Annotated in this window: 50 protein-coding genes (1 of these 50 running past the window's edge); 29 read left to right on the plus strand and 21 right to left on the minus strand. The window is 33.1% G+C overall.

What is annotated here, in order from left to right; translation table 11 throughout:
* Positions 1 to 157 precede the first annotated feature (157 nt).
* Together ACZIYX_RS07395 and ACZIYX_RS07400 are read right to left on the minus strand one after the other, a co-directional pair.
* Positions 158 to 3,760, minus strand: coding sequence for an ABC transporter permease/M1 family aminopeptidase (locus tag ACZIYX_RS07395; protein ID WP_462681573.1), 3,603 nt, complete (start codon positions 3,758 to 3,760; stop codon positions 158 to 160).
* Between the two features lie 93 nt (positions 3,761 to 3,853).
* Positions 3,854 to 4,747 carry an ABC transporter ATP-binding protein gene (locus tag ACZIYX_RS07400; protein WP_462681574.1) on the minus strand — a complete coding sequence of 298 codons (894 nt, stop codon included), beginning with the start codon at positions 4,745 to 4,747 and terminating at the stop codon, positions 3,854 to 3,856.
* A 237-nt stretch (positions 4,748 to 4,984) separates the two neighbouring features.
* On the opposite strand from ACZIYX_RS07400, the gene hemB reads away from it, so the two are divergent.
* The 13 genes from hemB to ACZIYX_RS07465 all read left to right on the plus strand — a co-directional run bounded on the left by hemB (position 4,985) and on the right by ACZIYX_RS07465 (position 15,564).
* Entirely contained in the window at positions 4,985 to 5,959 is a 975-nt protein-coding gene (gene hemB, locus ACZIYX_RS07405) for a porphobilinogen synthase (RefSeq protein WP_462681575.1), read from the plus strand.
* Between the two features lie 91 nt (positions 5,960 to 6,050).
* Positions 6,051 to 6,221 (plus strand): hypothetical protein, encoded by a 171-nt coding sequence (locus ACZIYX_RS07410; RefSeq protein ID WP_462681576.1) that lies wholly within the window; start codon positions 6,051 to 6,053, stop codon positions 6,219 to 6,221.
* Positions 6,211 to 6,531, plus strand: a complete 321-nt coding sequence (locus tag ACZIYX_RS07415; protein WP_462681577.1) for a hypothetical protein — start codon at positions 6,211 to 6,213, stop codon at positions 6,529 to 6,531. The genes ACZIYX_RS07410 and ACZIYX_RS07415 overlap by 11 nt, the downstream gene beginning before the upstream one ends.
* A 15-nt stretch (positions 6,532 to 6,546) precedes the next feature.
* Positions 6,547 to 6,948, plus strand: coding sequence for a c-type cytochrome (locus ACZIYX_RS07420; protein ID WP_462681578.1), 402 nt, complete (start codon positions 6,547 to 6,549; stop codon positions 6,946 to 6,948).
* Positions 6,945 to 7,460, plus strand: a complete 516-nt coding sequence (locus ACZIYX_RS07425; RefSeq protein WP_462681579.1) for a DinB family protein — start codon at positions 6,945 to 6,947, stop codon at positions 7,458 to 7,460. The genes ACZIYX_RS07420 and ACZIYX_RS07425 overlap by 4 nt, the downstream gene beginning before the upstream one ends.
* Positions 7,461 to 7,466: 6 nt before the next feature.
* Complete coding sequence (locus ACZIYX_RS07430) at positions 7,467 to 8,003, plus strand: hypothetical protein (protein WP_462681580.1); 537 nt, start codon at positions 7,467 to 7,469, stop codon at positions 8,001 to 8,003.
* Between the two features lie 75 nt (positions 8,004 to 8,078).
* Positions 8,079 to 9,161: a CNNM domain-containing protein gene (locus ACZIYX_RS07435; RefSeq protein WP_462681581.1), complete on the plus strand. Its 1,083-nt coding sequence runs from the start codon at positions 8,079 to 8,081 to the stop codon at positions 9,159 to 9,161.
* On the plus strand, positions 9,158 to 9,637 hold the full coding sequence (locus ACZIYX_RS07440; protein ID WP_462681582.1) for a methylated-DNA--[protein]-cysteine S-methyltransferase: 480 nt from the start codon (positions 9,158 to 9,160) through the stop codon (positions 9,635 to 9,637). Before ACZIYX_RS07435 ends, ACZIYX_RS07440 begins: the two co-directional genes overlap by 4 nt.
* Positions 9,638 to 9,670: 33 nt before the next feature.
* On the plus strand, positions 9,671 to 11,644 hold the full coding sequence (locus tag ACZIYX_RS07445) for a tetratricopeptide repeat-containing sensor histidine kinase (protein ID WP_462681583.1): 1,974 nt from the start codon (positions 9,671 to 9,673) through the stop codon (positions 11,642 to 11,644).
* Positions 11,610 to 12,374, plus strand: a complete 765-nt coding sequence (locus ACZIYX_RS07450) for a LytR/AlgR family response regulator transcription factor (protein ID WP_462681584.1) — start codon at positions 11,610 to 11,612, stop codon at positions 12,372 to 12,374. The genes ACZIYX_RS07445 and ACZIYX_RS07450 overlap by 35 nt, the downstream gene beginning before the upstream one ends.
* 222 nt (positions 12,375 to 12,596) lie before the next feature.
* A complete protein-coding gene (locus ACZIYX_RS07455) occupies positions 12,597 to 13,391 on the plus strand; it encodes a M57 family metalloprotease (protein WP_462681585.1) in 795 nt (264 codons plus the stop codon).
* A 303-nt stretch (positions 13,392 to 13,694) separates the two neighbouring features.
* On the plus strand, positions 13,695 to 14,861 hold the full coding sequence (locus tag ACZIYX_RS07460) for a serine hydrolase domain-containing protein (protein WP_462681586.1): 1,167 nt from the start codon (positions 13,695 to 13,697) through the stop codon (positions 14,859 to 14,861).
* Entirely contained in the window at positions 14,851 to 15,564 is a 714-nt protein-coding gene (locus tag ACZIYX_RS07465; RefSeq protein WP_462681587.1) for a 3'-5' exonuclease, read from the plus strand. The genes ACZIYX_RS07460 and ACZIYX_RS07465 overlap by 11 nt, the downstream gene beginning before the upstream one ends.
* Positions 15,565 to 15,698: 134 nt before the next feature.
* Here ACZIYX_RS07465 and ACZIYX_RS07470 read toward each other — a convergent pair whose 3' ends face one another.
* The 6 genes from ACZIYX_RS07470 to ACZIYX_RS07495 all read right to left on the minus strand — a co-directional run bounded on the left by ACZIYX_RS07470 (position 15,699) and on the right by ACZIYX_RS07495 (position 29,633).
* The gene (locus ACZIYX_RS07470; RefSeq protein WP_462681588.1) at positions 15,699 to 16,307 is read right to left on the minus strand and encodes a hypothetical protein; all 609 of its coding nucleotides are present in this window, start codon (positions 16,305 to 16,307) and stop codon (positions 15,699 to 15,701) included.
* A gap of 350 nt (positions 16,308 to 16,657) precedes the next feature.
* Entirely contained in the window at positions 16,658 to 19,690 is a 3,033-nt protein-coding gene (locus ACZIYX_RS07475) for a M14 family zinc carboxypeptidase (protein ID WP_462681589.1), read from the minus strand.
* Positions 19,691 to 20,281: 591 nt separating this feature from the next.
* Positions 20,282 to 23,959 (minus strand): VPS10 domain-containing protein, encoded by a 3,678-nt coding sequence (locus tag ACZIYX_RS07480; RefSeq protein ID WP_462681590.1) that lies wholly within the window; start codon positions 23,957 to 23,959, stop codon positions 20,282 to 20,284.
* A 1,930-nt stretch (positions 23,960 to 25,889) separates the two neighbouring features.
* Positions 25,890 to 28,610 carry a GEVED domain-containing protein gene (locus ACZIYX_RS07485; protein WP_462681591.1) on the minus strand — a complete coding sequence of 907 codons (2,721 nt, stop codon included), beginning with the start codon at positions 28,608 to 28,610 and terminating at the stop codon, positions 25,890 to 25,892.
* A gap of 550 nt (positions 28,611 to 29,160) precedes the next feature.
* Positions 29,161 to 29,511: a hypothetical protein gene (locus ACZIYX_RS07490; RefSeq protein WP_462681592.1), complete on the minus strand. Its 351-nt coding sequence runs from the start codon at positions 29,509 to 29,511 to the stop codon at positions 29,161 to 29,163.
* Positions 29,508 to 29,633: a hypothetical protein gene (locus ACZIYX_RS07495; RefSeq protein ID WP_462681593.1), complete on the minus strand. Its 126-nt coding sequence runs from the start codon at positions 29,631 to 29,633 to the stop codon at positions 29,508 to 29,510. The genes ACZIYX_RS07490 and ACZIYX_RS07495 overlap by 4 nt, the downstream gene beginning before the upstream one ends.
* A gap of 365 nt (positions 29,634 to 29,998) precedes the next feature.
* Between ACZIYX_RS07495 and ACZIYX_RS07500 the strand changes: the two genes are divergently transcribed.
* Positions 29,999 to 30,475, plus strand: a complete 477-nt coding sequence (locus ACZIYX_RS07500; RefSeq protein WP_462681594.1) for an acyl-CoA thioesterase — start codon at positions 29,999 to 30,001, stop codon at positions 30,473 to 30,475.
* Here the strand turns inward: ACZIYX_RS07500 and ACZIYX_RS07505 are convergent.
* Both ACZIYX_RS07505 and ACZIYX_RS07510 read right to left on the minus strand, forming a co-directional pair.
* The gene (locus ACZIYX_RS07505; protein ID WP_462681595.1) at positions 30,467 to 31,360 is read right to left on the minus strand and encodes a DMT family transporter; all 894 of its coding nucleotides are present in this window, start codon (positions 31,358 to 31,360) and stop codon (positions 30,467 to 30,469) included. The two genes, ACZIYX_RS07500 and ACZIYX_RS07505, sit on opposite strands and share 9 nt — an antisense overlap.
* 9 nt (positions 31,361 to 31,369) lie before the next feature.
* The gene (locus ACZIYX_RS07510) at positions 31,370 to 31,717 is read right to left on the minus strand and encodes an arsenate reductase family protein (protein ID WP_462681596.1); all 348 of its coding nucleotides are present in this window, start codon (positions 31,715 to 31,717) and stop codon (positions 31,370 to 31,372) included.
* A gap of 206 nt (positions 31,718 to 31,923) precedes the next feature.
* On the opposite strand from ACZIYX_RS07510, the gene ACZIYX_RS07515 reads away from it, so the two are divergent.
* Entirely contained in the window at positions 31,924 to 32,379 is a 456-nt protein-coding gene (locus ACZIYX_RS07515) for a DinB family protein (RefSeq protein WP_462681597.1), read from the plus strand.
* A 59-nt stretch (positions 32,380 to 32,438) separates the two neighbouring features.
* Here the strand turns inward: ACZIYX_RS07515 and ACZIYX_RS07520 are convergent, their stop codons facing one another.
* Positions 32,439 to 33,218, minus strand: a complete 780-nt coding sequence (locus tag ACZIYX_RS07520; RefSeq protein WP_462681598.1) for a DUF3298 and DUF4163 domain-containing protein — start codon at positions 33,216 to 33,218, stop codon at positions 32,439 to 32,441.
* A 113-nt stretch (positions 33,219 to 33,331) separates the two neighbouring features.
* Here ACZIYX_RS07520 and ACZIYX_RS07525 point away from each other — a divergent pair, with 113 nt between their 5' ends.
* From ACZIYX_RS07525 to ACZIYX_RS07550, 6 genes are all read left to right on the plus strand, one after another.
* Entirely contained in the window at positions 33,332 to 34,471 is a 1,140-nt protein-coding gene (locus tag ACZIYX_RS07525) for a cystathionine gamma-synthase (protein ID WP_462681599.1), read from the plus strand.
* A 102-nt stretch (positions 34,472 to 34,573) separates the two neighbouring features.
* Complete coding sequence (gdhA, locus tag ACZIYX_RS07530; protein ID WP_462681600.1) at positions 34,574 to 35,917, plus strand: NADP-specific glutamate dehydrogenase; 1,344 nt, start codon at positions 34,574 to 34,576, stop codon at positions 35,915 to 35,917.
* Positions 35,918 to 35,997: 80 nt separating this feature from the next.
* The gene (locus tag ACZIYX_RS07535) at positions 35,998 to 36,570 is read left to right on the plus strand and encodes a GNAT family acetyltransferase (RefSeq protein WP_462681601.1); all 573 of its coding nucleotides are present in this window, start codon (positions 35,998 to 36,000) and stop codon (positions 36,568 to 36,570) included.
* Between the two features lie 34 nt (positions 36,571 to 36,604).
* Positions 36,605 to 37,324: a DNA repair protein RecO gene (recO, locus tag ACZIYX_RS07540; protein WP_462681602.1), complete on the plus strand. Its 720-nt coding sequence runs from the start codon at positions 36,605 to 36,607 to the stop codon at positions 37,322 to 37,324.
* Positions 37,325 to 37,328: 4 nt separating this feature from the next.
* Positions 37,329 to 39,734 (plus strand): TonB-dependent receptor plug domain-containing protein, encoded by a 2,406-nt coding sequence (locus ACZIYX_RS07545; protein WP_462681603.1) that lies wholly within the window; start codon positions 37,329 to 37,331, stop codon positions 39,732 to 39,734.
* A 127-nt stretch (positions 39,735 to 39,861) separates the two neighbouring features.
* Complete coding sequence (locus ACZIYX_RS07550; protein WP_462681661.1) at positions 39,862 to 40,503, plus strand: HAD family hydrolase; 642 nt, start codon at positions 39,862 to 39,864, stop codon at positions 40,501 to 40,503.
* 6 nt (positions 40,504 to 40,509) lie between these two features.
* Here the strand turns inward: ACZIYX_RS07550 and ACZIYX_RS07555 are convergent, their stop codons facing one another.
* Together ACZIYX_RS07555 and ACZIYX_RS07560 are read right to left on the minus strand one after the other, a co-directional pair.
* Positions 40,510 to 41,004, minus strand: a complete 495-nt coding sequence (locus ACZIYX_RS07555; protein ID WP_462681604.1) for a nuclear transport factor 2 family protein — start codon at positions 41,002 to 41,004, stop codon at positions 40,510 to 40,512.
* Positions 41,005 to 41,087: 83 nt separating this feature from the next.
* Positions 41,088 to 41,639 carry a hypothetical protein gene (locus tag ACZIYX_RS07560; RefSeq protein ID WP_462681605.1) on the minus strand — a complete coding sequence of 184 codons (552 nt, stop codon included), beginning with the start codon at positions 41,637 to 41,639 and terminating at the stop codon, positions 41,088 to 41,090.
* 331 nt (positions 41,640 to 41,970) lie between these two features.
* Here ACZIYX_RS07560 and ACZIYX_RS07565 point away from each other — a divergent pair, with 331 nt between their 5' ends.
* On the plus strand, positions 41,971 to 44,847 hold the full coding sequence (locus ACZIYX_RS07565) for a fibronectin type III domain-containing protein (protein ID WP_462681606.1): 2,877 nt from the start codon (positions 41,971 to 41,973) through the stop codon (positions 44,845 to 44,847).
* A 1,046-nt stretch (positions 44,848 to 45,893) separates the two neighbouring features.
* Here the strand turns inward: ACZIYX_RS07565 and ACZIYX_RS07570 are convergent.
* The 5 genes from ACZIYX_RS07570 to ACZIYX_RS07590 form a co-directional block, all read right to left on the minus strand.
* Positions 45,894 to 46,769: an ABC transporter ATP-binding protein gene (locus ACZIYX_RS07570; RefSeq protein WP_462681607.1), complete on the minus strand. Its 876-nt coding sequence runs from the start codon at positions 46,767 to 46,769 to the stop codon at positions 45,894 to 45,896.
* Positions 46,766 to 47,437, minus strand: a complete 672-nt coding sequence (modB, locus tag ACZIYX_RS07575; protein WP_462681662.1) for a molybdate ABC transporter permease subunit — start codon at positions 47,435 to 47,437, stop codon at positions 46,766 to 46,768. Before modB ends, ACZIYX_RS07570 begins: the two co-directional genes overlap by 4 nt.
* The gene (locus tag ACZIYX_RS07580; RefSeq protein ID WP_462681608.1) at positions 47,437 to 47,835 is read right to left on the minus strand and encodes a TOBE domain-containing protein; all 399 of its coding nucleotides are present in this window, start codon (positions 47,833 to 47,835) and stop codon (positions 47,437 to 47,439) included. The genes modB and ACZIYX_RS07580 overlap by 1 nt, the downstream gene beginning before the upstream one ends.
* A gap of 3 nt (positions 47,836 to 47,838) precedes the next feature.
* The gene (gene modA, locus ACZIYX_RS07585) at positions 47,839 to 48,600 is read right to left on the minus strand and encodes a molybdate ABC transporter substrate-binding protein (RefSeq protein WP_462681609.1); all 762 of its coding nucleotides are present in this window, start codon (positions 48,598 to 48,600) and stop codon (positions 47,839 to 47,841) included.
* 112 nt (positions 48,601 to 48,712) lie between these two features.
* Positions 48,713 to 50,104, minus strand: coding sequence for a hypothetical protein (locus tag ACZIYX_RS07590; RefSeq protein WP_462681610.1), 1,392 nt, complete (start codon positions 50,102 to 50,104; stop codon positions 48,713 to 48,715).
* Between the two features lie 91 nt (positions 50,105 to 50,195).
* Here ACZIYX_RS07590 and ACZIYX_RS07595 point away from each other — a divergent pair, with 91 nt between their 5' ends.
* The 4 genes from ACZIYX_RS07595 (at position 50,196) to ACZIYX_RS07610 (ending at position 52,314) form a co-directional block, all read left to right on the plus strand.
* Complete coding sequence (locus ACZIYX_RS07595; RefSeq protein WP_462681611.1) at positions 50,196 to 50,558, plus strand: VOC family protein; 363 nt, start codon at positions 50,196 to 50,198, stop codon at positions 50,556 to 50,558.
* A gap of 127 nt (positions 50,559 to 50,685) precedes the next feature.
* Positions 50,686 to 51,351 (plus strand): DUF2461 domain-containing protein, encoded by a 666-nt coding sequence (locus tag ACZIYX_RS07600; protein ID WP_462681612.1) that lies wholly within the window; start codon positions 50,686 to 50,688, stop codon positions 51,349 to 51,351.
* Between the two features lie 2 nt (positions 51,352 to 51,353).
* Complete coding sequence (locus ACZIYX_RS07605) at positions 51,354 to 51,713, plus strand: TfoX/Sxy family protein (RefSeq protein WP_462681613.1); 360 nt, start codon at positions 51,354 to 51,356, stop codon at positions 51,711 to 51,713.
* Positions 51,714 to 51,741: 28 nt separating this feature from the next.
* Positions 51,742 to 52,314, plus strand: a complete 573-nt coding sequence (locus tag ACZIYX_RS07610) for a Crp/Fnr family transcriptional regulator (RefSeq protein ID WP_462681614.1) — start codon at positions 51,742 to 51,744, stop codon at positions 52,312 to 52,314.
* A 36-nt stretch (positions 52,315 to 52,350) separates the two neighbouring features.
* On the opposite strand, the gene ACZIYX_RS07615 is transcribed toward ACZIYX_RS07610, so the two are convergent.
* Positions 52,351 to 52,926: a TetR/AcrR family transcriptional regulator gene (locus ACZIYX_RS07615; protein ID WP_462681615.1), complete on the minus strand. Its 576-nt coding sequence runs from the start codon at positions 52,924 to 52,926 to the stop codon at positions 52,351 to 52,353.
* 112 nt (positions 52,927 to 53,038) lie between these two features.
* Here ACZIYX_RS07615 and ACZIYX_RS07620 point away from each other — a divergent pair, with 112 nt between their 5' ends.
* Positions 53,039 to 54,196, plus strand: a complete 1,158-nt coding sequence (locus ACZIYX_RS07620; RefSeq protein ID WP_462681616.1) for a homogentisate 1,2-dioxygenase — start codon at positions 53,039 to 53,041, stop codon at positions 54,194 to 54,196.
* A gap of 93 nt (positions 54,197 to 54,289) precedes the next feature.
* Entirely contained in the window at positions 54,290 to 55,453 is a 1,164-nt protein-coding gene (gene hppD / locus ACZIYX_RS07625) for a 4-hydroxyphenylpyruvate dioxygenase (RefSeq protein ID WP_462681617.1), read from the plus strand.
* A 61-nt stretch (positions 55,454 to 55,514) separates the two neighbouring features.
* Here the strand turns inward: hppD and ACZIYX_RS07630 are convergent, their stop codons facing one another.
* Positions 55,515 to 56,306: an MOSC domain-containing protein gene (locus tag ACZIYX_RS07630; RefSeq protein ID WP_462681618.1), complete on the minus strand. Its 792-nt coding sequence runs from the start codon at positions 56,304 to 56,306 to the stop codon at positions 55,515 to 55,517.
* Positions 56,307 to 56,354: 48 nt separating this feature from the next.
* On the minus strand, positions 56,355 to 57,251 hold the full coding sequence (locus tag ACZIYX_RS07635) for a DMT family transporter (protein WP_462681619.1): 897 nt from the start codon (positions 57,249 to 57,251) through the stop codon (positions 56,355 to 56,357).
* Positions 57,252 to 57,565: 314 nt separating this feature from the next.
* On the opposite strand from ACZIYX_RS07635, the gene ACZIYX_RS07640 reads away from it, so the two are divergent.
* Positions 57,566 to 57,671 carry the 5' portion of a CoA transferase subunit A gene (locus ACZIYX_RS07640; RefSeq protein ID WP_462681620.1) on the plus strand. It continues 596 nt past the right edge of the window, so the window shows 106 of its 702 coding nt (coding positions 1–106); its start codon is at positions 57,566 to 57,568; its stop codon lies off the right edge, out of view.

Genomic DNA, 57,671 nt, shown 5'->3' on the forward strand with positions numbered 1-57,671 from the left:
AAGTAAATCATTATTGAAATTTAAACCCTATACAAACATAGGATGACAAAAAGCAGACGCTCTACTCAAATAACGGTATTACCTTTCCGCCTAAAAAAAACCACGATCCAAACAGCGCAGTTGCATCGTGATTTTAAGAATAATCGAAGATTAAAAATTACTCTTCAGCAACTGGTTGAAGGTTGTCATCAGAGTTACGATCGATTAATTTATTATACGGATCTATACCCGCTTTTATTGGTTTTTTATCCGTTACAATAGTAAAAGTATTTTCACCTGGTTGTAGCCATTTTCGTTCCAGATAATATGGGTTTTTTATCGGTACATCTTTTGTGTCCACAATATCTTCTCCAAACAACCCTATTTCAATATAATTTGTGGTGTCGTCTGTACGTTCTTCTTTACCAGTATCGCTATAATATATTTTTTTAGAATCTACAGTAAACGTGGTCTCGTAGGTACCGTTATCTAATTTTTTGGTTTTGGCTTTTGCTACTCTGTTTTCATAAAGCACTATTTTTTTAAAACCATCCTCTACAGCATATTTAAGAGAATCTGGTGTTACTTTGTAGATAGCATCATATAGATTTTCTGAAGTAGGGTAGACTCCTTTTTTAAAATCTTTATATTCTAGCATAAACTCTTTTAAGGCATGATTAATTTTATCTTCCCCAATAATATCCTGTAATTCGTACATCACCATAGATCCTTTTTCATACCAGATATGCTGTCCTGTTTCTACATTAATCAAAGATCGCTCTGGTTTAAAACTAAATGCCCTGCCCCTTAAATATTGATCTAAGGAGTATTTTAAAAAGTTTTTGATCCCGTTTTCTCCATATTGATGTTTCATGGTCATTAAAGAAGTGTATTCTGCCAAAGTTTCTGAGATAATATTGGCTCCGGATGTTTTGCTAGGGGTAACCAAATGCCCCCACCATTGATGTGCTACCTCGTGGGTAGTTACCCTAAAGGCATAGTTAAAATCTTTTGCCTTATCAAAATTTGCAGCAAACCCAAAATCTTCAGAATAGGGGATAGTGGTAACAAAAGATTGTGCAAAAGTTGCATGCGCAGGAAACTCTACAATCCTAAGTACCGAATTTGGATATTCATAAAAGTTTTTGGAGCAATACGACAATGCTACCTGCACGCCATCTATAAAATGCTGCAAGTTACGTTTGTGTTTTGGCGAATGATAAATCTCGATAGCTACTTTTTTGCCACTAGGGGCAGTCCAACCAGATTTTTTGATATCGTATGTAGCCGATACCACATTAAAAAAAAGATCGGTAGTGGATTCTAGTTTATAATGATAATAAGCCCTGTTGTTTTCTGTCCACTTGTTAACCAGTTTACCGGGGGCCAAAGCGGTTTGATCGGCAGCGGTACTCACTACGGCTTCAAAGTTAATATAGTTGGCATCTTCATTAAATAGGTTTTTCTGTAGTGCGGTAGAATCGGTTCGAGGAGGGTATAAATAGTCTAATTTTTTTAAGCCATGTTTTATGCGTACCCCATTATCCACCAAACTTCTTTCATAATGAAACCTTGGAAATATGCTATTGTTAAAAAAGGAACCATTGTATAGCACTTCGGTTTCCAGATGGTTAGAAAATCCTTTGGTTTCTGCAAATACCTCTATAGTAAGACTTGCCCTTTCGTTAGGCTGCATTGCCTTGGGTAACTTATAAAAAAACATTCGGTATACAGAATCCCTAACTACGGGTGTAAGTTCTATACCGTTATAGAGTACTTTTTTTAGTTGCGTATCAGAGGTTGGATATTGTACCTCTACCAATAAAGTATCGATAGCAGTACGATTATTATTAATGATGGTATACTCTCCTTTAGCTTTTACATTACGGTCTTTAGGAAAAACATCGATATAAGCTTTTAGATCGGTTACCTGTGGGTGTGGCTGCCCGATATATTTTGCATATTTTTTTTCGGCATCGGCTTCTATTTTTTCAGAGTTGTTACCATCTACTATTCTGTTTACAACCTGTAGGTTATAATAAGTGTAGCTTGCAACAGATATAAAGGCTGTTATAACGATTAAAAACGAAACTAAAGTTGGAGTAGAAACTCTTTGTTTAGCAAGTGCTATTCTTTCTTTTGCGGTAGAAAAGAAGCCTCTGTTCCAAAATAATTTTGCTATCAGCATTAGTATTGCAGTAAGTAAGATCCAATACAGGTTTAGCCAGGTAATCCCGGTTAGATAATGACCAAAACCATTAAGATCACTTATAAAAAACGGAGGAGTGCCACCATAAATAAGCATTGGGTTGGTACTTTTAAAAGCCAGAGCAATTAATAAGGGCAACCCAATGTATAAGAGTATTACGATAAAATGTCCTAAAAATTTGTTATTTACCAATACATGAACAAAAAATGCAAGTAAAACGGTGGTTATCAAATCAGGTAATACCATACCAAAAGTATATATCAGGTACATATTCAACTCATAAACAAAATAGCCATTAAAAGTTTGAAACAATACTCCTATAACGATGTTGACCAAAGTGAGGATAATGGCAACCCCTAATAAAGAAATAATTTTAGAGAAATATAAACTCGCATCACTAATGGGTAGGGCATCATAAAACACAAAGGTTTTATTTTTTCGGGTTCTGTGCACAGCCTCTCCAGAATAAATAACCAATATAATGATAGAAAGTAAAGAAATACCCCCAGACACATAAACCATAACGTATCTGGTTAATGGTAAATTGGGAGTGCCATAGGTTTCATTAGCTAGAAAAATAGTAATTATAGAAATGATAATACCTATAACCAAAAGAATACTAAAAACAGGGTCTTTAACAATAGATAAAAATTCGATTTTACTAAGGGAAAATAAATTTTGACGTTGTGTTTTTTTGGAAAATGTTGGTGTTATCGAAATGAGTACCGATGGGGTATATGGGGTATCATCGGTCTTTTTTTCTTTTTTACCAGAAAGTAAAAACTTTTTGTAATCAAACCTAAAATAGGTAATTAAAAAGAAGAAGAGTCCTATGCCCAACCAAAGGATTCGATTTGCCAAAAACTTACCATATATTGGTAACTGGTTTATATTAAGCTCATTGATCGACCAATATTTTTTGATATAACTGTATGCTTGACTTCCAAATGGATCCAGATAAATACTTAGCCACTGATTATCTATATCTCCCAAAAGACTTTTGGATAAGGTATTGAATAAGAATAAACAAATTCCCCCCAGATAGATAATAGGCATTTTCTTAAAAAAAGCCATCAGGCAGAAAAATAAGGAACCTACTATAAAAGCATTGATTTGCAGTAAGAATATAAATGGTAATATGTAAGATGAAATAGTAAAAGTATCATAATCCCCATAATCTGGGCGGTCTAAAAAATCCCCGATACCAAAACCTAGTAGTATACCTGTAACAATAAACATATTAAGCATACTTACAATAGTAAAACTGCCTAAAAACCTGCCCAATACATACGATTTTTGGGGAATAGGAAATGTAAAATAAGTTTGTGCTGTTTTATGATCCTGATCCCTAAAAATAGGAACTCCCATAATTGCAGCATAAAAGAAAATAGAGATAATAGATAAACCGGCAGTAACACTGGTTATACTACTTGGGCTATTTACAAATTCTGCGGTAGAGGATCTTTGTAGTATAGAGATTAAAACTGCAATTCCTAAGCCTAAAGCCATATAAATCCAGGTAGCAGGTCTTTTTAATCGATATTGTAATTCAAACAGGAATATTTCTTTCATTTATGTATTATTTTTAGAAGTCACACTTGGACTTGTGTACGTATAGGATATCAAAAGGTGTTTTGGCAAACAGTAAGGGATTATAACGCCTGTTTACACTGTTGCTTCCTCCTCCTGTTCTTCTTTTTTGTTAATACAATAAAAATAGAAATCTTCCAGAGTGTTATTAATAGGTTCAAATCCTTCACCGGGATTGTACTCACTATAAATATTTACATAAAATTCGCCTCCTCTTAAGTAGTTGGATAGTACGGTAAATTCTTTCTCTATATTTTCCAGCTCTGATTTTTCAATTTTCTTTTTAAAAACTTTATGATTTAAGGTATCGGATAGTACTTGTGGATTACCTTGTTGCAGGATTTTACCCTCATTAAAAACCGCCATGTTTTGACATAAATTGGTAACATCATCTACAATATGGGTACTTAAAATAACTACTGCATTCTCTCCTAATTCACTTAATAGATTATGAAAACGATTACGTTCCAGAGGATCCAGACCAGCCGTTGGTTCATCCACAATTATTAGTTTTGGATTGCCCAGCAATGCTTGTGCTATACCAAAACGTTGTCGCATACCACCAGAGTAATCTCCTAAATTTCGATTTCTAAATTTGTAAAGATTTACCTTGTGTAATAAATCGGCAACATAGTTTTTACGGTCCGGGGTATTAGTAATACCTTTTACTTTGGCAATATGATTAAGCATCATTTCTGCAGAAACCTTTGGGTATACTCCAAAATCTTGTGGTAAATATCCTAACACTTTTCGCAACTCTTGTGGTTGTTTAAAAACATTTATGCCATCAAACTCAATAGTACCAGTATCTGCTAATTGTAAAGTAGCTATGGTGCGCATCAATGTAGATTTTCCCGCACCGTTAGGGCCTAATAGCCCGAACATCCCTTTTTCTAAAGTCAAATTAACATCGTTTAACGCTTGCGTTCCGTTAGGATACGTTTTATTAAGGTTTTTTATGGTAAGCATACTTTTTAAAATTTGCAGATTAGATATTTTAATGTTAGTAGGTTTTATTGGGGTTTTGTTACATAATCAAAAGAAATATAAAAGAAGTGTTTTGCCTTTTTATTTGTACTTAAAAAGGGTTTAAAAAAACAGATAACACTTACCATATATAATAAAACATCTTTAAACCTATCTTAAAATTAACAACCAATACTATATATATAAGTATCTTTACCAGTATCAAATTTACATATCATAATGCAACAACTTCGTAGAAACAGAAGATTAAGATCCAATGATGCTATTCGCTCTTTGGTTAGAGAAAACACCATCACGCCACATGATTTTTTAGTGCCAATATTTGTCGTTGAAGGTAAAAACATGAAAGAAGAAATTGCTTCTATGCCAGGATATTACAGGTATAGTTTAGATACTTTAAAAACCGAGATTAAAGAGCTTTGGGCATTAGGGCTAAAATCGGTATTACTTTTTGTAAAAGTACCCGATGCACTTAAAGATAATAAAGGAACAGAAGCATTAAACCCGGATGGGTTAATGCAAAGAGCGGTAAAAACAGTAAAAGAAACCGTTCCTGAAATGTTAGTGATGACCGATGTGGCTTTAGACCCATTTTCTTCGTACGGGCATGATGGGATTGTCGAGAACGGGTATATTGTTAATGACGAAACCTGTAAAGTTTTGGCAGAAATGTCCTTATCTCATGCGCAAGCCGGTGCTGATTTTGTAGCACCAAGTGATATGATGGATGGACGAATACTTGCTATTAGAGAGCTTTTGGAAAAAGAAAACTTTAAGAATACGGGTATTATGAGTTATAGTGCCAAATATGCATCTGCATTTTATGGTCCTTTTAGAGATGCATTGGATTCTGCACCCGGGTTTGGAGATAAAAAAACATACCAGATGGATTTTGCCAATAGGGAAGAGGCTATAAAAGAAACCCTTATGGATATCGATGAAGGGGCAGATATTGTAATGGTAAAACCCGGATTGTGTTATCTGGATATTGTTAGAGATATTAAAGACGTGGTAGATGTGCCGGTAGCAGTATATCAGGTGAGTGGTGAGTATGCCATGGTCAAAGCCGCAGCAGAAAAAGGATGGCTGGACCACAATGCTGTAATGTTAGAACAAGTAATGGCAATTAAAAGGGCAGGAGCACAAATTATAGCAAGCTATTTTGCAAAAGATGTAGTAAAACTTTTGGGGTAGATTCAAATTGTGAATACTGTTAGAGCTAAACTTGACATCTGTATGTTATAAGAAAATTTGTCTGGGATAAAACATAAAAACTGTATAAGTTATGGTAAACAAGGATAGGTTATATCAAACATTTGGAGAGCTGCTTTATGTAGTAGCAATAAGAGACGGAGTTATACAACAAAAAGAAGTACAAATACTCGAAGAAATTTTAAAAGCACACCCAAAAGGGAAAGAGATTACCTGGTCTTTTAATCCACATTGTGGAGTTTAATTCTCCGAAGCTTGCCTCGAAAACAAAATATATTTTCGCAAGCATACCTCGTGAGCTTGCTCCGAGGTCATTGATTTATGAAAATGAACATAAAAATGATGCAGAAACATTATATAAAAAAGTTATAGAAGTATTTTCAGGTCATGGACCCGACCAAGAGTATGAATTTATGTTATATGCTCTCAAAAAAGTTGCAAATGCCGGCAAAGCAAAGGATGGGGAAGAACAAAAAGTGATTGCTAATTTTTCATACGATTTATTGGAAAGATTTAAAAAAGATATCGAAAAAATTAAAGAAAAATATACATAAATATTAAACACCTATATGCAAAAAACAATAGCATTCCTTTTTGGGATTATACTTTTTTCTGCAAGTTGTCAATCTGAAAAAAAAGAAAAAGAAAAGATTGCCACAAGCGCAAAAAACCAAGAAATTTCTGCCTATGATTTAGGCAAAAACATATTTAATGGCAAAGGTAAATGCTATACGTGCCATAAAACCGATAAAAAATCTATTGGTCCCTCTATACATGAAATCATAAAAGTATATACAGAGCAAAATGGAGACCTTATTGCTTTTTTAAAGCAGGAAGCAGAACCTATTGTAGATCCCGGAACGTATGCAGTTATGAAAACAAATTTTGCTATTATTAAAAAATTTACGCCAGAGGAACTAAAGGCTGTGGAGACCTATATGATCAATGTAAATAAAAACAAAACACAATGATATACAAGTTTTTGATATTCTTTTTGCTATCCGGTTCTGTGATATCCCAACAGTTCTCTCCAAAAACAGCTTTTTTGGAAAAGTGGAAAAACTCTAAAGAATACCTTTTAGAAATAGCAGAACAGATGCCAGAAGATAAATTTGGGTTTCAACCTACAGATAGAGAGATGAGATTTAAAGACCAATTGCTTCATATTCGGGCAAATATGACTTGGTTAGGAACGACCTATTTTTCGTCAGAACAATTGGATAAAGAGAAGCTTAAAGAAAACCTTCCTGAAAAGAAAGCAGAAATTATAGCATTGTTAGCCAATGCATTTGATAAAGTATATACTCAAATAGAAAACACAAAAGAAGAAGCATTGCAGACAGAAGTAGACTTTTTTGCAGGTCGAAAATCAAAACTTCAAATTCTTAATCTATTACAGGATCATGTAACACATCATAGAGGACAATTAATTGTGTATCTTAATCTAAACGATATAAAACCACCACAATATATAGGGTGGTAGAAAATAATGAAATCTGTTTTTTTAATATTATTTAAAACAAGACATACCTTAACGTATTTAGAAAATCAGGATGCGATAACTCTTAATATAAAAAGCATATTTCTTTTGTTTTATTATGGAATGGTGACTTTTTTTTTGAATGTAGATACAAAAACCACCTTAATCAATCCTTTTTTTGATATGGTATTTGTTGTTTCTCTTTTTATATTTTTTGGTGTGTTAAAGAGTTTAGGATTACATAAAATAAATACATGGTTAAACGGAAATGGAAGTTATGCTAATATACAAGCAATTATATCTCATACCTCAATACCAATTACCCTAAGTTTAAGTATCATCTTCTTTGCTAAAAAGTTTTTTTTAAAAGATTTTGATTTTGATTGGAAAATAATTTATTACCTAAGTTGGATCTTTGCTATTAAGATTCTAATTCAGGGATTTTTGAAATATAATAATTCAAATTACAGTAGGATGATATTGAATATTAGCCCTTTAATTTTGTTTTATATTGGATTCTTTTTTTTAATACTTTATGATTTTTGAATAATATTATTATATGAATTAAATGCCGGAGAGAAAAAAGGAATTAATTAATTTAGCATTTTTAACAAAACCACAATGACCCTACTTATTATCTACGTAATTCTTTCTATTTTTTTTTCGTTTTTATGTTCTATACTAGAGGCGGTATTGCTAAGCGTTACCCCCACATTTATTAACGTTAAAAAAAAAGAAGGGAAACCTTATGCCACTATACTTGAGGATTTAAAAAAAGATGTAGACCAACCCCTTATAGCAATTTTAACCTTAAACACGATTGCCCATACCGTAGGAGCAATTTTGGTTGGGGTACAGGCAGAATCATTACCTTATAAGTTTGAAATACTTGGGATTAATATGGTCGGTATAGTTTCGACCATTATGACGTTGTTGATTTTGGTAGTTTCTGAAATTATCCCCAAAACTATAGGCGCAACATTTTGGAAACAATTAGCAAACTTTACCTCAAAAGCATTGTTAGTTTTAATAGCTCCTTTAAAATATACAGGAATATTATGGGTGTTAAGACTTACTACCAAGCTTATTGGGGGCAAAGGACATCACGGATCTGTATTGAGTAGAGAAGATTTTACAGTAATGACAGATATTGCCCACGAAGAAGGTGTTTTTGAAGAGTCAGAATCCAAAGTGATTAAAAACTTACTTGCTTTTAAGAAGATCTTTATTAAAGATGTAATGACCCCTCGAACAGTCATGAAAATGGCATCCGAAAACATGAGTATTTCCGATTTTTTTAAGGAAAATCAGAACCTTAGATTTTCCAGAATACCAGTCTATAAAGATAAAACAGATAATATTACAGGATTAGTCTTAAAAGATGAGGTCTTTAAAGAAATGGCAAATCAAAATGGAGAGAAAAAATTGGCAGATATTAAAAGACCTATCCTGTTTACCAATAGAAATCTTCCTATTCCACAGCTATTTAACGAGTTAATAGCAAACAAAAATCATTTATCTGTAGTAGTAGATGAGTATGGTTCTGTAAGTGGTTTGGTTACTATGGAAGATGTGATAGAAACTTTATTAGGACTTGAAATAGTAGATGAAAGTGATACCGATGCCAATATGCAGGATCTTGCACGCAAAAATTGGGAACATCGGGCTAAACGCTTAGGTATTGTAGAGGATAAAAAAGAATGATTGATTCGGTATACATAGAAACACCATTGGGGATCGCTACTATAAGTGGGGATAAAAATGGTATTTCGGGTGTTTCTGTAACAAAAACTTCTGGCAATATATCTTCTGCCAAAATTCCTTCTTTTTTACAAGATGCGGTTACACAACTACAAGAGTATTTTGAAGGCAATCGTACTAATTTTGATCTTCTTTTAAATCCTTCCGGAACAGATTTTCAAAAAAAAGTATGGCAGGAATTACTTCATATTCCCTTTGGTAAAACAACTACGTATTTGGATATGGCAAAACGATTAGGAGATCCAAAATGTATACGAGCAGCGGCAAGTGCCAATGGTAAAAACCCATTGTGGATTATAGTGCCTTGCCATCGTGTTATTGGTAGTGATGGCTCTTTAACCGGTTATGCAGGGGGATTGTGGCGAAAAAAATGGTTGCTCGATCATGAAAGCCCGGTAAAACAGCAATCCTTGTTTTAAACTTTTGAATACACAAAAAATAACCTGCCGCTTATGAAAACTTTATTCTATACTATTAGCAGTATACTTATTCTAATTTCTTTAGAACTATACGGACAAGAATCTTCGAGTAGAGAATTAAAGCAACCAATCAATTATGATACCAAGCTAATAGACTCTTTATTGATAAAAGCAGATAGTTTATCTAGTGCAAAAGTATATAATAAAGCAGGATTAGTATATAATGAGGCATATTTACTAACCAAAAAAAGTAAAAACTGGGAACAAGTTATATCTATTGGTTTTAAAATAGAAAAGTTTTACAGAAATATTACCAAAGACTATATAAAATCAATACAAATACTTAATGAGTTAAGTATATATAGCAAACAATTAGAAGATAAAAGACATCTTATTCAAATAGAGATAAATTTAGGTTCAGGTTATAGTAGGTTGGGAGAGTATGTAAAATCATTATCCCATTATAATAGGGCATTATTATATCTGGATGATTATGATTATCCGGATTTATATTGGCAAACTTTTATAAACAGAGGCTCGATGTTTTTAACCATTGGGGATTTAGAACAAAGTAAAAGTGATTCTAAAAACGCTCTAAAATATATAACAAAACAAGATTCGGATAATAAAAAGATATTAACCTATCTAAATATTTCTGCTTCTTTTCCTAATAGTGAGCCAGACTCTATACTTTACTATTCAAAAATTTCGGCTGTTAATTGTAGCAAAAAATCAACCAATAGGAACTGCAATATGGCATATAATAATATTGCATGGTCTTATTACCTTAAAAAAAAACCAGAAAAAGCATTAAAGGTAATTAGGGATCATATAAATTTAGAGATTTTATCCTATCTCCCCGAAGATGATTTTTATCCGGCTTTAATGCATACGTTAGGATCTATTCAATATGATTTAGAACAATATAATAAGGCTTTAGAGTTTTTTTTGATAGCCCATAAATACTTTGAAGATAAAAAAGATATCCCCGACTTAATTTTAACAAAAGAAGATTTATCAAAAACATACGAAAAATTAGGAGACCTTAAAAAAAGTATTAAGATTCTTAGAGAGATAAAACATTTAGAACCAGAACAATTAGCAGTTAGGGTTAACAAGGAACTAGCAAAAAACACCTTACAGTCTAAAGAAGTTATAATATCTGGACTGGAACAAAAAAACCTTAAAATCAAAAAAGAAGTATATACAATAAGGTTTTTTAGCTTTTTATTGGTAGGAATACTCTTTGTAGCATTAATTGCTTTAATCTACAGAAGCTATAAAAGTGAAATAAAAAACTATAAGATTAATCAAAAACTGATGTTTTTACGTCTAACCTCCTTACGCTCTTCTATGAATCCACACTTTTTGTTTAATACATTTAGTGCACTGCAAAATTTTATACTTAAAAATGACAGTAAGAAAGCAAATGAATATATGACAGAACTTTCCAGCTTGATAAGAAATATATTAAATAGCTCTGATAGTGTATATATAAGCCTTAGTGTAGAACTGGATATTATAAAATCCTACATAAATTTACAAAGAGGCAGGTTTGAAGAAAATTTTGAAGTAATATATGATATAGATCCTGAATTATTAGAAGATAACCCAAAAATACCAGCTATGATTATACAACCCTTTATAGAAAATGCAATTATTCATGGGTTTTCTGGTGGGTCGATAAAAGGAGAATTGAAAATAATTATACATAAAGATAAAGAATCTATTGTGTGTACTATTGTAGATAATGGAATAGGAAGGGAAGCTTCACAGCTTCTTAAAAAAGAAAATAAAAATATACTTAGCTTAAATATTGCAACAAAAAACACAAAAGAACGTATCGAAATTCTTAACCAAGTTACAACCAGATGCTCAAGTATTATTATAAACGATCTTTTTTGTAAGCAAGGGATATCAAATGGGACTGAGGTAATAATTAATTTACCAACAGTTAAATATATTAAAAATAATGAAACCTACCCTAAAATGTTTCCTGATCGATGATGAGAAAAAAGATAGAGAAAATATAAGATTACTTTTAAAAACCTATTGCCCCGAAGTAGAAATTATAGGAGAAGCAGAAGATAAGACTTCTGTATTGGAGATGTTGCCCAAGGCAAATCCGGACTTAGTATTTCTGGATGTACAATTAGGTGCACAATGCATTTTTGATATTTTAAAAGAATTAGATGAAATCACTTTTGAAATAGTATTCATTTCAGCATATAATGAGTATGCAATAGAAGGATATAAATATAATGCTTTGGGATATTTGCTAAAACCCATTAAACCAGAAATGCTGGTCGAGGTTGTTAATAAAGCAGTTTTACTATTAGAATTCGAAGAAAATCAAAATAAAGAAAATTCATTAAACAATTTTCAAGAGTTGTTTGCCAAGATTTATGAAGTCCCAAAAATTTCTATAACAGACTCCAAAGGTACACATGTTATAAAAATACCCTCAGTTTTATACTGTATGAGCAATGGTAATTACACTACTTTTTTTAGAAAAAACCAAAAAGAAATTATTATTTCTAAAAACTTAAAATACATTGAGTCTAAACTACAGCCTTTTGGTTTTTTTAGAATACACAGATCTTACTTGATTAATTTAGACCATGTAAACACGGTGGTGAAAGATCAAGGTGATTATGTAGTAATGTGTAATAATAAATCTTTACCAATAGCCAAAGATTCTAAAAAAGTATTATATAATAAATTAAATGTAATATAATTTTTAATAGACCCTCAATAATCCCATTTTAACTTTGAAATAGCACTAATAAATTATTTCTTTTTCAAAGTTAAAATAGGATAAGTTTCTTTTTGGGTTCTTAAAATGCTTCTTACATTAAAAGTAACCAAACATACATTCATACCCTTCAAACTTGTATTGATAGATAACCCAAAGTAGGTTTTATTCTAATTTTGGGGTATAACTTAAATATTACTAAATATGAAATTTTTTAAAATCTCTGTATGTATAGCAGTAGCTTTTCTTGCAGTACAATGTAATGATGATGTTGAAAATAGCATCGAGGAAATTCAAGAGGTACAACCACAAGAGGTATCTGAAGAAATCCTAAATAAACTTAAGACCATAGGGTTTAATGTATCTGATATTCCTGTAACCTCTACCAAGGGTGGTGTTGTGGTAGAAAGAGATATTTTTATTCCTTATAGCAATCTGGAAGAAACAAATTTTAATAAGCAAGCTTTTCTTTCTTTAATGAGCTGCCAAAATTCTAGAGATGTAAAAATTAAAAATGATTTAGGAGATAATGCAGCAGGAAAAGCTTTAAATGCAGCTATCTTAAGATGGAATTCGATAAACAGTAGTATTCTTAATATTAGAACTGTAACCAGTGGACAGGATATTACTATTCGTTTGGATGGAGGAAGACTTGCTACTAATACTTATGGACAAGGGTCATTTCCAAGTAGTGGTAAACCTGGAGCTACTATAGATATTAATTTAGATGCATCTGCTTCTGTCATTAATAATGGAGGTGTGTTAACACAAGCACAATGGGTAAATGTAATTACACATGAGATAGGTCATAATATAGGTCTTCTGCATATAGAACAAGCCTCTTTCGGGACACAAATAGCAACAACTGTTACAGACGATCCACGATCTATAATGAGAATAGATACAAGAGATATTGTTGGGTTAACCCGACTAACCACAAACGACAGAACAGCAGTTAGAACTATGTATAGCGAATTTAATAATTCTTTATGTAAATAGTAAAGAATTACTATTTGTTGGGTAAGCCACAAACTCAATATTTATAACGCAACTATTTAATTAAGTAAAGTGAATATAATTGTCTTAATGTAATTGATTTTATCAATAATTATTTTCCCCTTAGAGTGCCTGGTTTTTGCAGGCACTCTATTTTTTTAGGTAGCTTTTAAATATATAATACCATTTCAAAAATCTGTAAAACAAATTTTCTTAGCTTTATTTAACTGCAATTAATTTTCATACATTAGCTAAGTCAGAAATTTGTCTTTACTGCAATAATAACAAATCAATCTTTCTTACAAAATGATAAAACGCTTACTCAAATTTTTTTTAAAAGCATTGTTTAGTCTTATTCTGCTTTGTATACTATTACTGTATATTTTTGATTATGAATATATCCTAAAAGGGGTCAGAGTAGTTTACATGACAGGTCATACCACTGCATATATCGATGATCACTCTTATTTTGATAACCGAAGCATAAAAAATGGCAATGCTACAATTGCATGGGCAATACACCCCGAGTATAATAAAGTACAATCTACAGATAGGCTTAACACAATTAATGAAAAGTTGGGTACAGTAGCTTTTATGATTGTAAAAAACGATAGTATCTGGTATGAAAACTATGCAGATGGATATAATGAAGGCTCAAAAACCAACTCTTTTTCTATGGCAAAAAGCATAGTTACCGCTATGCTGGGAAAAGCAATTATGGATGGGCATATTAAGAGCCTGGAACAACCGGTAGGGGATTTCTTTCCGGAATTTTCAAAAGGACTTGCAGCAAAGATGACTGTAGGAGATTTGTCCTCTATGTCCTCCGGACTTAATTGGGAAGAGAGTTATACAAGCCCTTTTTCTGTTACAGCAAGAGCATATTATGATCCAAATATCAGAGATGTTATACGCGGACTTAAAGTAGTAGAAATCCCGGGAAAAGAATATAAGTATTTGAGCGGAAATACCCAGTTGTTGGGAATGGTTATAGAAAAAGCAACAAAACAACAATTATCCTCTTATCTAAGCCAGAGCTTTTGGAAACCTATGGGGATGCAAAGCGAAGCAATTTGGCAACTGGATAGTCAAGAAAGCGGAATGGAAAAAGCATACTGTTGTATAGCTAGTAACGCAAGAGATTTTGCCCGTTTTGGGATGCTGTTTAAAAATAAAGGAATGTTTGAAGGAGAAGAGTTATTGCCAGCAGAATTTGTAGAGTTGGCTACCACTCCAAGATTTAAAGACGGACAGATGTATGGATATGGATTTTGGCTATCCAATCATTTAGATAAAAAAATATTTGCCATGCGGGGGATTTTAGGGCAATATGTGATTTGTATTCCTGAAGATAATATCATGATTATAAGATTAGGGCATCAACGAGGACAATTTGTGCCAGGAGAGTCCTTTACCGAAGACTTTTTTGTGTATATAGAAGAAGCTTATAAAATGCTCAAAAATGCTTCATAAATTAAATTTAGAACATATTTTATTTCTGGATATCGAAACAGTTCCTGAACATGAAGAGTTTAAGGATCTTAGTGAAGAAATGAAATATCTATGGGCAGATAAAACAAAATACCAACGCAAAGAAGAGTTTTCTCCCGAAGAGTTTTATGAACGTGCAGGGATATGGGCAGAATTTGGAAAAATAATATGTATATCGGTTGGCTATTTTAATTTTAAAGGAGAATCCCGATCCTTTAGAACCACATCTTTTTACGGCGAAGAGAAACAGCTCCTTATAGATTTTAAAAATGTACTTGAAACTCATTTTAACACACCACATCATTTACTTTGTGCACATAATGGTAAAGAGTTTGATTTTCCATACATAGCCCGCAGAATGATAATTCATAATATAACTCTACCTCATAAATTAAACCTTTTTGGCAAAAAACCATGGGAAGTGCCACATTTGGATACTCTTGATTTATGGAAATTTGGGGATTATAAACATTATACCTCTTTAAAACTACTAACAAACATATTAGGTATTCCTTCTCCAAAGGATGATATTGACGGAAGCCAGGTACGGCAAGTTTTTTATGAAGAACAAGATATAGATCGTATTATTATCTATTGTGAAAAAGATACCGTAGCTGTTGCACAGATTTTTCTTAGATTGAGACAGGAAGAATTATTGCAAGAAGAAGAAGTTGTTTCTGTATAAAAAATTATAGAAACGATTTTTTAATAGTATGGAGCAAGAAAAGAAGCTAGTCTTTTCTTGCTCCATACTATTTATTGCAACTTGTACTAAGGCTTACAGTTTAGAACCAAAAAACAAAAGGGTAATAAGTTTTATTATTCCAGATCCTTTTGATTAAGAAGGGTATATGTAAATTTATTTCCAAAAGCTTTTTGTCCATTATAACATTTATCCATAAACTCTTTAAAATGTCTTGAATCTGCAAAAACCTGACAACCTGCAGAATATGCAGGGTTGTTGTCTATCCCCCAGTTTCCGTTTTTTGGACCTTTATGTATATTGATACCAAATTTACCGGTTTGAATAGTTGCAGGATTTAGTTCTAATGTCCCGTTTTTATCGTTATCCCTATATACCGAAACATCACCCAATCTTTGGCATAACGCATAATATTTGTTGTTGTGTTTGTCGATTTCATAAACCCCTTTATATTGTCCCTCCAGCAAAATAGCTGTTCCTTTTGGGTGCAAAGGCTTTTTTAAATAATAAATACTTGGATCTGTAGTTATTGGGTAGTACGAAACGTGCCAGTGGTTTAAAAAATTATGAAAAACTACCAGAGTATCATCAAACTTATCAGGAACAAGGCTTTTGTTTCGGATCCCTACGATATTAAGATTCCAATCTATAGTAGGAGTATTATAAACCCTGTATCCTTTTTGATCCATTACTGTTAGTAGTTTTTCTATGGAAGGTGCAATCATTTTTTTGGTTTTTTTGTAGTGTGAATATTAAATTAAAACATAAAGTATTTAAAAAGAACCTATTCTTTTATAGGAATAGTTTCAAAATATGAAGTGGGATAACAATGCATCTACGAAGTACATAAAGATACAGATTCTGTTAGAATTTACAAATCTTTTTATAAAAGTATTAACCCTATTTGAGAGTTTTTAATATAAACGACGCTATTTCAAAAACAAAATATATTTTTCAGAAGCATGCCTTGTAAGCGGACTACAAGGTTATTGATTGCATAAAGCAGCTAAAAAAAGCGCAGCAACATTTTTATATGTTGGCTGCGCCATTTTTTACTACAAATTTGTTTTGTTTATTATTTTACAATCATTTGCTTACTGTAACTTTTGGCACCATTAAAAAGAGTTACAAAATAGTTTCCACTAGCAAATTTTGAGGTGTTTATTCTGGTCTCTTGATTTTTAAGTTTAATCTCTTGCACTATATTTCCTTTTACATCTATAATCAATATAGTACCCGATTTCCATAAATCATTATGCACAGTTACAGTAATAAAATCTCCCGCCACTGGATTAGGGTAAAACTCCAGGGCATTTTTTGCTAATGTTGAAGAAGTGCTTCTTGCAGATGCCCCACAAGGTCCTAAGTTTGTCCATCCCGTAGCAGTTTTTTCATAAAGATTGCCCAGATAAGTTACTTTATTTCCCGGCTGGTAATCTATAGAAGAATTGTATGGGGCAACTCCTGTACAAGGATCCGAACTATTAACTGTAGTTACCTCCAGAACAGTACTAGGAACAGATACGTTTCCTGCTGCATCTTTAGCTTTAACACTAAAGGAATATGTGGTATTGGCTGTTAATCCCGTAATATTGGCAGTGGTGCCAGAAACAGAAGTTTTGATTATGTTTCCTTGATAAACATCATATTCGGTTACCCCGATATTATCTGTAGCAGCACTCCAGGACAAGGTTATAGTAGTTTGCGCTACATTAGAAGCTGTTAATCCAGTAGGAGCAGAAGGTGCTTGGGTATCACTACCACCACCTATACTGTTAATAGCTACAGTATAATCTTCGACCTCACCATAACTAAAGGATTCACAAGAGGAAGGTATTGCATTGTATTTCATAGAAACCCGCATTCTTGTGTTTCCGTCCTTGGCAGTTGCAGGAACAGTAAAGCTACCACTTACCGGAGTTGTTTTGGAGGCAGCTTTTGTCCATACCTGTTCTCCGGCATCCGTAAAATCTCCATCCTGGTTATAATCTATCCATACACTATACCCTTCATTATAAACAGCTCCCGACCAAGTTGGGGTGATTGTTATAGTGTTGTTACTTCCTTTAGATAATCCCGTAGATTCTGCAGTAAAATCACTGTATCCTTCGGTTGCTGCGGCAGACGTTTTATTAATAGTCCCTAATTTTACATTACTTATATATTCGTCTGCGGTACTTTTGCCATTAGATGCGCAATAGGTTGTTGGATTAGGGTCGCCATTAGTAGTAGTAAAAGTAGTAGAGGCACTATAATTAGATACACTACCATCAGTACATTTACTTCTTACTTGTACTTCATAATTTGTAGAAGCCGTTAATCCGGAAATAATTTTAGAAGTTCCGTTTTCTGCAGAAGTAATCCAGGAAGTAGTTCCTGTTTGGCGGTATCTTACATCATAAGTTGCATTAGGTACAGCATCCCAATTAACAGAAGCAGTAGTGGCAGTTATGTTTGAGGAAGTAACAGATCCCGGTACGGTTGCAGTACAGTTTGCGGATCCACCATTGTAAGTAACAGTAACATTGGTAGTATACTCCCAAGAGCCATTATTTATAGTAACAGTAACAGGGATTTGTGTGCCTGATGGAGTAGTTGTTTTTAATTCAAAATTGATGCTGCCATTTTCTGTACCTAAAAAGGCTATATTATTATATTGTTTTGGTTGTCCCAAAGAGGCTATATGTGTAGAGTTAGAAGATAAACTAACAGTCCAGGTTGCTTGCTTAAGGCTAAAACGTTTTATAGAATATTCTACCGATCCGGTTGTTGTAGTAACAGTTTGATTTATGTTAGAAGGGGTTACTTTGGCATATTTAGCAGCCATTCGCATTATTTTCAGATTAAAAGGAAAAACCTCATTACATAAAGGAATAATCCTGCTGGAAGCCGGCCAAAAACCATCGTTAGATGAGCCTACCTCTGGAGTCATAGCAAATACTTTAGGCTTAGAACTTTGTTCTCCATACATCCAGTCATCAGAGCTTCCTCCTGCGGTGTAATTTACAGTTTGATTTGGAGTACCATAGGTATAGGAGTTTTCTTCGGTCATATAAGTACACATTTTTACAAATGTGCTTTGATCCGGGGTAAATGTATTTGCTTTATATCCCCATGGATGAATTAAAAGATTACTAAAAGAATGATAGTTAAGTGCAGCTACAAAATTATGTTGATTTGTAAAATCTCTGATAGCTTGTGTTTCGGGCTCTGAAAATTTAGAAGGACCGTGGTAAGAATCTTGATTAGGATCGGAGGAGGAGCCTCCCGGAGCTGCCCACTGGTATCCATAATTACGATTTAGATCCACACCATAACTACCTCCGTTATTGCGTCGGTTTTTTCTCCAGTACCCTCCTCCATTAGGATTGGTTTGTTGGTTGTAGATGTATCCATCGGGATTGATAATAGGTATAAAATATAATTCGGTATTGTCTACGAGTGTTTTAATTTCCGGATCCGAGTTATAATTTTCTAAAAGATACCACATGAAGAAAAGATTTTGAGAGAGACCAATAGGTTCTCTTGCATGATGTATAGAGGTAAAAAGCATTTCATCTTCATTCTCATCGGTATCGGCATTATCACTTATTTTTACCATATAAATGGGTTTTCCCTGTACAGTTGTCCCTACAGAGGATTTAACAGTGATAAGCTGAGGGTATAATTGCCTCATTTTATCTAAGGCAGCAATAGCTTCGTCATGCTTATGAAATCCCCCCATACTACCTAAAGAAAAATTTGTTGGAGAAGGTACTTTTTGAGCATTGGATTTGGCTGCTTTTCGGGCATTACTTTTATCAGTTCTCTTATTTATTCTAGGGATTCGTTTAGATAGATTACGAATTAATATTTTATGCTTTACCTTGTTTTCTTTAAGTAATTTAAGGTCGCTATGAGAGATTTCTGCAGTAGCTTTTCCTTTTTCAAAATGAAAATGATCTACGTCTAATCCCTTTTTTTGTAAAGACTCTAGCTGTTCTTTATTGGTTTCAAAAACTATCCGATAGTATTTTTCTTGTGCTTGTGTTTTAAAAATAATGCATATAAAAAACAAAGTGAATATCCATGGGATATAGGATTTTAAAAAATTAATGTTTGTTTTCATTGTTTGTGTGTTTTAAGAGTTAATTTTTTATTCTTTTCTGTATCCCATAGAGATATAGAAAAACAGGTCTGTATAAACAATACAAACCCTTGTAATCATCTATAGAATAAAGAAGAAAGATTTCTTAAGTATGGATTTAATAAAAATTTATTTAGTGTGTACAAAAGGTTACTCCTCCTGATTGAGAATTTAAGGGTATAGAAAATTATTTTTCTACATTAGTAAATAGTTTTTGTTTTAAAACTATTTAAAATGTGTTTTTTCAGAGTTTCCAAACTTGTATACCATTACAGAAAAGGTATGGAGATTAATTTCTTTCATTTTTAAGTGAGTTTACGTTAGTTACCATAAAAATATTGAAAATGAATGAAATAGGATAAGAGGGGTATATAAAATATGTCCTAAAAATTGTTTGAGACAGAAAATATACATGTTTTTGGTGTAGAATATAGTTTATAATTAAAAGAAGCTATCTTTTTAAGAATATTCTATTAAGGTAAATTCAGATTTTAAGTGGTATAACAAAAATAGCGCAGCAACATTTTTTATATGTTGTCTGCGCCATTTTTTGTTAGGAACTTGTTTTATTGATTATTTTATAATCATTTGCTTACTATAGCTTTTAGCGCCATTAAAAAGAGTTACAAAATAGTTTCCACTGGCAAATTTTGAGGTGTTTATTCTGGTCTCTTGATTTTTAAGTTTAATTTCTTGTACAATATTCCCTTTTACATCTATAACTAATATAGTCCCTGATTTCCATAAATCATTATTTACGGTTACCGTTATATATCCTTCGGTTACAGGATTAGGATAAAACTCCAAGGCATTACTGTTATCAGGAATAGAAGTAGTATTTCTTGCAGATGTACCACAAGATCCCAGATGCGTCCATCCAGTAGCTGTTTTCTCATAAAGATTACCCAGGTAAGTTACTTTGTCTCCCGGTTGATAATTTATAGCAGAACTGTATGGAGCAACTCCTGCGCAAGGATCCGAATTATTAATTGTAGTTACCTCCAGAACAGTACTAGACGCAGATGCATTTCCTGCCGCATCTTTAGCTTTAACACTAAATGGATATGTAGTATTAGCTGTTAATCCGGTAATATTGGCAGTGGTGCCGGAAACAGAAGTTTTGATTGTGTTTCCTTGATAAACATCATAGCCCGTTACTCCGGTATCATCTGTAGAAGCCTCCCAGGATAGTGTTACAGAAGTTTCAGTTATATTAGAAGCTTTTAATGCAGAAGGTGCAGAAGGTACTTGAGTATCTCCATCACCACTACCAGATCCACCAATAACAACAGTGTAATCTTCTACTTCACCATAACTAAAAGATTCACAAGCAGTAGGTATTGCATTATATTTCATAGAAACCCGTATTCTTGTACTTCCATCTTTTGCAGTTGCAGGTACAGTAAAGTTACCGCTTACAGGAGTTGTTGTCGAAGCAGCTTTTGTCCAAACCTGTTCTCCGGCATCATCAAAATCACCATCCTGGTTATAATCAATCCATACACTATATCCTTCATTATATTTGGTTCCGGTCCATGTAGGAGTAATAGTAATAGAAGTAGAACTTTCTTTGGACAATCCGGTAGATTCTGCAGTAAAATCACTGTATCCTCCGGTTCCTGCAGCAGATGTTTTATTAATAGTTCCTATTTTTACATTACTTATGTATTCATCTGTGGTACTTTTACCATTAGAGGCACAGTAGTTTGTTGGATTAGTATCGCTACTCGTAGTAACTGTTGCAGTATTGCTAAAATCGGATATGTTTCCTGCTGCATCTTTGGCTTTAATTTTAAAAGAATATGCTGTATTGGCTGTTAAACCTGTAACTTGATATGTTGTAGTGGTTATTGTACCAATAACAGCATTATCCTGATATACATCATATCCTGTTACTCCAACATTATCTGTAGAGGCAGCCCAGGATAAATCAACCGTAGTTTTCGTTACATTAGATGCTGTTAGACTTGCAGGAGCAGAAGGAGCTTGTGTATCTGTAGTGGATGATCCTGCAAGAGGTACTTTCCAGACACCTCTTCCAAAAGTGGCTGCTAATAATACTTGATCTTTATAGTTAACTTCTAAGTCCCGAACAGAAACATTAGGTAAGTTTTGAGAGTAATTCTCCCAATCACTATTTCCTTGCTTATAGTATACCCCCAAATAAGTACCTACATAAATAGTTTCGGTACCTTTTTGGTGGCGTACCACATTTTTAGCTTCACTAGGCAGATTACCGGTAATATTAGAAAAATTAGATCCCTGATCTGTGGATTTAAAAACACCATTAGAAACCCCTGATGAAGAATATCCGCTGGTAGATATATAAATAATATTGCTATTGTCATTATGTACTTCTATAGAAGTAATATCTGTAGCAGAAGTATGAACTTTTGTCCAGTTTACTCCTTTGTCAGTACTTTTGTATAAATCCTTTTTTCTGGAAGCATAGATATTGTTTGTATTAGATGGGTCAACTTCGATATGATCCAGATTACCACCAAAATTAAAGGTACCCTGTTTTTTGAAAGAAGAGTTATTCAATTTATAAAAGCTTGAATATCCGGCATAAATATTTCCATCTTTGTCAGAGACTAAAGGTGTAATCCAATTTCCCTTTTCAGGTCCTCTGGCAATCGTGGTTTGTGTTTGTCCTCTATCTGTGGTTTTATAAAGAGAACCTCCTTCTTGTAGAAATCCATAATAGGTGTTTGGATCTGTACCACTTACTGCACAATCCATTCCATCTGCACCAAAATAATTATTCCATGTATTTCCGTTACGTGCATATCCTCCGTTATCTTGTAATCCTCCTACAATATTATTAGAGCTACTGTTTGGGGCAACAGATATTCTATAGAACTGACCAATCTGTAATCCTTTGGTTAAATCTGTAAAACTTCCTCCGTTATTTTCAGATAAATATACTCCTCCATCACTACCACAAAACAGTTTTCCGTTATAATATCGTAAAAAATGTATATCAGCATGTGTGTATGTTGCTTGCTGAGGTCTTGCCCAATCGTTAATCACAGAAAAGTTGTCTCCTCCATCTGTAGATTTCCATACATTAATACATCCTACAAAAACGGTATTAGCATTTGTGTCTGAAACTGCTAAACCCAAATCATACCAAGCTTGAGCTGATTCAAAAATATTAGTAGTTTCTAAAGTTTTAGTAAAACTGTCTCCACTATTGGTAGAGCGATATAAACCTTGAAAAGCATAGCTTGCATTTCTGTCTTTGGCACTTAAGACATATACATAGTCAGGATTAGCAGGAGTAACTTCGATTACAAACCTTCCTGAACTGGATGGTAATCCACTTTGGATTTTTGTAAAGCTAGCTCCTCCATCTGTAGATTTATAAAAAGAGTCTTTTGTAGCGGCATAAATAACACCAGAGTTTCCCGGCTTAAGTTTAATGTCCTTTATATCTCCTGTTAATGTTCTGGTCCATGTATTTCCTGCATTAGTAGTTTTATATACCCCTACGCTTGTAGCAATCCACAAAGTATTTGAGTTATTAGGATCGATATAAATATCATTACTGGTGGTTTGCGAATTTGTAAATTCTAAACCTGTTTTTGCCCATGTGTTTCCTCCGTCGGTAGATTTAAGGACTCCAATACTATAAGAATCGCTAGCATCATCATCTCCTGTTGAGATATAAATAGTATTAGAGTTATTAGGATCGATAGCGATACCCGAAACCCCTATTTGAGGGAGTTTGTCAGATAAAGAAGTCCAGTTGGCACCTTTGTCGGTAGATTTCCATATTCCTCCTGCGGGGGCTCCAATATAAAATGTATTTGAGTTATTTGGATCTACAATAGCAAAATTTACACGTCCTTGCCCGGGAGACCAGGAACCTGTTACTTCATGATCAAAAGGACCCATAGGAATCCAACTTGCTGCCGCGTTTTTAGAAGAGGAAACCATACTGTTTTTTTCCTCCCAGGCTTTCCATAGGTCTTTTGGGGTTGACATAGTACCATCGGGCAATAAAGAATTCTTCCAGTATTCTTCCCATCTCATAAAAGGTTTGTATCCACTACCCTTTTTTTTATAATCTTTGTTTTCCCAATAGGCATCAAAAGCATTGGTTATTTTTTGAAACTCTATAGGAATGTCGGTACCTGAAGAGCTTTTGTTTTGGCTCAAACCTTCCATCCATGGGGCACTCGAGTTATATTGAGAATGCCCCATATAGCAAATTAGTGCAATTAAAATAATAAGTGGTTTTTTCATTTTTTGTTTGTGTTTATAGTTATTAAGATTAAGTTTTCAGGTATTTGATCAATCAGGAATTAATAGCTTTTACAAGCACTACTTCCTTAAACTATAGGGGGAATGGGTAAAGGTTTTTTGGCTAAGAACAATAAATTTGTTCCTGGCTACAGATGTTATTTTAAATAATAGTAGATGCTAAAATAGTTTGTTTTAGACTATAGATTTTAAAATATGAAATAGTATTTGTTATTCTGAAAAGAAGGATTTGTGATTTATTTTCATTTGTGTTGAGTTAGTTGATTATTGAACATAGCGTTAGTTGGTGCAAAAATGATGAATTATTTTTAATGGAGAAAAAGTTTTCGATGAGTGTAAGTAAATACCCTGTATACAACATAAACCGTAGTAATAAAAAGCAAAGACCAGTTGGGGAGTGTAAGAAAACGGGTACAATAATAGGCTGTCAATAAGAGGTTTATGTAGAAAACAAGAATTTTTGTAAGCATACCTTCTCGATCTGACTATGAGATTGTTGCTGTAGTTTTAGCTTTTAAAATTTCAAGGATTATGTGTTAAACAGCATTATAGATATGAAACTAAAGGCAGATATGGATACTTAGAATATATAAAAATAACTGAAGTGTGTTATTTTTTTTGAACCATTAGGAAGTTATAGTAGATATTTGACTCATAAATCGGGATAAGTAATAAAGCAGCTGAATTTTGAACTCTTTATTTAAAAACGTACTTGTATCCTTAAATTAGTATCAAAAAAACCCCTGATGCCATTATAAAAATGGCATTTTATCAGGTTTTTTTTAAAATAAGTTGAGTTTGTGTTATAGTTCTATAAATATATTTCATTAAAATAGTTAATTTTAAATGATTACGTAAAGTGTCGAAATTTCATTATGAAATGACATATTTTTATTATGAAGCGTTTTTTGAGAGTAATTTATATAAAATTAAACACAAAAATTATTCAAAAAATTACGGTAATACCTCTTCATTACAATGGTTTTTTTGGTTACAAATTGTAAGAAACAACAGACATACAGGATTTATAAAAAAATTAACAACCTCAGAGCCAGGCTCACAAGATATGATTCCGAAAAACATATTTTGTTTTCGAGACAATGTTGTTAAATTAAGTCAAAAAGATATTGTGATATCACATTGACTTGTTGAAATGCAATACCAAATAAGCTATAAGAGTATGCTAAAAATGTAAAGTTGTTTTTTTACTATGTAATAATTTCAGGGTTTGTTAGGTATAATTAAAGATCTTGATTTTATAGATTTCTACCTTATACGGATACTATGATAAAACCATAGCTAAAACGATATGGATAATACAGGTAATGTCATTAAGTTAAGCTGCATCTTTTTGAGGATTAAATATCTGAAAAAGCAAAATACCCCCTTTACTTCCATCATTAATAAGCTCTAAATCAATAGTTTAAATTTTTAAGTTAACGATATGAATAATACCATTTTAACTTTGTTTTATAAAAAATAATAAAATGCAAAAACCCTCTTGTCGGTATATAACGAGAGGGTTTAGTAATTATATATTTTTGTGTCCCCCAACACAAGCGAATTAACAAATCCGTTTTAGAACAGATAAAATTCAATTATTCCCTTTTTATATAATTACCAGCAAGCAAGCAGAAATTTTTCTGCTTAGATATATTTTTATTACAAAATAAACCTATATTAAAAAAATACAGAAGCCAAAGTATTAAAATGATTTTGCGCGATGTAAAGTGTGAAGTTGTTGTTAACAATACGAATATATGAATATAATCTAATAAACAATGTTATTTGTTAACATTTTTTTAAGAATATTCAAATTAGGTATGTTTTTTTAGAAGAATATAGCAATTATAAAAACCCTCAAAACAAACTGTTTTGAGGGTTTTATTAAAAATACTTAATGCTTGGTTATTTATTCTTTGATAAATCTTTTTGTAATAGTTTCTTTTTTGGTAGTAACCGAAACAAAGTATAATCCCGAAGGAAGGTCATTTAATTCTATTCTTTTTTCAGAAACCATACCTTTTTTTACCATTTGACCAATTTGGTTAACTATTCTAAAACTCGCAGCGTTAGAACTACTCATTTGGATCATGATAAAGCTTTTTGCAGGACTTGGGTAAATTACAAGATCTGTATTTCTAAGTTCTGCTGCGCTATAATTAGCTGCTACATCAATATTATTTGTAGTTAGTGTACCACCTCTATCACTCGTAATAACTACTGTATAATCTTCTACCTCTCCATAAGAGAAAGATTCACAAGAGGAAGGTATTGCATTGTATTTCATAGAAACCCGCATTCTTGTATTTCCCTCTTTAGCAGTTGCAGGCACAGTAAAACTACCACTTACAGGAGTAGTTTTAGAGGCTGTTTTTGTCCATACTTGTTCTCCACTATCTGCAAAATCGCCATCTTGATTATAATCAATCCATACAGAATATCCTTCATTATATTTTATTCCTGTCCATGTTGGTGTAATGGTAATAGTGTTAGGGTTTCCTTTTGCTAGACTGGTAGATTTTGAAGTAAAATCACTATATCCCCCTGTTCCTGCAGAGGAAGTGTTATCGATAGTTCCTAATTTTACACTACTAATGTATTCATCTGCGACACTTTTACCGTTAGAGGCACAATAACTTATCGGATTTGGATTGTCCTCGGTAGTAGTAAAATTGGTAGATGCACTATAGTTAGAAGTAGTACCATCTGCACATTTACTTCTTACCTGCACTTCATAAGAAGTAGAAGGGGTTAATCCAGAAATTACTTTTGAAGTTCCGCTTTCGGCAGAAGTACTCCATGAGGTGGTTCCTGTTTGACGATATCTTACATCGTAGGTTGCAGAAGCAACTGCTGTCCAACCAATAGTAACAGAAGTAGTTCCTGCATTAGAGGTAGTTACTCCGGTTGGTACAGTAGCAGTACATGCAGTAGTTGTTCCTGTTACTCCAGTAACTATAAGAGAAAAATTTTGGCTTCCACCACTCAAAGAACCTTTATTTGTTACTGTAATAGTATATGTGCCAGATGCATTGGCAACATCTACTCTTTCAAAAGGGTCTACTGTATTATCTCCGGTAGCATTTGTAGTAATACTCGTTAATTTATATGGATTATATGTAGTAGAACCTTTTGTAACTCTAATATCTAAGTCATTAACCAAAACGGCAGTACTAGAATTAAGTGCTGTAGTAGGAGTGCCAGGTAAATCAGTCCATGAAATAGAAGCTAATAGAGGATTGGTTCCGTCTGATTCTACTGTTATTGTATATGATTGACCGTTGGCTAATGTTAATTCTTCAATTTTAGAAGTACTTCCAGCATTAGTAATTGCTTGAGCAGCAGCTTTAGCATTTAGTAACCCCCATCCATGCACTGCATCGGGGCCAGAAGGACCAATATCATCGGCAGTATGAAGTGCTAACCCTTTTAAGGTTGCAGCTTTCATATAGTTGGAGTTGATATTATTATAATGTTGCTGTAATAATAGAAGCGTACCTGTCACATTTGGAGATGCCATAGAGGTTCCTGTGTAACTGTCGTATGAACTATCACTATTAGTTGTACTAGAATATACCTGTGTTCCATTTCCTGTAATATCTGGCTTGATTCTTAAGTCATCTGTAGGTCCTTCACTACTTCCGCTATTTATAGTAACATTAATCAGGCTGCCATCAGCACTAATATTAGCATCTTGTGCATTAGCTACTACTAGGTTGTTTTTAGAGGTGCTATGTCCAGATAATTTGTCATAAGAAGAGTTCCCGTTTAATGGTTGTCCATTAGAACTATTATCGTTTCCATCATTACCTGCGGCAACAACCATTAGATAAAAAGGAGCATTATGCATAATCTGATCCCAATCTTTTGATTCATCAATATAAGCACCAAACCATTGATCTGGTATTTGGGAGGCACCATAACCATAAGAATGATTAGATAATAACATACCATTTGCAGCAGCACTAGTTGCCTCTGCTTTGTCATTGTTCCATTCGTATGTTTTAGCTTTTGCGTGTGATGCCATACCTTTTGCATTAGCACTTGCTCCATAAGCCATTATAGTTCCTGTAACATGTTGCGCATGATTACTATTTCTTACAAGAGTAGTAACACCATCACTAATAGTAACTCTGTTGTTTCCACCCGGTCCATCAAACTCTTGATGAGTGGGCCTTGTAGGTCCTCCATCCCATACATGAGCAGTCATGCTTTGACCATCAAGATTTAAACCTAGAGAACCTCCTGAGTTGAGGTGATTTGCTCTAGTTGATTTAGCAGCACTTACATTATAAGTAACATAGTAAATAGGTTCTCCATTTGGTCCTAATTTTTGAAGTTCTCCAAAACCTCCATTTGGTGTTTCGATTTTAACTTGCCATCCGTTTTTTTTTGCAGCTGCTATGGCTTCTTTCTTTTGTAATACAGCTTTGTTTGCTGATTCAATCTGTAATTGATTTAATTTTACCAAATTACTTTGTTGAACGATCTTAGCCTTTTGCGAAGGAGTCTGAGCGAAAAGCCCACCAGATAAAAATAGCATTGCAGAAACAATACCTATATTTAATTTTGGCGAAACTTGCCCATTAAAGTCCTTTAACGAAATAAGACTTCTGTAGCTTTTTTTCATTTTTATTGAGTTTGAGTTAGTTTGAGTTAGTTTTATTTGAATAATTCAAATAAAACAATCGAATTTATTAAATTATTCGCAATGAAAAAAAGTTTTTCGATGAAGAGAAAAGAATTACTGTATAAAACATTAAAACAATAAAAACGCAACTTTGTTGCAAGAAAAACCCTTCTTTATTCTCTATTAGGTAAATACCCCGAGGCTTGCCTCGGGGTATTTACCTAATATTAACTTGGTTTCTCGAAAAATTCTAAGGTTCTTTTTTCGTTATAATAGATTTTATTAGGTAGATAAAAACCTATATGCCCTCCATCAGGGATTTCCAGAAATAAGTTAGAATTGTTCTTTGCCTCATCAAAAGGGTAACAAAGATCTCCTAAAAAAGAATCATTCTTAGCGTTTAAATTAAGGTAGGCTTTTGTATGTTTTTAAGGAATTGTTTAGAACTACATTTTGAATAATAGTCAGAGCATCTCTATAACCATGTGCTTGACTGGTTATAAATTATCGATATCTAGAATAGATTTACAGTTTCTAATATCTGATTTACTTAAAACATCAGGGAAATGAATTTGGCGATCATATAATTTTTCTTTAAATGTTTAATAAATCGTTGTTGGTAGATGTAATTTTTTGGGGTATTAATTCCTGATAAAGAATCATAAAGATCACATGGAACAGAAATGGAGACAGCACTTTTTATTTCTACAGGTAAGGCTCGATCCTTTCCCGGATACTTAAGCACGATGTTTCCGCCTAAGATAAATCCACATATAGATATATCTAAATAAGCACATTTTGTATGAATATGACGAATGATTTGATCTAAATCTTCGCTAACCTTTGCATTATAGGATTTATACAGTCTGTTTATTTTGCCACTGCAATTTCTAAGGTTCATACAGTATCCCAACCATTATGGTTTAAATATTTGGCAATACCAAGCATATACTGCCTTTGTCCATTTCCTTCTAAACCATGAAGGATTACCGCAATTTTTTTTTGAGTTTTGTATTGGGGCATAGCCCCAGTCTAAATCAATGAAATCGCCACCGTCTAATTCTACCCGTTCTCTTTTTATGATACCCCTTTTACTTTTCTTAATATATTTGGATAGATAGTAGATACGTGCCCGTTTTTGAATATTACAGGAGGTTTGTATTTTGAGGTGATTATTGGTATTGGTATAAATATAGTAGTTTATAGTAGTTTTTTCAATTTTGAAACAGACATTACTCTAATATTTCTGTTTTTTCTTAAAAATAAGAATACCTGTTAAGTTTTTCAAACCTTTATTTGATTTAAAATTTTAACTACATCTTAATGATTTTCTGTTATGCGCGCATAATAAATGTTTTGTATTTTTGTTTTTCATAAAAAATAATACAATGTATCTAAAAGACTTTGAAATCAGGTGGAACGATATTGACGCTAACCGACATTTAGCAAATAAATCTTATATAGAATTTGCAGCCCATACAAGAATGGCTTTTTTAATAGAAAAAGGATTTGATCAGCAGTCGTTAGCTAAATTTAATATAGGCCCTGTGGTTTTTTATGAACATATTTATTACTTTAAAGAAGTTTTTTATGGCAGACCAGTTAAAGTTTCTTTAGAAATTACAGGGTTAAGTGAAGATGGGAAATTTTTTGAATTCAGGCACAGATATTACGATTATAAAGGACGCAATTTTGCACAATGCGAAATGATGGGGGCATGGATAGATCTGGAAAACCGTAAGTTAATCTCTCTGCCAGAAGAGATGCAGCAGCTTTTAAATAAAGTAGAACATCCCAAGGATTTTAGAGTTCTTACTAAAGAAGATACCAGAAAATTCGCAAAAGCCCCGGTAGATTTAAACTAAAGATTTTGGTTTTTTTGTAACCAGATAAACCCCAACAAAGATTAGTAAAGTTGCGATGATTTTAATTACATCAAGTTTGTCTTTTCCTAAACTTATAGCAAATACTGAAGCCAATAATGGCTGTAGATAAATAAAAACAGCAACGGTAGTAGGTTTAAGTTCCCGAATAGCAAAAATATTGAGAACATAGGTTCCAAAAGTAGCAAATAGAATTACATAGCCAATTTTAAGAAACCCCTCTGGCGGTATCAAACCAGGTTCGACCTCTAGTAATTGAGAAAAACCAAATGGCAATACAAATAAAAAACCTATACCATACATCCATTTCATAAAAGTGAATGGGTGGTATTTTTGAGTGATCTTTTTCACAATTATTATATAACAAGCATAAGAGGAGGCATTTATAAAAACCAAAAAATTACCTAATGTTGGATTTGTTGCAGTGCCAGAACTTCCCGCCCCGTATAGTATAATAAGCAATGTTCCGGAAAGCCCTATTAAGACCCCTGATATTTTTAAAACCCTTATTTTTTCTTTTAAAAATATTGCAGCCAAAATTAAAACCAGTATTGGTGTGGTAACCATTAAAACAGAAGCATTGATTGGTGTAGTAAGATTTAAACCCTCAAAAAACGCAAGCATATTTATACCAACCCCAAATAAAGAAGCAAAAGCAATGCGAACAAGGTCTTTACGAATTATTTTTTCTTTGGGACCTAAAAAACTAATGCCCCAAAAAAGTAAAAATGCACCAAATACGCGTAAAACAATAAAACCAAAAGGCTGTATATAATGAGGCATTACATCTTTAGCAATAGTATAATTTGCACCATAAAATACAGCCACAAAGCTAGCTGCAATGAGTGCTAAAGTTCTTCTGCTCATAGTAGGGGATTAGATTGCTAATTTGGCAGTTTCTACTGTTTGTTTAGCATTTCCCACAAAAATTTGATCCTCTGTTATAATTACTGGACGCTTCAAAAATGTATAATGCCCTAAAATCAAATTTTTATAATCCTCTTCTGTTAAGTTTTGGTTTTTAAGATCACGCTCTTTGTATAATCTGGCACGCTTGCTGAACAAAGCTTCATAGCTTCCTGCTAATTTTTGCATTTCATGTATTTGCTCTGTAGTAACAGGCTCTGTTTTAATATCCTGTAAAACAAAATCAGACGGGATATTTAATTCTTTGATAATTCGGTTGCAGGTATCACAAGTAGAGAGGTAGTATATTTTTTTCACAATAGACTATTTTAAGTGTCAAAATCCTCACAAAGGAAATTCATTTCATAATTAAAACTCATATTTTTGGCTAAAAATTATGAAATACACCATGGCTATATGTCAAATGATATAATCATTAAAAAGTTAAATGGAATCATACACCCGTGCAGAGCACAGTAAAAACATAAAACTTTAAAAACAATAAAAATAAACAGATATATACTATGCAAGACCCTATAACAATTACCCGTGTTAATCGAAGAGCACTAGAAAAAATACTGGATAATTACTCTTTAGAACAACTAAACAAAGTCCCCGAAGGATTTAAGAACAATCTAATCTGGAACGTTGCCCATGTTATGGTAACCCAGCAATTATTGATATATAAGCTAAGCGGGTTACCAATGATGATTGATGATAAAATAGTAGATCTATATAAAAAAGGCACAAAAACCGAAAGACCAGCTACAGCAGAAGAGGTCTCAGAAATAAAGAAACTTCTATTCACAACATTAGATAAAACAGAAAAGGATTTACAAAATGGAATTTTTAAGAACTTTGATGATTATGAAACCAGTACAGGTTTTGTTTTAAAATCGGTTCAGGATGCGATAAACTTCAATAATTTTCATGAGGGAATTCATCTGGGATATATCCTTGCACTTAAAAAATCTATTTAACCTTTTAAAAAAGCGAGAATCACAAAGTCATTGTTTAAATAAAGAAGAGGGTTTTTGTATTAGAAGATTTCGATAGCAAAAAATGAAGCAACCTCTTCTTTATTAAGCTTTAATTCTATCGGGCCATCTGCATAAGAGCTAATCTCGTATGGATTATAATGTAAAACAACATCGGTATCTGTAAACCCAATATTTTCTGGCAGGCTAAAAATATCATTTTCAAAAAAGAAACCTGTACTATTAATGGATTCGTTTTGAAGAATCCCATTTTTGGATCGAAATATTTTTTCAGCATAATTTTTGAACCCATTATGATCTGTAAATAATGCCTTGTTCAAAAATCGCTTGCCGGTTTTTGTGCTCATATTTATATACGTAGTACCTCCATACCCATGAGCACCACCAGTATACACATAAAAATCTATCACCATAGAAATTATATTTTTGCTTTGAAAACTAATTTTGCAATCAATATTGGCTTCATAAGGAACGGCCTCATCAGGAAATTTGCTAATAATAGTTTGGTAAGAGCGGTTAAATTGGTTAATTGCCTCCTCAATAGTTACTGCTGATTCATTTTTGTCAGTATTAAGAATGTCACATACAACACTCTCGATCTCTCTGTTAATCGTATATGCTATTTGGTGATCCTCAACAATTTTTAATAGATTGATTTCTAATAAAGCACAATCCTCATTTCTGCAATCAGGCAACATATCAGTAGTTAAATTATATTTTTCAAAAGATAAAGACTCTCTGTTTTTACAGCTATATAACCCCAATAAAACTATAAGTAAAAAAAAGTATTTGGCGTTCATGTTAGGTTTTCTGTTAATCATCTACTAAAGGTATTTATTGAAATATGATTAGAACGAATTAAATCATACATTTGTGCCGTTTTATAGCCCAAAACCAGCAAGTTAATTTATTCTTGTCAAAAACTATTATATAGATGAAATTTAACACTAAAACAATTCATGGAGGACAACAACACGATCCAGCTTATGGTGCCGTTATGCCTCCTATATATCAAACCTCTACGTATGCACAAACCACTCCCGGAGGACACAAAGGATTTGAATATAGTAGAACGCATAATCCAACAAGAAAAGCATTAGAAGACTCTTTTGCCAGTATTGAAAATGGAAAATTTGGATTAGCCTTTGGATCTGGTTTAGCTGCAATTGATGCAGTGGTTAAATTATTAAAACCGGGTGATGAAGTTATTTCTACCAATGATTTATATGGCGGGACATATCGTTTGTTTACCAAAATATTTGAAGGTTTTGGAATCAAATTTCACTTTATTGGTATGCAAAATGCCAATAAAATTGAAGAATATATAAATGGTAATACAAAGTTGATTTGGGTAGAAACACCCACAAATCCAATGATGAATATTATCGATATAAAAGCAGTTGCCAAAGTATCAAAAAAGCACAATATTTTACTGGCTGTAGACAATACTTTTGCAACCCCATATTTACAAAGGCCATTAGATTTGGGTGCAGATATCGTAATGCACAGTGCCACCAAATATCTTGGGGGACATAGTGATGTAGTTATGGGTGCATTGATCGTAAAAGACGAAAAATTAGCAGAAAGACTATACTTTATTCAAAATGCAAGTGGTGCTGTATGTGGGCCACAAGATAGTTTTTTGGTATTAAGAGGAATCAAGACATTACATATACGTATGCAACGCCATTGTGAGAATGGAAAAGCCATTGCAAGATACCTCAAAAATCATCCTAAAATTGAAAAAGTATACTGGCCAGGTTTTGAAGATCATCCTAATCATAATATTGCCAAAGAACAGATGGATGGTTTTGGAGGTATGATCTCTTTTGTAACCAAAGGGAATGATTATGATAAAGCAATCCAAATTGTAGAAAACCTGAAATTTTTTACTCTTGCAGAATCTTTGGGAGGTGTAGAGAGCCTTGCAGGACATCCGGCAAGTATGACACATGCTTCAATTCCAAAAGAAGAACGCGAAAAAACAGGAGTAGTAGATTCCTTGATCCGTTTAAGTGTTGGTATTGAAGATGTTGAGGATCTGATTGAAGATCTTAAACAAGCAATAGGTTAACTAATTATTAAATTAAAAAAATAAGCTTGTTTTTTTAGGAATATCATATATTTGACGTGATATTTCAACCTTTAGATAAGAATCTATTAATTTAACTAACATATGCAAGCAAAGATAGATGCATTTATGGAAGAAGTAAGGGCTCGTAACGCGCATGAGCCTGAGTTCTTACAAGCAGTACAAGAAGTTGCAGAAACTGTAATACCGTACATAGCTACCAAAGATATTTATAATGGTAAAAACATTCTGTTACGAATGGTGGAGCCCGAAAGAGCTATTACGTTTCGTGTACCTTGGGTAGATGATAAAGGAGAGATCCATGTAAACAGAGGATATCGTATTCAAATGAATTCTGCAATAGGACCCTATAAAGGAGGATTGCGTTTTCATCCAACCGTGAATATGAGTATCTTAAAGTTTTTGGCTTTTGAGCAGGTTTTCAAAAATAGCTTAACTACACTTCCAATGGGTGGAGGTAAGGGAGGATCTGATTTTGATCCAAAAGGAAAATCTGACGATGAGATTATGCGTTTTTGCCATAGTTTTATGAGCGAACTTTTTAGACATATTGGTGCCAATACAGATGTTCCTGCGGGAGATATAGGAGTAGGTGGACGCGAGATAGGATTCTTATTTGGTATGTATCGCAAGTTACGTAACGAATTTACAGGAGTACTTACAGGAAAAGGATTAAGTTGGGGAGGATCCCTTATCCGTCCTGAAGCCACAGGATATGGAACCGTGTATTTTGCACAAAATATGCTGAAAACCAAAGGAAGTTCTTTTGAAGGAAAAATTGTAACAGTTTCTGGTTCTGGAAACGTAGCACAATTTGCAGTAGAAAAAGCAACACAATTAGGGGCAAAAGTAGTAACATTATCAGACTCATCTGGATATATCTATGATAAAGATGGTATTGATGCAGAAAAACTATCTTTTGTAATGGAACTTAAAAATGTGAAAAGAGGACGCATTAGCGAATACACCAGTAAATATCCATCTGCAGAATTTCATGAAGGAAAAATACCATGGGAAGTAAAATGCGATATCGCACTACCATGTGCAACTCAAAATGAGCTAAATGGAAATGATGCACAAAAATTAATTGCTAATGGATGTATCTGTGTTAGCGAAGGGGCTAATATGCCAAGCACTCCAGAGGCTATTACAGCTTTTCATAAAGCCAAAATTTTCTTTGCACCAGGTAAAGCATCCAATGCAGGAGGTGTAGCAACATCTGGATTAGAAATGACGCAAAACTCTTTACGTTATAACTGGACCAGAGAAGAGGTAGATGCTAAACTAAAACAAATTATGGAAGATATTCATAAAGCTTGTTTAGAATATGGTACCGATGAAAATGGTTATGTAGACTATGTAAAAGGAGCAAACATTGCTGGTTTTGTAAAAGTAGCAGATGCAATGTTGGCACAAGGAGTTGTGTAAACAAAATATTAAATCCTATAATAAAAAGCCGTTTAAGTTGTATCTTGAACGGCTTTGTTGGTTATAGTAAAAACAGGAATATGATTAAAACACGAATCGCAAATAAGTTGGATATAAAGGGGGTTTTGGCATTGCAAGAAAAATACCTGTATAAAAACTTAACCGAAAAAGAAAGAGATAGTGGCTTTGTAACAACACCATTTACAATACCACAGATAGAAGAAATAATTACACAAAACGGGCTTTTTGTAGCAGAAGACAAAACTTTAATAATCGGGTATGCTTTTGCAGGAAGCTGGGAGTATTTTAAACAGTGGGATATTTTTACTTTTATGATCTCTCGCTTTCCCAAATTATCCTTTAATGAAAAAGAGATTACTACAAAAAACAGCTTTCAATATGGTCCGGTTTGTATCGATAAAAATTATAGGGGGCAAGGCGTGTTAAACTTGATTTTTGAAGAAATGAGAATCGAATTATTTAAAAAATATCCAATTAGTATCACATTTATAAATAAAATAAATATAGTTTCAGAAAAGGCACATACCAAAAAATTGGGATGGAAAATAATAGATCAGTTTACTTTTAATAACAATACATACATAACACTTGCTTTTGATATGAAAACATCTGTTATAAATACATCAAAATAGATTCCGTTTTCTTTTATACACATTTTAATATACAATGATTATCAATACTTCTGCAATAGTTATACATTCCTTACGATATAGTGAGGCAGATTTAATTGTTTCATTATTCACCAAAACAAGTGGATTGCGATCCTATTTATTAAGAGGAGTCTTAAAATCAAAACGAGGAAAAATAAGAGCTTCATTGTTTCAGCCCCTTACTTTGTTAGAAATTGAAGCGTTTCATAAAGATAAAGGCTCTTTAGAAAAAATTAAAGAAGCAAAGATAAAAACGGTTTACAAAACATTACATACCGATTTTATAAAAAGCTCTCTTGTATTTTTTATTTCTGAAGTCCTTAAAAATGCAATAAAGGAAGAAGAAGCCAATACAGATTTATTCGAGTATTTAGAAACAGCATTGGTGTGGTTGGATGAACATGAAACGATTGCTAATTTTCATATAGTATTTTTAACTAAGCTTACACAATATTTAGGCTTTTATCCAGACGTTTCTGTCGATAAAGCAAGCTGTTTTAATATGTTGGATGGGGTTTTTCAATATAATAGCAATAATGTATACTGTATTAGCGGACAGCATGTAACAGAGTTTAAGACTTTTTTAGGCACAACTTTTGAGGCAAGTATGGATATCAAATTATCCAAGACAACACGTAGTGAGGTTCTTGTTATGCTATTAGTATATTTTGAGTTACATTTGCACGGTTTTAAAAAGCCCAAATCACTTTCTGTTTTAAACGAAATTTTTAATTAATACAATGCGATTATTCACACTTTTTCTCTTAACCTTATTCTTTGCATTACCCAACAATGCTCAGGAAATAAAAGTATACAGTACATCTAATAATAGACCTCTGCCAAATGTAGCGATCTATAATAAAGACAAATCCAAAAGCACGATTACTAATTTTTATGGAGTCGCCGATGTGTCGGATTTTTTAGAAACAGAGATTTTATATTTCACACATGTTTCTCATCTGCAAACCAGTATCCTTAAATCAAAAATATCAAAATCACACTCCGTATATTTAATACTTGATGAAAATCAACTTTCTGAAGTAATTATTTCTGTTTCAAAATGGAAGCAGGAACAAAAAGATGTCACACAAAAAATAGTAAGTATTAGCTCTAATGAAATAGCATTTGCTACACCACAAACATCGGCAGATCTTTTGCAAAGCAGCGGACAGGTATTTGTTCAAAAAAGCCAATTGGGCGGGGGCAGCCCTATTATTAGGGGGTTTTCTACCAATCGATTATTACTGGCGGTAGATGGAGTACGTATGAATACTGCGATTTTTAGAGGTGGAAACGTACAAAATGTAATATCTATAGATCCTTTTACAGTAGACAGAACCGAAGTTATCTTAGGGCCGGGATCTGTAGTTTATGGTAGTGATGCTGTTGGTGGAGTATTAAACTTTTATACCACACGACCTAAATTTTCTTTAAATAATAAAGACATATTTAGCGGTAATGCACAAGCTAGGTACGCAAGTGCCAGTAATGAAAAAACCGGGCATGTGGATTTTAATATTGGATTAGAAAAATGGGGCTTTTTTACCAGCGTAAGCTATACCGATTTTGACAACTTAAAAATGGGTAGCCATGGCCCCAAAGAATATCTAAGAAACGAATACGTAGATATTATAAATGCAGAAGATTTTGTTATCCAAAACGATAATCCAAAGGAGCAGGTTTTTACAGGGTACGACCAGATTAATTTGCTACAAAAAATACGTTTTGCCCCAAACAAGAAATGGGACTTTGATGCCAGCTTTATGTATAGTGAAACTTCAGATTATCCTCGCTACGATCGTTTGCTAAGACGCAGAAAAGGAAATTTAAGATCTGCCGAATGGTTTTATGGCCCGCAGAAATGGTTAATGAGCAACCTGCAAGCATTAAATAAATCAAAAAACTTATTGTATGACGAAATGAAGGCTACCGTGGCATACCAGTATTTTGAAGAAAGCAGGAATGACAGGGATTTCAGAAGTACTGTTTTTTCCAGAACCAAAGAACAAGTAGATGCATATTCCTTAAACTTGGATTTTGAAAAAAAATATACCGATAAAACCACATTTTTTTATGGCTTGGAGTATGTGTTAAATCAAGTAAATTCAAATGGATCAGAATTTGATACTCAAACAAATACGTCAGTAGATGCACCATCCAGATATCCCGATGGGGCAACCTGGCAATCTATAGCCGCTTATGTAAGTATCGGGCATAAGTTTAGCGAAAAACTAAGATTTCAGGGGGGATTACGATACAATAGGATTATTTTGTATTCAGACTTTGATACTAAATTTTTCGATTTTCCATTTACCGAAGGAAATATAGATACCGAAGCAGTAACCAGTACCGCAGGACTAAGCTGGTTGCCCAATGATGTAATACAATGGAAACTAAATTTTTCAACTGCTTTTAGAGCCCCAAATATTGATGATGTAGGTAAGGTTTTTGACTCAGAACCAGGATCTGTAGTAGTGCCAAACCCACACATAAAATCAGAAAATGCATATAATGGAGAATTAGGTGTACGACTTAATTTTGATACTAATCTGTCTTTGGATTTATCTACATATTACACACATCTGGATGATGCCTTGGTACGCAGGGATTTTAATCTTAATGGTGCAACACAAATTGAGTATGGGGGAGAATTAAGCAATGTACAAGCCATTCAAAATGCTGCAAATGCTAAAGTTTATGGTTTTGAAGCAGGGCTGGAATATAAGTTTGCCGAAAACTTAAAACTAACCTCTAAATATACTTTTGTTGGGGGAGAAGAAGAACTGGATGACGGATCAACAGCACCGGCAAGACACGTATCTCCACAATTTGGAACAACAAAAATAAGTTATATTCTGCCCAAACTATCGGTAGATGTGTTTTCTGTATATAATGGTAGTTTAAGTTTTGAGAACCTCTCTCCATCAGAACAAAGTAAAGATTATTTGTATGCAACAGATCAAAACGGAAATCCATATTCCCCATCCTGGTATACACTTAATATAAGAACACAATACCAAATAACAGAAAAATTAAAAAGTATACTATCTGTAGAAAACATTACAGATCAACGATACAGACCATACTCTTCTGGTATAGCTGCGGCAGGAAGAAATTTTATAGTATCCTTAAAATATACACTTTAATTTATATTGAAAAATTTAATTCTGTAAGGCTTACCAAGAAAACAAAATATACTTTTAAAAGCATACTTTTTGAGTTTGCTCTAAGGGTGTTAATTATAAAAGAAAAGATCTGAAAAACACATTATTTATATTTGATATCGACGGAACACTTACAGATAGTGTACCAATGTACCACATTTCGGTTACCAGGGCTTTATTGGCTATAGGTATTTTGGATATTGATACCGATTATAATAATTACAAACACCATACAGACAGCTATGCTTTGCGATATAACTACGAGCGTAATTTTAAAAAAACTTTTTCAAAAGATTTAATAGAGGATTTTGAAACGAATCTTATAGATCAAATGAACACGTTTGATCCGGTAAGAGAAATTGAAGGAGCAAAATCCTTAATTACGTTTTTTAGAGAAAAAAAAGTGCCTTTTTGTTTTGCTACAGGAGCATTGCCCAAACCTGCAATGATAAAATTAGATCAATGCAATATATGGCACGATGAAAAGGTACTGGCTACCTCAAAAACTCATGAATCCAGAGAAGGTTTTGTTTTGGAAGCCATCAAAAAAGCAAAGAGTTTCTATAACAAACCCCGTTTTGATAAAATTATCTCTGTAGGAGATGGTATTTGGGACTTAAAAACAGCACAGAACTTATCTATTGACTTTGTAGGGATAGGAGATACCAATAAAGCAGCCCTTTTAAAAAACGGTGCTAAAAAATGCTTTTCAAATCTAGAAGAATTTAAAAAATCATTAATTTCCAATTAATACACCTTATTTCTTTTCGAGTTTTAGTTTTTCTATCAAATTAGTATCGAATTCTTTTTTTAGCGCAGTAATTTCTTTAACATTTTCATTAGGTATAGCGATAGACAATACATAATGTTTTATTTTCCACCCGTTTGATGTTTTTTGTAAAACCCCACTACCACGACAGATTCCCATTTGCGTATCTAAAAGTTCATCAAACCATGCTAAATCAGAGGTGTCCTCAGTAAAAATATTTCTTTCCAGAGTAGTAAAACTCCAGGCCTTTCCCTTATCAAAATAAGGTTTTGCAAATGCTTTAAAATCGGTATTGGACCAGTTTTCTGTAGCATCGGTACCTATAAAAATAGCATCCTCTGTCATGAGATTAAAATAAGCATCAAAATTTGCATCACCAGCAGCCTTGTGCCATTGTTCCATAACAGTATAAATCTCATTGGTTTGTTGAGCAAAAGTGAAATTAAAAAGTAATATAGCGAAGTATAAAATTATTTTTTTCATCTATTTAGAGTTTTACAAGCCAATACTGTATTAGTTGACTTTTAGTTATATAAGAGTATAGATTAAATACCCATTATGGGCTTTCATAAGTTTTTAGACAGTATTTCTGTGTCTTCTTCAGGATCTCTCAAGAGCTCTTTTTCAATATTTTCAGGTATGGCTAATGACAATTCGTTAAGTTGAATAACCAGACTGTTATACGCTTTAATTAATCGGGTATTTGCATCCATGATTTTTTTGGCATCAGGATTTTTTGTGCTCCCCAGTTCTTTCAATAAGTTTGTTTCGGTGGATAAAACACTTAAACGGGACTTTATAGTGTTTTTTCTTAATTCTTCGGGTAAAGTCTCTTTAAAAGTACCTATTAATAAATCAACACTATCAGCATATTTGTTTATATAAAAAGGATTGGCATTATGCATCGTATTTATTATACTTTTAACGTTTTGAAAGTCATGAAAACTTTCCAGGCTTTTGATAGCTTCAGGAGAAAGTTGCAATATCTCTATTTTGACTTTTTCTTTTGAAAGACTATCCAGTTTAAATGTAGGCTTTTCTTCTTGTGTATTGGTGGCACCTTGATTTTGGCATCCAACACAAAGTAATATAATTCCTAAAAAAAGAAATGTTCGCATTCTGTGTTTTTTTGTAAAGACTCAAAAATAGGGTATTTATGTCAAAACAAAAGTACTATTGCTTTCAAAAAAGAAAACACAAGTACTTTTGCAGGTATACTAAGTAAATTTTATAATACCGTTTTAAACATCTGTTGCACCTTGTTTTTTATTAAAAAAAATCAAGTAAATTTTATCTCAAATACCCACTTAATTTCTATTGCACTACGAATTCTAATTAGATGCTTATGAATTCTAGATAAGAGCTGTGTAAAAAAAGAGCAAACCTTACTTTTGGCGCTGATCTCATAACCGGATTTTAACACAAACTCACTTACCTAAATCTCATAGTATGAAAAATTTAAACCTTAAAAAAAGGATGTTTTCTAATGTATTAAAAAAGGTATCTCTTACTGCCTTTTTATTGATTCTATCTTTTTCTTCATTTGCACAAGAAAAAAAAGAAATCGTTATCGGAACTGTAAACAGTTTCTCTCAAACTTTTTTATCTGGTAAATCAAGCAATAACAATTTTGATATTAAACTAACGGATAATAAAGTATACAACCTTAAAATCAACGTTAAAAACAATACCGCAGACGGATATTTTGTAACCGGTAACATTGTAAACAATACATCTAAAAATGCAGGAGCCACCGAACCTGTTTTTAGTTTTACAGAAAAGGATGGAAAAATATCCGGAGAGATTGTTTTTTATGATCAGAAAAAAGCATTTAAGATCTCCACAAATAATAACGGACAAGTATTGGCTACAGATACAGATATCCATAGCATATTATGTGTAGATTTTGAACAAGAAAAAGAAATCACTAATAACGCTCCTGTTGCAGGAAGTGTGCAAAAAGCACAAATACAATTAGAAAGTCTTCCCGGGGCATCTCATGTTATCTATCTTGATTTTGATGGAGAAGTAGTAACTGGTACCCGTTGGGCAGGAGGTAGAACAATTAATGCACAACCAGCAGGTTTTAGCGATGAAAAAATTCTTGACGTTTGGAGGATTATGGTAGATGATTTTATCCCTTTTAATATTAATGTTACTACCAGAAGAGATGTATTTGATGCAACTCCAAAAAACAAAAGAATGATGGCGATATTTACGCCAACAACAGATGCCGCTCCCGGATCTGGTGGGGTAGCATACTTAAATTCTTTTAGTTGGAACTCTGACGATCCTTGCTGGGTATTTAATCTGGGAACCAGATCTGCCGGAGAAACAGGATCTCACGAGGTAGGACACACTCTTGGATTATCACATGACGGAACCAGATCAGGAACCACATATTATGCAGGACACGGGCAATGGAGTCCGATTATGGGATGGAGTGCCAATAAAACATTAGGTCACTGGAGCAAAGGAGAATATGATAATGCAGATAATACTGAGGATGATTTAGCAATCATTTCAAATTCCAGAAATGGCTTTGGATATAAAAAAGACGATCATAGCAATACCATAAACGGAGCTACAGAATTAGTATCGGATAGTAACGGAAATGTATCTAAAGCAGATAATGAAGGAATTATTGAAAAAACATCAGATAAAGATGTGTTCTCTTTTCAAACAACAGGAGGAGAAGTAAGCTTTTCTTTCGATCCAAATCCATATCACCCAAACCTAAATATTAAAGCAAGACTATTAAATAGCAATGGAAGTGAAGTTACATCTTCAGATCCACAGGGATTAAAAGCATCTATTACCACAACCTTACAAAGCGGTACTTACTATATCGAAATAGATGGTGTAGGAGAAGGAAACCTGTCTACAGGATATTCCGATTACTCTTCTTTAGGATTGTTTTCCATTTCGGGTAAATATCCTAAAGGAAACGTTACCGATACCCAGGCACCAAGCGTTCCTGCCAATGTAACCGCTTCTAATGTACAGGAAACCTCTTTATCATTATCCTGGTCTGCCTCTACCGATAATGTTGGGGTAACAGGGTATGACGTATATCAGGGAGACACAAAGATCACCAGTGTTAATAGTACTTCATATTCTGTAACAGGGTTAACCGCAAATACCACCTATACCTTTAAAGTAAAAGCCAAAGATGCAGCAGGAAACATATCAGGGTTCAGTAATACTTTATCTGTAACCACAAAAGAAGGAGGTACTACAGATACAGAGGCACCAAGCGTTCCTGCCAATGTAACCGCTTCTAATGTACAGGAAACCTCTTTATCATTATCCTGGTCTGCCTCTACCGATAATGTTGGGGTAACAGGGTATGACGTATATCAGGGAGACACAAAGATCACCAGTGTTAATAGTACTTCATATTCTGTAACAGGGTTAACCGCAAATACCACCTATACCTTTAAAGTAAAAGCCAAAGATGCAGCAGGAAACATATCAGGGTTCAGTAATACTTTATCTGTAACCACAAAAGAAGGAGGTACTACAGATACAGAGGCACCAAGCGTTCCTGCCAATGTAACCGCTTCTAATGTACAGGAAACCTCTTTATCATTATCCTGGTCTGCCTCTACCGATAATGTTGGGGTAACAGGGTATGACGTATATCAGGGAGACACAAAGATCACCAGTGTTAATAGTACTTCATATTCTGTAACAGGGTTAACCGCAAATACCACCTATACCTTTAAAGTAAAAGCCAAAGATGCAGCAGGAAACATATCAGGGTTCAGTAATACTTTATCTGTAACCACAAAAGAAGGAGGTACTACAGATATTTGTGAAGGTGTAGAGGCATGGGCATCGGGCATTAGTTATGCTGTTGGAGATCGGGTTGTATATAAAAATTATCTTTATGAAAGAACTTCAAGAGGATGGAAAAACCTTGGAAAATGCGGAGCTAGTTTATGCGAAGGAGTAGAGGAATGGACATCGGGAGTTCGTTATAACACAGGAAACAGGGTGACATACAAAGGTAATCTATGGGAGCGTAGTGCAACAGGATGGAAAATGATTAGTGCTTGTAACGGGGAATCTAATAAATCAGAAGCAATAGCGCCACCACAAAAAATTAGTGTATATCCTAACCCGGTAAAAGAAAATATATTGAATATTGTTTTTAACCCGACTCTTGGGGCAACCTATAGTATTGTAAACCTGTTAGGAGAAACAGTAGCGAATGGTTATTTTAGTTCTTCTGTAAAAGTAGATCACTTGCAAGCAGGAACCTATATTTTAAAAGTTACTTCAGATAAAAAACAACATATTACCCGTTTTGTAAAACAATAAAGAAGGGCAAAGTTTAAAGATAGACTTTCGGTATTAACCCGATTAATCTTGAAATAGGTTAATGGTAGTGAAATTCTTAACAGAATTTTGTATCGAAAACCAGTATTTCAGATTAAGAGAACTCAAGGTATTACGTTAGTTTATAAAAATTAAAAGCAGCTATGGTCATCATAACCATAGCTGCTTTTTTACTTAGAAGAAATAATTCTTAGAAAGTACTCTGGTATTGGCAGCTTTTATATCATTTTTAATAATACCGGTAACCAAAGGGTTTATAATGATTGCAGTGGGCTGAGGCTACTCGAAGCCCCGTCTACACTACTACAAGACACATCTGCACCATTCAATACACATCTGCACCATTCAATACATATCTACACTACTGCAATGCACAAATACACGTCTGCAGAAAGAAAATATACATAATACCAATTATATTTTGAATTTGCCGTAAAAGAAAATAATGATTTTTTTCTTTTTATAAATTAGAAAATTAAAGCATAGCCTTAGTTACGGTTTCATCTTATGATGAAATAGAAAGGAAAAAAGGGGGTTTTATTGCGGTAAATTCAAAGTGTAATAGGTATAAACAATAAAAAAATAAAAAATTACCGGTAACAAATATCCATGCAAAGACATACACACATAGTAACATCTAAAAAACACACCGGACAACCTATATAAAAATAAGAAATACACCGCTCGGGCATAGTATGTCGCTAGTGCCAGTTTGCAACTTGTGGCGGTAAAGTTTGGCGGGTAAGAGTAAGAGAAATAAAAGTAAAGAACCAGTTACAGGGATGTAGCTGGTTTTTTTATGCGTAGGTATTACGTGCTTTAGCATCCCGAATGAGCGCATTAATAGTAGTTAAAATATGTTTTTGATCTTCATTTTTAAGTTTTTGTAAGCTAGTGATTACGTCGGTGATATTTTTATCCAGTTCTACGTCAGAAATACCAGTTATATAGGTAGCTTAAATTACCTATGGTTGAGATGGATTCTACTTGATTTTATTAGACTAAAACACACATCCATAAAAATAAGATCAATTTATTTTTTGTAGCAAAGGGTTAAATGCCTTAGATGCCACTAGTATCGGGTCCCCGATTGCCATAGTTTGTATCTCATTTTCTTCGGCAATAATTTTTACAAAATTGGTTCCTATTAAAACAGTAACGATATATATAACATCTTCTTTTTTAATGTCGATAATCTCTCCTGTAAACTGAAATTTTCCGCTTACCTTTTTGGTGGTAAATACTTCGATAGGCTTTCCTTTCTGGGTGATTCTTCCGTTTTCGATTATAAATACCATATCCGACATTTTTATCACTTCACTTATATCATGACTTATTAAAAGGGTGGTTACATTAAATTTTTTGTGCACTCTAAGAATGTAATCCTGCAGTTTTATACGCATTTTTTTGTCTAAAGCAGATAGCGGCTCGTCTAGCATCAAAATTTCTGGTTTTCTTACCAATGCTCTTGCCAGGGCCACCCTTTGTTTTTGCCCACCAGATAAATTATTAGGTTTTCGGTCTTGTAAATCCTCTAATTCAATAATTTCAATAAGCTCTTTTACAATTTGCGTATTCTGGTTTTTTTCTAATGCAAAAAGAAGATTTTCTTTTACGGTCATATTTGGAAACAAAGCATATTCCTGAAAAACAAAACCTATTTTTCGTTGTTGTGGTTTCAGGCAAATTCCTGTAGTGGTGTTTAGCCACGTTTTTTGATGCACTGTAATTGTTCCTGTATCCGCAGGAAGCAATCCTGCAATCATTCTTAGGATAGAGGTTTTACCTGCTCCGGAGCTTCCGTATAAGGTAACCAGTTTGCCTTGCTCGATTTGCATATTAATATCTAATAACATCTCTCCTGTAGCGGCAGATAATTTTTTTTGCAAAGCTATTTGTATCATTTCCAGAATCGTTTTAAATATCCACCATTAATTAAGTACACTAGTAATAAAATGCTAAATGTAATCGCAAACAAAATAATTGAATACCAATTTGCTGCAGTATAATTAAGTGTTTCAACTTCATCATAAATAGCGATAGAAGCTACTTTTGTTTTTCCGGGGATGTTTCCGCCAATCATTAGCACCACCCCAAATTCTCCGATAGTATGCGCAAAAGATAATACAATACCGGTAAGCAATGATGGTTTTATATTGGGCAATAAAACTTTAAAAAGGGTAATGGTTTTGGATTTCCCTAATATATAGGATGCTTCTATAATGCTCGAATTTAGGTTAGAAAACCCTGCTTGAATTGGGTGTACCATAAATGGTAAGCTATAAAGTACAGATCCAAATACAAGCCCTTCAAACGAAAATAGAAGTCGTAGCCCCATATAGGTATCCAGCCAGTTACCAAAAGTATTAGCCGGGCTAAAGGCAATGAGCAAATAAAAACCTAAAACTGTTGGTGGTAAAACAAGCGGCATGCTAACCAGTGTTTCTAATATTGGTTTTAATTTTGATTTTGTATATGCCAACCAATATGCAATTGGTACAGCGATGACTAATAATAAACAGGTGGTTATTAATGCTAGCTTAAAAGTTAATAGTAAAGGTTGCCAGTCTATCATTGCGATAACATTATTTCGGTAGTTTTAATCATAACGGTAACTTTATCATTTATCTCTAATTGTAAATATTTGGCTGCATCTAGAGTAATAATTGCGGTTATTTCCCCAATTTTCGTGTTTATGGTTGCTTTACAAAGCAATTCTCCTTTTTCTATTTTGATGATCGTGCCTATTACTTTGTTTAGGATGCTTATATGGTGTTCTGGTCCTTTACCTATAATTACTTCGGTTTCTTTAAAAAGGATAGTAATAGGCTCTCCTGTTTTTAAATAGACTGCCGTATCTGGAGTTTCGATCACGATGGTAGTAAAAAACACATCTTCTATTTGTATAGTCACCAAAGATAAACTTTGATTGGTTTTTATAGATGTTATTTTTCCTTTTAAGGTGTTCATAAATTATTTTGATTTAACAGAATAGCCAAAGTCTACCAGAATTTTTTTTGCGACAGTAGATTGCATAAAATTATGAAACTTTTCGGCATCATTTTTTTGCATAGCCCTATTGTTAAGAACAACGATTCCTTGTGCGATTGGGGAGTAATCATTTTCATCGAGATCTATCCAGTTTCCTTTGTTTTTCATTTTGGGGGATAAAACAACAGATTTTGCGGTAAAACCTATTTCAGCCGATTTTGAAACAATAAATTGATTGGTTTGGGAGATACTTTCACCAAATACTAATTTAGGACTTATCGTATTATAGATCCCTTTGTTTTTTAATAGTTCTACAGCAGCAATACCATACGGAGCAGTTTTTGGGTTTGCGATAGCAATATGGTGTATGTCTAAGTTTTTAAGCATATACAGACTAGGTTTTATACTATCGATCATGGTCCATAATACTAGTTTGCCGTAAGCATAAATTATAGGCTTGTTGGTTGTAAAACCAGAGATGAATAACTCTTCCGGGTATTTTATGTCGGCAGAAACAAAGATATCAAAAGGAGCTCCTTCTTTTATTTGTGCAGTTAGCTTACCAGACGAACCTACAATTATTTCACAATTAATACCCGTTTGTTTTGTATATGCTTTAGAGATTTCTTGTATTGCAAACTGCATATTTGCAGAAGCGGCAATAGTTAATTTTTTTTCATCGGGTTGTTTACATGATATAACCAGTAGAATATATATAAGCAGTTGGGGTATTATCTTTTTCATTAGATTATGATCCTCTCGATTTTGTTTAGTTTAATAATGTATTAAAATAACTTAAAAATATACTATAGAATTGCTATAAATTACAAGGTAAGTTATGTGATGTATTAATTTACTAGCAATTTTTATGTATCCATTCTTTAAAATCAATATACCCTAGTATTACTTCGGGAACAGGTGTTTCTTCTAATTGCTTTTTAAGATCAGTAAAAGCAATTCGTTTTTCGTTGGAGGTATACTCACAGGTTTTGGATAAAAATTTCAATAGTGTTTTTTCATAGAAATCTATGTTTTTTTGCTTTTTCAACTGCTTTTTCATGTTATCTGTCAAATATCTTAAAGTAAAACCATTGCCTAGCTCATAGTGCACCAGCAAGTTTAACCAATAGGTGTACATAATTAAATCTTGTCTGTCCTTTTTGTTTTGGTTGTTTAATATATCATTAATCCAGTACAGTGCTTTTCTAATATCGTTTTTTAAAAAATAGATATTGGCAAACTGAAAGCGAAAAGAAAGCCAATAATTACTGGGAACCAGGGTTTTATGTGATTCAATAAAGCTCTGGATTTCGTCGATAACCTCGTGCGTAGTGTGTAAGTCTTTTAAGCTTCGATGAATTTCAAGCTCTATATTGTAAAGCCTTAGTTTTTCTTTAATTAGCGAGGCAGAGATTGTTGTGATTGCAGGTGCTTTTTGTTTTAACAGTAATATCCGTACGTATGCTTCTTTATATTGTTTTTTAAAAACCAAAAAACCAAGAAGATTGTTGTTTATAGAAAAGTACATGGCAAAATACTCTTTCAGCAACTCTGGATTTTGGTCCCATTCTTTAATAAGGTCTTCTATGGTTTGTTTTGCTTTTTCAGGATGCTCTGCAAGCAATTGTTTTCTGTATTTATGTAATGTTTTGAGCGTTCGGTTTTGTAGGGAGATACTTTTTTTATGGGACAAAGAAAATTGAGCAGGATCTATATTTGCCAATAAAAGATCTATGTATTCGTTGGTAGATTCTAAAGTGTTTTTTTGATTTTTTATGATCGACCTTAAGGTTTCAAAATCCTGAGGATATTGTGCCTGATATACTTTTCTCTTCCAATCCTGGATTTGAAAAAGCAATATATCTTGCTGAAAATTTTCAGCTTTTTTTTCGGCTCGTTTTAGTTCACTATTGCATATAGTGTACTGTCCTTTGTAATACAGGATTTCTATATTGCGAAGGATGTCTGTAAGTTCAGCATTTTTTGATATCTTAGAGTGATAGTTTCGCAAGGATTGTAAAATTCGTTGTTTTAAGTAGTTTTTTATAGTTGTTAATTGGGTAATAAATGCTTTGTCTTTAAACTGTTCTTTTATTTTAGCTTCGTCATATTCTTTTTGGGATTCTATGGCATCAAAAAGGCTTAGGTATTCTGTATCATCATTTCCTTGTGAAGTTATTTTAAAATATCGTTTTTCACTTTTGGTTAATGATTGGATCAAATGGAATAATTCTTCGTTTTTTTTCATTTTAGAAACCTATGTTTTTCCAAAAATATAATTTTTTTACTTTATAAGTTCACTTACTTTTGAAATATTACAAACCATAAATAATAATATCATGTCAAATGCAATTAGCTGGTTCGAAATACCAAGTACTAATTTTGAAAGAGCAATCCAGTTTTATAATGTGCTTTTAGAAGCAGAACTACAACCTATGGAGATGGATTTTAAAATGGCCTTTTTTCCATATAAAGATGGAGGTGTAGGAGGTTGTATTACTCATGGCAATGGCAATAAGCCGTCACAAGAAGGTACTTTTGCATACCTTAATGGAGGTGAAGATCTGTCTGTGCCTCTGGCTCGTGTAGAAAAAGCAGGAGGTAAAATTTTAATGCCAAAAACGTCCTTAGGAGAAAATGGGTATATGGCTATCTTTTTGGATACCGAAGGAAACAGAGTTGCTTTTCACTCTATGAAGTAATGTTTTGCACTTTCTGCTATATAAAATTCTAAAACTTACATATAGCAGAAAGTGCATATTCATTTTTATCCATCTAAGTTCATTAATTAAAGAGATTAATGAATTTATAACATAAATTATCAGACAGATGCAATATTTTACAGAAGATTTTGTTGCTTTTTTTAAGGATTTAGGCAAAAACAACCATAAAGAATGGTTTCATGAGAACAAAAAGAGATATGAAACCAGTATAAAAAAACCGTTTGAGACATTTGTAGGGGCAATAATTACAGAAATACAAAAACAAGACCCTGCTTTACAGATAGAACCCAAAGATTGTATACTAAGAATTAATAAAGATATTCGTTTTTCTAAAGATAAAACCCCGTATAATCTGCATTATACAGCTTTTATTTCTAACGGGGGACGAAAGGATAAAAGTGTCCCCGGGATATTTTTACGTTTTTCACCAGAAATGGTAGGGATTATGGGGGGCTGTTTTGGTCCCACAAAAGAACAATTGCAAAAAATACGGACTACTATCTATAAAAACCCTAAAGAATTTACAGAACTTATAGAAAATACAGATTTTGTTCAGAAATTTGGGGAAATTAGAGGAGAAGTGATGAAACGGATTCCGAAAGAGTGGCAGGATGCCTGTAAAAAAGAACCGATAATAGCAAACAAACAATTTTATTTTGTAGGAGAAGAAGCACCGGCTTTGATAAACAGCAAGCTTTTGCTGCAAGAAATTATGGAGTACTGGCAAGCGATGCACCCAATGAATGATTATCTATTAAAAGCAATACAGTAACAATGGCATACAGCGAATTTTTGGCAGATCGGATTCGGCAGATTTTTAGAGAGCGAAAAGTTAATTTTTACGAAAAGAAAATGATGGGAGGATTGTGTTTTATGGTGGAAGATAAGATGTGTTGCGGGATTCATTTTAGTAAGAAAAAAGAAATGGATTTAGTCATGGCTCGAATCGGTATAGATGCTACAGAAAAAGCAATGAAAAAACAAGGATGTCGCCCTATGGATTTTACAGGAAGACCCATGAAAGGTTTTGTTTTTGTAACCCCAGATGGTTTTGATATGGATGAAGATCTGGAATATTGGGTGGGGTTATGCTTAGATTTTAATCCTTTGGCAAAGCACAGTAGTAAAAGATAGAATTTATCTTATTTATAAATTTTAAATTATGATTACCATCATTGCAGAGTATATTAGAAACTACGTAGATTTTTCTGACCAAGAAATAAAATTGTTTTATCAATACCTGACCACCAGAAAACTTAAAAAGAAAGAACTTTTATTAGAGGAAGGTAAAATATGTAAAGCCAGATATTTTATTGTTAAAGGCTGTTTGCGATCCTACTATATAGATGATAAAGGAGTAGAGAGAATTATAGATTTTGCAATCGATAGATGGTGGTATACAGATTATAAAAGCTTGGTGAATCAAACACCGTCAGAAAATTTTATTCAAGCCATTGAAAATACAGAGCTATTAGTCTTGCATGAAGATTCTTTTAAGGAACTTTCTTATAAACTTCCAAAAACAGATCGCTTATTCAGGCTAATTATGGAAAAAACACATATTGCCTATATAAACAAAATAAAATATACCCGAAGCTATACAGGAGGAGATCTTTATAAAAATTTTATAAAGGTCAATCCCAAGTTTTCACAAAGAGTTCCTCAATATATGATTGCTTCTTATTTAGGATTGTCTCCAGAATTTGTTAGTAAAATAAAGGCAAAAGATCGGTAATATGCTTTTGTTATAAATTTACTCTGGTTTGTGTATTTATTTCCCCATTCCTGTAAAGACAAAATCAGAAATTTGTTTTTCTAGTTCAAACGGGTTTATTTTTGATTCCCCATCTGTATATTTATCATATATCCATCGTAAAGAAGATAAAAATGAATAAGTAGCTATTTCAATATCCATTGCTCTGAATTGTCCTTCTTCTATTCCTTTAGCAATTACATCCCGTATTTTGTTTTCATACACCTTTTTTCCTTCAATAAATTCAGTTAATTTAGGCTCTTTAAGGTTTCGCCATTCATTAACCAATAAAGCCATTTTGTAAGGCTTTTTTGCGGTTAATTGAATATGTGTAGAAATTATTAATTTTAATTTCTCTTCTGGAGAATACGAAGATTTTAATATATTATTTAAAGAATCATGAAATTCATAAGAAATATCAAAAAGATAAAGCTCTAATAGTGCCTGTTTAGAGTCTATGTAATTATAAATATTTGCAGGCTCAAAATCTAATCTTTGCGCAATATCACGCATAGTTACTGCTTTAAAACCTTTTTCGTGTATAAGTTTTAAAGACTCTTCAAAAAACTTTTCTTTTTTTGTAGCTGGCTTCATATAATGACTTTACCTCTGTTTGATTGAAGTCAAAAATACTGAAAATAATTTGGGGATAATTATTATTTGTATATATTTACATTAACAAACGTTAATATATAAATATAAGCACATGCCGATATATCATAGTCTGGGAAAAATACCTCAAAAAAGGCATACTACATTCAAAAAGGGTGATGGTACGTTATATTACGAGCAATTGTTTGGAACCATAGGTTTTGATGGTATGTCTACTTTGTTATATCACGAGCATAGGCCAACACAAGTAAAAGAAATAAAAAACCAATATAGTGTGGCTGCAAAAGTCGCTATTGCAAATAATATCAAATCCTATCGTTTCAGAGGATTTCAAGTACCTCCGGAAGATGATTATTTGAAAAGTAGAAAAACCATTTTAACCAATAGCGATTGTAATATTATTCTGGCTTCTCCCAAAAAATCCTTACGAGATTATTTCTATAAAAATACAGATGCAGACGAGCTGATTTTTATTCATAAAGGTTCTGGAAAATTAAGAACTTTTGTTGGAAATATTGAGTTTTCTTATGGGGATTATTTGTTGATACCCAGAGGAATAATTTACCAAATTGATTTTGATACCGAAGACAACAGGCTCTTTATTGTAGAGTCGTACAGACCAATCTATACGCCAAAAAGATATCGAAACTGGTTTGGGCAATTATTAGAACATTCTCCTTTTTGCGAAAGAGATATTAGAAGACCATCAGAATTGGAAACATTTGATGAAACTGGTGATTTTTTAATGAAAGTTAAAAAACAAGATGAAATTATAGAAATGGTATATGCAACCCATCCTTTTGATGTGGTTGGGTACGATGGATATAATTATCCGTATGCTTTTTCTATTCATGATTTTGAGCCTATTACCGGGCGTATACACCAACCGCCACCAGTGCACCAAACTTTTGAAAGTGATGCATTTGTAGTATGTTCTTTTGTCCCAAGATTATATGATTACCACCCGGATAGTATTCCTGCTCCATATAACCATAGTAATATAGATAGCGACGAAGTATTGTATTATGTAGATGGAGATTTTATGAGCAGAAATGATATCGACGCCGGCCATATATCATTACACCCGGCAGGAATACCACATGGTCCCCATCCTGGTGCTACAGAGCGTAGTATTGGACAAACCGTTACTGAAGAATTAGCAGTAATGGTAGATACTTTTAAACCTTTAAAAATTACAGAAGAAGCTATGAAAATAGCAGACGAAAGTTATCATAAATCCTGGTTAGAATAAAGATAACCAATAACAAATAAACCGGATAACATAACAATGTGTATTGTTACAAAAGGTGCATTCAAAAAAAAAGTACAGTTTAAAAAATAAAAAATGGCAAGAGAAACAAAAAGTTTAAAAGACCTGCAAAACACAGAGTATAGTCTAAAAAAAATCTTTAGCGAAGCAGAAGATTTTCTTCCATTGTTAGGAACAGATTATATAGAGTTATATGTTGGTAATGCCAAACAAGCTGCTCATTATTACAAAACAGCTTTTGGGTTTCAATCAGAAGCGTATGCAGGGTTAGAAACCGGATTAAAAGACAGGGTGTCTTATGTACTTAGACAAGACAAGATAAGATTGGTGTTAACATCACCGCTTAATCAGGGAGGAGATATTAATAAACATATCGATGTTCATGGGGATGCAGTAAAAGTAGTGGCACTATGGGTAGACGACGCAACAAAAGCCTATGAAGAAACTACCAGTAGAGGTGCAAAATCCTACATGAAGCCAACTCGCGAAGAAGATGAATATGGTCATGTAATTCGATCAGGAATCTATACGTATGGAGAAACAGTCCATATTTTTGTAGAAAGAAAAAATTATGATGGTATATTTTTACCAGGATATCAAAAATGGGAATCTCATTATAACCCCGAACCTGTAGGATTAAAATTTATAGATCATGTGGTTGGTAATGTAGGGTGGAACGAAATGCGAACCTGGTGTGAGTTTTATGGCAAGGTTATGGGATTTGCCCAGATTGTATCCTTTGTAGATGATGATATTTCTACAGAATATACAGCACTTATGAGTAAAGTAATGAGTAATGGTAATGGTAGGGTCAAGTTTCCTATCAACGAGCCGGCAAAAGGAAAGAAAAAATCTCAGATAGAAGAGTATCTCGACTTTTATAATGGTCCCGGGGTACAGCATATTGCAATAGCAACAGATGATATTGTAGAAACTGTTTCTGAAATGAGAGACAGAGGAGTAGAGTTTTTATATGTTCCCGAAACGTACTACGATGATTTATTAGAAAGAGTAGGGGATATAGATGAGGATGTCGAGGTTCTTAAAAAACACGGAATTTTAATAGACAGAGATGAAGAAGGGTATTTGCTGCAATTATTCACAAAAAATATTTTGGATCGACCAACCATGTTTATTGAGATAATTCAAAGAAAAGGAGCACAATCCTTTGGAGTTGGTAATTTTAAAGCACTTTTTGAATCCATAGAGCGAGAACAAGCTAAAAGAGGAACCTTATAATCTTTTAAATAGTATAATTATTGCTGTAAAACCCAACTAAAATACTGGTTGGGTTTTTCTTTTAACCTGCTATAATCTCATCCCCGACAGAAATACTAAAATCTTTACTCTGTACAAGTTTAAAATATCTCCCAAACCATATTTTTCTTTCAGATAACCTATAAGTTGATAACGTTTGTAACGGTTCTTCTTCTTTTTTTCCTGTTTCCTGATTAACAGTAGTGATAGTACAACGGGCGCAAGATTTAGTTGCCATAAAAGAGGAATTCTTAATAGTAACAGAATTCCAGTTATCCTCTATAAAAGGAGTGCCTCCATCAAAGACTATATTTGGTCTAAAACGATTCATCTTAAGAGGAGAATATAACTTACTATTTAGATCTTTTAGAGAGCTGTTCCCTAAAAGTAAATACTGACTTCCGTCCTGAAAAAGAATCCTTGCTTCCTCATTTTGAGCAACTAGCCTTTTTTCTGTATTTGATTGGCGAACCAAATAAACTTCTCGCTCTAAGTGTTTTGAGAACCAGTCGTTCACTCTTTTTTCTTCTTTTAGAGCCATTACTTTTTCTTTAAAAATCGAAACCAGTATGGAATCTTGTAAAGAAGAATTTTTTATTTGAAATTTAAGAATATCTCCTTTGTAAGCAACAGACAATGAATCTTGGGATAAAGTAACAGTAAACAACGCTAATTTTGGCTCTTCTCTTTGTGTGATAAATCTACCACTGGGATCAATTAACATCCAATGTCTGTCATATTCGAAACCAGTTTCAGAAAGTGTTGCGCTTTGTAATGAAATCCCACCCAATGATTTGATAGGATAAACGTATAGTTCTAAAATTTTAAACATCATTTAAGCTTTAAAATATTTTGTATTTAATACTTTGAAAAAAATAGAGTTTTAAGGTGCACCTTTCTTTGAAAACCCAAATAATAATAACCCAAGGATTACCAGTATACCTCCTAATACTTGAATAGGATATATCTCTTCTCCAAAAGGAAAAGCAAGAAGTACTGCAAAAAACGGAATAAGATTCATGTACAATGTAGATGTTGTTGCTCCTAATTTAACAACACAAAAATAAAACGCCGTGTATGCAATGCCCGTGCCTAAAATACTCATAAATAAAATACTACTCCAAAAATACAGATCATAGGGGATAGGAGTAGATAACAATTCTGGTAACGAAAATAGTGTAAATAAAATAAAAGCCATTAATGAAGTAATCGCAGTCATTACTGTGGCATCTATATGGGGTAAATATTTACTCACAATTATTTGAGACAAAGAAAACACTATCGCCATTAATAAGATATAAACATCCCCAATTTCGAATTGTAATTGTGCTAGTTTGCCAAAATCTCCTTTCACTAAAATTATGGCAACGCCAAAAAAACTAATAACAATAGCCAACCATTGTATAAGAGTAATCTTCTTTTTTTGAAATAAAAATGTAAAAATAGCTGTAATGGCTGGACTAGTAGCAACAATAAGAGATCCATTTACAGCACTGGTTGTTTTTAAACCTAAATTAAAAAAGTAAATAGTTAAAAAAATCCCGAAAAAAGAAGTGAGAAACATATACCACCACTCTTTTATAGAAAATTTGAATTTGAATAAAGAGATGCCAAATTGAAAATATAAAATAATGAATAGAGAAATTATACCAAAAAAGAACCGCCATGCTGCTACACCCATAGGAGAATAAGAGTGTAAGGCTATTTTAACTACATGAAAATTAGCTGCCCAAAAAAGCATCGTAATTACAAGCAATAAAAGCGTAATTGTTTTACTCATATCTAATTATGATAAATTTTTAATTCCTTGTATACAACATGAAATAGTCAATTCGGATTTTGAAAACTATAAAGTTTGCATATTACAATATGGGAATAACCAAAATATCTAATTTAATCCTTTTGGGATTATATAAGCGATTTTTTTGTTAACAGTATAAATTAAAATCTATCATCATTAATCATGTTTTTTACTTAAAAAAGCAACAATCATTTATGTTAATAGTTGTTAATGTGTTCATTTATTAATTATATGTAATATGTTAACTCTTGTGTGTTATTTTTACTACATTTAAAGATTTAAACTCAAAAAATATGATTTCCAAAACGATAAAAGGAGTTCAAGAAGCCTTAGATGGAATTAGTGACAATATGACTTTCATGCTAGGGGGCTTTGGACTTTGTGGTATTCCAGAAAATG

It is taken from the genome of Aquimarina sp. (assembly GCF_977115655.1).

Coding starts and splice junctions, on each gene's coding strand:
- gdhA (WP_462681600.1), top strand. CDS start 34,574: ATGCAAGCAAAGATAGATGCATTTATGGAAGAAGTAAGGGCTCGTAAC.
- ACZIYX_RS07400 (WP_462681574.1), bottom strand. CDS start 4,747: ATGCTTACCATAAAAAACCTTAATAAAACGTATCCTAACGGAACGCAA.
- ACZIYX_RS07460 (WP_462681586.1), top strand. CDS start 13,695: ATGATAAAACGCTTACTCAAATTTTTTTTAAAAGCATTGTTTAGTCTT.
- ACZIYX_RS07560 (WP_462681605.1), bottom strand. CDS start 41,639: ATGCGAACATTTCTTTTTTTAGGAATTATATTACTTTGTGTTGGATGC.
- ACZIYX_RS07630 (WP_462681618.1), bottom strand. CDS start 56,306: ATGATGTTTAAAATTTTAGAACTATACGTTTATCCTATCAAATCATTG.
- ACZIYX_RS07590 (WP_462681610.1), bottom strand. CDS start 50,104: ATGAAAAAAAACGAAGAATTATTCCATTTGATCCAATCATTAACCAAA.
- ACZIYX_RS07580 (WP_462681608.1), bottom strand. CDS start 47,835: ATGAACACCTTAAAAGGAAAAATAACATCTATAAAAACCAATCAAAGT.
- ACZIYX_RS07595 (WP_462681611.1), top strand. CDS start 50,196: ATGTCAAATGCAATTAGCTGGTTCGAAATACCAAGTACTAATTTTGAA.
- ACZIYX_RS07480 (WP_462681590.1), bottom strand. CDS start 23,959: ATGAAAAAACCACTTATTATTTTAATTGCACTAATTTGCTATATGGGG.
- ACZIYX_RS07535 (WP_462681601.1), top strand. CDS start 35,998: ATGATTAAAACACGAATCGCAAATAAGTTGGATATAAAGGGGGTTTTG.
- ACZIYX_RS07445 (WP_462681583.1), top strand. CDS start 9,671: ATGAAAACTTTATTCTATACTATTAGCAGTATACTTATTCTAATTTCT.
- ACZIYX_RS07545 (WP_462681603.1), top strand. CDS start 37,329: ATGCGATTATTCACACTTTTTCTCTTAACCTTATTCTTTGCATTACCC.
- ACZIYX_RS07500 (WP_462681594.1), top strand. CDS start 29,999: ATGTATCTAAAAGACTTTGAAATCAGGTGGAACGATATTGACGCTAAC.
- ACZIYX_RS07465 (WP_462681587.1), top strand. CDS start 14,851: ATGCTTCATAAATTAAATTTAGAACATATTTTATTTCTGGATATCGAA.
- ACZIYX_RS07450 (WP_462681584.1), top strand. CDS start 11,610: ATGAAACCTACCCTAAAATGTTTCCTGATCGATGATGAGAAAAAAGAT.
- ACZIYX_RS07395 (WP_462681573.1), bottom strand. CDS start 3,760: ATGAAAGAAATATTCCTGTTTGAATTACAATATCGATTAAAAAGACCT.
- ACZIYX_RS07485 (WP_462681591.1), bottom strand. CDS start 28,610: ATGAAAAAAAGCTACAGAAGTCTTATTTCGTTAAAGGACTTTAATGGG.
- ACZIYX_RS07565 (WP_462681606.1), top strand. CDS start 41,971: ATGAAAAATTTAAACCTTAAAAAAAGGATGTTTTCTAATGTATTAAAA.
- ACZIYX_RS07570 (WP_462681607.1), bottom strand. CDS start 46,769: ATGATACAAATAGCTTTGCAAAAAAAATTATCTGCCGCTACAGGAGAG.
- ACZIYX_RS07520 (WP_462681598.1), bottom strand. CDS start 33,218: ATGATTAACAGAAAACCTAACATGAACGCCAAATACTTTTTTTTACTT.
- modA (WP_462681609.1), bottom strand. CDS start 48,600: ATGAAAAAGATAATACCCCAACTGCTTATATATATTCTACTGGTTATA.
- ACZIYX_RS07610 (WP_462681614.1), top strand. CDS start 51,742: ATGATTACCATCATTGCAGAGTATATTAGAAACTACGTAGATTTTTCT.
- ACZIYX_RS07435 (WP_462681581.1), top strand. CDS start 8,079: ATGACCCTACTTATTATCTACGTAATTCTTTCTATTTTTTTTTCGTTT.
- ACZIYX_RS07410 (WP_462681576.1), top strand. CDS start 6,051: ATGGTAAACAAGGATAGGTTATATCAAACATTTGGAGAGCTGCTTTAT.
- ACZIYX_RS07515 (WP_462681597.1), top strand. CDS start 31,924: ATGCAAGACCCTATAACAATTACCCGTGTTAATCGAAGAGCACTAGAA.
- ACZIYX_RS07470 (WP_462681588.1), bottom strand. CDS start 16,307: ATGATTGCACCTTCCATAGAAAAACTACTAACAGTAATGGATCAAAAA.
- ACZIYX_RS07555 (WP_462681604.1), bottom strand. CDS start 41,004: ATGAAAAAAATAATTTTATACTTCGCTATATTACTTTTTAATTTCACT.
- ACZIYX_RS07455 (WP_462681585.1), top strand. CDS start 12,597: ATGAAATTTTTTAAAATCTCTGTATGTATAGCAGTAGCTTTTCTTGCA.
- hppD (WP_462681617.1), top strand. CDS start 54,290: ATGGCAAGAGAAACAAAAAGTTTAAAAGACCTGCAAAACACAGAGTAT.
- ACZIYX_RS07525 (WP_462681599.1), top strand. CDS start 33,332: ATGAAATTTAACACTAAAACAATTCATGGAGGACAACAACACGATCCA.
- recO (WP_462681602.1), top strand. CDS start 36,605: ATGATTATCAATACTTCTGCAATAGTTATACATTCCTTACGATATAGT.
- ACZIYX_RS07440 (WP_462681582.1), top strand. CDS start 9,158: ATGATTGATTCGGTATACATAGAAACACCATTGGGGATCGCTACTATA.
- ACZIYX_RS07635 (WP_462681619.1), bottom strand. CDS start 57,251: ATGAGTAAAACAATTACGCTTTTATTGCTTGTAATTACGATGCTTTTT.
- ACZIYX_RS07505 (WP_462681595.1), bottom strand. CDS start 31,360: ATGAGCAGAAGAACTTTAGCACTCATTGCAGCTAGCTTTGTGGCTGTA.
- ACZIYX_RS07615 (WP_462681615.1), bottom strand. CDS start 52,926: ATGAAGCCAGCTACAAAAAAAGAAAAGTTTTTTGAAGAGTCTTTAAAA.
- ACZIYX_RS07490 (WP_462681592.1), bottom strand. CDS start 29,511: ATGAACCTTAGAAATTGCAGTGGCAAAATAAACAGACTGTATAAATCC.
- ACZIYX_RS07620 (WP_462681616.1), top strand. CDS start 53,039: ATGCCGATATATCATAGTCTGGGAAAAATACCTCAAAAAAGGCATACT.
- ACZIYX_RS07430 (WP_462681580.1), top strand. CDS start 7,467: ATGAAATCTGTTTTTTTAATATTATTTAAAACAAGACATACCTTAACG.
- ACZIYX_RS07420 (WP_462681578.1), top strand. CDS start 6,547: ATGCAAAAAACAATAGCATTCCTTTTTGGGATTATACTTTTTTCTGCA.
- ACZIYX_RS07425 (WP_462681579.1), top strand. CDS start 6,945: ATGATATACAAGTTTTTGATATTCTTTTTGCTATCCGGTTCTGTGATA.
- ACZIYX_RS07495 (WP_462681593.1), bottom strand. CDS start 29,633: ATGCCCCAATACAAAACTCAAAAAAAAATTGCGGTAATCCTTCATGGT.
- ACZIYX_RS07605 (WP_462681613.1), top strand. CDS start 51,354: ATGGCATACAGCGAATTTTTGGCAGATCGGATTCGGCAGATTTTTAGA.
- ACZIYX_RS07475 (WP_462681589.1), bottom strand. CDS start 19,690: ATGAAAACAAACATTAATTTTTTAAAATCCTATATCCCATGGATATTC.
- hemB (WP_462681575.1), top strand. CDS start 4,985: ATGCAACAACTTCGTAGAAACAGAAGATTAAGATCCAATGATGCTATT.
- ACZIYX_RS07600 (WP_462681612.1), top strand. CDS start 50,686: ATGCAATATTTTACAGAAGATTTTGTTGCTTTTTTTAAGGATTTAGGC.